The sequence below is a fragment of the Pontitalea aquivivens genome (genome assembly GCF_046507575.1).
GTDB lineage: Bacteria > Pseudomonadota > Alphaproteobacteria > Rhodobacterales > Rhodobacteraceae > Pontitalea > Pontitalea aquivivens.
Genome location: NZ_JBKFEY010000001.1, coordinates 668,757 through 724,004 on the forward strand (window position 1 = coordinate 668,757; position 55,248 = coordinate 724,004).

Sequence of the window (55,248 nt, forward strand, 5' to 3'; positions counted from 1 at the left end):
CACCACGATGCGCAGCGCCCGGGCACGTTCCCCCTGCAGAAAGATCGTGGCGCCCCGGTCATAGGCGCGTACCCGCGCGCGCGCCAGAAGCCCATCGCGCACCGCAGGCGGAAGCGATCGCAACACGGCGGCGCCACGGGCCGTTCCGACGAACCGATCCTGCATCAGAAGCCACCTTTGCTGTCAGTCTGAGAGAATCATGTCAGACCAGCGTGGCATCCGCGTTGATGGCAATCAAGCCGCTTTGCAATTTCCGGTTGTGGTATTTTATGAATGTTTATCAATATCTTGGCTGGTGCGATCAGCCCGCTGCAGCCGTGCCCGACCAATGCGCCCCCGCAGGCCCGGACAAAAACCCGTCCGACAACCGCCCCCCCGGCACCTGTCCGGCCAGATCCGCGGCCAGTTCCGCCCCGCTTTTCCGCCCGGCCAGAACCGCCGCATAGCCCCGGCAGATGCCGGTGAAATTGCCGGTCTGCGGCGACAGGCGCAGCGCCGTCACGCCGGCCTCGCGCAAGGCGTCAATCTGCAGCGCCATGCTGGCCGTGCTTTGGCTAAGCGTCTGCACCCCGTTCACCACCAGGAATTTTTGCCCGTCCAGGGTATCAACCTCGCGTCCGTCGGGATCCTCGGCGCAGACGAACTGGCAATTGTCCTTGGCCCGGTCATGCAGGCGCGCGTGATAGCACCGCCCTGAAATCGCCAGCGGCAGCCGTCCGTGGCCCCAGACCTCGACCGCAACGCCCGCGTCACGCCCGGCCCGGGCCAGCATCGCCACCGATTCCAGCGGCAGTTCGGGCGGCAGGCAGATCCGGGTGGCGCCGCGCCCGGCCAGCCAGCGCAGCGTGCCTTCGTTGTAGACATTGACCATAGGGCCCACCCAGAACGGTGTGCCGGGGGCGATATGATGCAGCGCGGTCAGGTCGTTGATCTCGACCGCAAGGCCGGTGGCGGCCAGATCGGCGGCCATCTTGCGTTCGCGTTTCAGCGTGATCAGCGCCAGGCTGGACAGCGCGACCGCCTTGCCCGCGGCCTGCAGGGTTTCCACGGCCTGGGGGATTTCATCCTGCCAGAAGGGCAGGCGCTTGGAACAGACCCATTCCCCGATCACCACCCGCGCGACCGGCGCCTGCGCAAGGGCCGCGTAAAACCCGCGCACCGCGCCTGCGGTCCAGAAAAAGGCATTCGGCCCGACGGTCAGGTCCATCATCATCTCCATGTCTTGGCATAGGCGCCGGTGGTGGCGGCCTGGCCTTCGGTCAGGCGGGCAAGGGCGCTTTCGGGCAGGGGCTGGCCCGCGGCCTGTGCCTCGACCGCGGCGCGGAAGGACCGCACCACCTGTGCCACATAGGCGCGCGATCGTTGCCGCCCCTCGATTTTCAGCGCCGAGACCCCGGCCCTGGCCAGCGCGGGGATCAACTGGGTCGCATCCAGGCTGACCGGGTCCTCAAAGATGTGGCCGGTCTGTTCGTCGGATCTGAAACAGCCCTTGCACAGCGTCGGATAGGGCGCGGGGGCCCCCCTGGGCGTGCGGTGGATGGTGAACCCGCCCAGCCGCGCGGCCAGTTCCGGGCCTTCCTCGGCATAGGCGACATGGCTGGCGGGGGAACAGACCCCGTTCATGTTGGGCGAGCGGCCCGTGGCATAGGACGACAGCGAACAGCGTCCCTCGGCCATGACGCACAGCCCGCCAAAGACGAAGACCTCGGTTTCCACGTCGATTTCACGATTGATCGCGGCGATTTCCTGCACCGACAGCACGCGCGGCAGAACCACGCGGCGCACACCAAATGCCTGCGCATACAGGTTGATCGCATCGGGATTGGCGGCGGCGGCCTGCACCGACAGGTGGCGGCGCAGCGCGGGGTGGTGTTCGGTCGCATGCGCCAGCAGGCCCAGATCGGCCAGGATCACCGCATCGGCCCCCGCCTGTTCCGCATCGGCCACAGCCCGGTGCCAGAGGGGTTCCGCGCCCGCGCGCGGGAAGGTGTTGATCGCCACCAGCACCCTGGCGCCGCGCGCATGGGCAAAGGCCACGCCCTCGGCCAGTTCCTCGCGGCTGAAGTTCAGCCCCGGAAAGTTGCGTGCATTGGTTTCATCGGCAAAACCGCAATAGATCGCATGGGCCCCGGCCTCGACGGCGGCGCGCAGCGCGGCGGGGGTGCCCGCAGGACAGACGAGTTCCATCATGGCCAATCTCCGGTGGTTTCCATCCTGTGCAGCGCCAGCCCGCTGATCCGTTCGGCGCGCGCCAGCGCCCGGCGCAGGCCGGGGCCCAGGGGGCCGGCAGCGGCGGCGATCGTTTCGGTCAGGTCCAGTTCGGCATCGTCGATCGCGTTGCGCAGCGCCAGCACCGCCTCGGTATCGCCCTCGATCGTCAGGTCGCGCGAAAAGAACAGCGCATCGCCGTCCTCGGCGCCGTGCAGCATCGCCAGAAAGGCGGACAGGGGGCCCGCGATACGCGCATCATGCGCGGGCGCGCGGTTGCGCCGGCACGCGCGCACCTGCGCCGTGCGCGGCTGCATCAGCAGCGCAAAGGGCAGGTCCGTCGGGTCGATCAGCACGCGCCGGTCCGCATGCGGCCCCAGTCGGCGCAGCATGGCGGGATGGGCCTGCACCAGCTTGCGGGTCAGCGCGCTCAGCATGACCGAAACGGGTGCCAGCGGCAGCGGGGCGGCCGCGCGCGACAAAAGCCGCGGCAGATGGGGCAGGGCGGGGCGTGTGTGGGGGGGGGCGGTCAGCATCGGCCTTTTCCTTGGACAGGGCGGTGATAAGACGCCGCAGTTCGCACGGACTTGACATAGGTCAAGTTGTCGCGCCGAGGTGCCTGCTAGGTCCGTGCCCAACCGATGGAGACCATGATCCGCAGCCTGCCGCCCTTTCCCGATCTGCGCGCCTACCTGGCCTGGGCCGAGGGGCAGGGCGATCTGTTGCGCCTGCCCGATCCGGTGTCGCTGCGCCATGAAATGACGGCGCTGCAACTGGCCTGCCTGCGCCAGAATGGCCCGATCCTGCGTTTTGATGGCGCAACGGGCGCGGATGGCCGGCCTGCGGCGATGCCGGTGATCGGCAATCTGTTCGGCACGCCCGCCCGCGTGGCCGCCGGTCTGGGGCTGGGTCTGGATCAGGTTCCGGCCTTTGGCGAATTTCTGGCGGCCCTGCGCAGCCCCGCCCCGGTTGAAGGCATGCGCGACGCAATGTCGCGCTGGCCGATGCTGCGCGCGGCGCTGTCCACCCGGCCGAAAATCCTGCGCACAGGTCCGGTGCAAGAGGTTGAGGCCGCGCCCGACATGGACCTGATCCCGGTTCAGACCCCCTGGCCCGAAGATGCGGGGCCGTTGATCACCTGGCCCGTGGTCATCACCCGCCCGCACGGGTCGGATGCCGCGCAGGTCGCGCGCTATAATCTGGGCGTCTATCGCGCGCAGGTGATCGGGCGCGACCGGCTGATCCTGCGCTGGCTGGCGCATCGCGGCGGGGCGGCCCATGCGCGCAGCTGGGCGCAGGCGGGCGAGCCGATGCCGGTGGCGATCGCGCTTGGTGCCGATCCGGGCACGCTGCTTGCCGCGGCGCTGCCGCTGCCCGAAACCGTGTCAGAGCTGACCTTTTCGGGCGTGCTGCGCGGGGCGCGGGCGGAACTGGTGCCCGCGCGCAGCGTGCCGCTGATGGTGCCGGCCCGGGCCGAGATCATCCTGGAAGGCTGGGTCCATCCCGGCGAGACCGCGCCCGAAGGCCCCTTTGGCGACCACACCGGCTATTACAACGCGGTCGAACCCTTTCCGGTGATGCGTCTTTCGGCGATCACGCATCGGCGCGACCCGCTGTATCTGACCACCGTGACGGGGCGCCCGCCCGATGAACCCGCCGTCATCGGCGAGGTGTTCAACGATCTGGCCCTGCCGGTGATCCGCGCGCAGATCCCCGAGGTGGCGGATCTGTGGCTGCCGCCCGCCGCCTGTTCCTATCGCATCGCGGTGGTATCGATCCGCAAGCGTTATCCGGGGCAGGCGCGGCGGGTGATGATGGCGCTGTGGGGGATGCTGGCGCAGTTCAGCTATACCAAGATGGTGATCGTGGTGGATGACGATATCAACCCGCGCGACTGGGATGATGTCGCCTGGGCGCTGGCCACCCGCATGGATCCCGCGCGCGACACGCTGGTGATCGACGGCACGCCGATGGACTACCTTGATTTCGCCTCGCCGCGCGAGGGGCTGGCGGGCAAGATCGGGCTGGATGCGACCACCAAGATCGGCACGGAAACCACGCGCGACTGGGGCAGGGTGATGGCGCTGGACCCCGCGCATGAGGCGCTGGCCGCGCAGATCCTGGCGCGCCATCTGCCGGGGGCGGGGGCATGAGCGCGCGGGTGGTGCTGGGGGTGTCGGGCGCGTCCGGCGCGGCGCTGGCGCTGGATTGCGCGCGGGTGCTGGCGCGCGCGGGCGCGGCGGTGGAACTGGTGCTGTCGGCCATGGCGGAACGCACGCTGGACCTTGAAATCGGGCCTGGCGCGCGCGACGAACTGGTGGGGCTGTGCGAACGCCATCATCCGGTGGTCGATCTGGGGGCGGCGATCGCCTCGGGGTCGTTCCCGGTGGCCGGGATGATCGTCGCGCCCTGTTCGATGCGCAGCCTTGCGGCGATTGCACAGGGGCTGGACGACAATCTTCTGACGCGGGCGGCCAGCGTGCAGCTGAAGGAACGCCGCCCCCTGATCCTTCTGGCACGCGAGGCGCCGCTGACGCTGGCGCATTTGCGCAACATGACGGCCGCGACCCGGATGGGGGCGGTGATTCTGCCGCCCGTCCCGGCCTTTTACCTGCGCCCCGTGACGGTGGCCGAGGTCACCGCCCAGATCGCGGCGCGCGCGGTGGATCTGCTGCGCCTCGGGCCGCCGCAGGCCACCGCCTGGGACCCGCGCTAGGGGTTACCTGCGCAAGATCATCTGCGTTTGCGTCACGATCGCGGCCACCTTGCCATCGCCGCGCAGGATCGTGGTCTGCCAGACCATGGTCGAACGCCCCTTGTGCAGCGGCGTGCAGATGCCGCGCAGCGTATCGTCCGGTTCCACCGCGCGGAAGAAATTGGTCTTGCTTTCGATCGTCGTGGTGCCTTCGCCCGCGCCAAGGTTCAGGAAGGTCGCGGTGCCGCCCAGATTGTCGGCAAAGGCCATCGCCGCGCCGCCATGCAGCACGCCGTTGCGGTTCAGCAGGTCGGGGGCCACGGTCATTTCGGCTTCGACCCGGTCGGGGGTGGCGCTGGTGACGCGCAGGCCGATCAGGCGCGCGAAGGGGGGCTGATCGGCGGCGATCGCGGCGATCGGATCGGTGTCTTGCATCGGCTGTCCTTTCTGTGCCTGGCGGGGCATGGCTAGCAGACCCGGGCGGGGCAGGCACGGGGAAATCGTCCCCGCCCCCGCGTATCCCGGGGCCCACCGTGCCCGGGCGCACAGGGGATGCGCGTGATCCGCCCTGGGGAAACCGCCGCCTTGCGCTTACCTTTGACGCAGCAAAGGAGAGCGACATGAGCTGGAACCCCGCCCTGGACCCCGATCTGCCCAAAGGCGATGCCGTCGATGCGATCGCGGTGGAAATCGTGCCCCGCGCCCGCGACATCGGCGGCTTTGAGGTGCGCCGCGCGCTGCCCTCGGTCAAGCGCCAGATGGTCGGCCCTTTCATCTTCTTCGACCAGATGGGTCCGGCCGAATTCCTGACCGGGCAGGGGCTGGACGTGCGCCCCCATCCCCATATCGGGCTGGCGACCGTCACCTATCTGCTGCAGGGGCGTCTGCATCACCGCGACAGCCTGGGCACGGATCAGTGGATCACCCCCGGCGCGGTCAACTGGATGACGGCGGGCCATGGCATCACCCATTCCGAACGCACCGATGGCCCGGTGCGCCAGACCGGGCAGACCCTGTTCGGCATTCAGACCTGGGTCGCGCTGCCCAAGGATGCCGAGGATGGCGCGCCCGCCTTTACCCACATGGGCGCGTCCGGCCTGCCGGTGCTTGAGGCCGAGGGCAAGCGTGTGCGGCTGATGCTGGGCGAGGCCTGGGGCGCACGCGCGCCGCTGCCGCTGCCGTCAGAGCTGTTCTATGCCGATGCCGAACTTGCCCCGGGCGCGGGCCTGCCCCTGCCCGACAATCACGAGGATCGCGGGGTCTATGTCCTGTCGGGAAGCCTGCAGGTGGGCGGGCAGTGGTTCGAGCCGGGCAGGATGCTGGTTTTCCGCCCCGGCGACCGGATTTCTGTTCACGCCGGGGCGCAGGGCGCGCGGGTGATGCTGCTGGGGGGCGCCACGCTGGAAGGGCCGCGCTATATCTGGTGGAATTTCGTCGCCTCGTCGCGCGAACGGATCGATGCCGCGAAAGAGGCCTGGCGCGCGGGCGACTGGGCGCATGGCCGCTTTCGCCTGCCACCGGGGGATGCGGATGAATTCATCCCGGCCCCGGATCGCTAGGCCCGAACGCCGGGCCCGAAAGACGCGGACGAAAAACCTGCCCGGGGGGATGCGCTTTTTTCGTGCAGGGCCATTGACGCCACCGCCCGGGCTGCGTAATACGCTCCTCACGTTCGGGCGGCGATCCGGGCGGGTTACGCGGTTGTAGCTCAGTTGGTTAGAGTACCGGCCTGTCACGCCGGGGGTCGCGGGTTCGAGCCCCGTCAACCGCGCCACCGCCCCGGATCGCCCGAACGTGAAAAGATCGCGCGGTTGTAGCTCAGTCGGTTAGAGTACCGGCCTGTCACGCCGGGGGTCGCGGGTTCGAGCCCCGTCAACCGCGCCACTTTTTCCGAAAGGTTCCCATGCTTCGCCGTCTTTATGACCGCATCGGCCTGACCGGGGCCGCGATCGTGGCGCTGACGCTGGGCCTTGCGCCCTTCACGCCCGAACCGCATGTCTGGGAAAAGCTGAAGATGCTGGCCGCAGGCGCGCTGATGCGGCCCATCGACATCTTCGATCTGCTGATGCACGGGCTGCCCTGGCTGCTGCTGGCGGCAAAGCTGTGGGAAACATTGCGCGCCCGCGCCTGACGTTGCCCCCTGACGCTGCCGTGCGCGCCCGGCTTGCACCCTGCGCACCCGGCCCGTTATAGGGGGACAGTTTTCCCAAGGGTGGCCGCCATGACCAGCACCGAATCCATGATCCAGACCGAAGGCACGGGCGAAACCGCCGGTGCGCTGATTGATCGCATGGGCGCGCAGGCCCGCGCGGCGGCGACCGATCTGAGCTTTGCCCCGGCCGATCAGCGCGCCCGGGCGCTGCAGATCGCCGCGGATACGCTGGATGCGCGCCGCGCCGCGGTCATCGCCGCCAATGCCCGCGATCTGGATTTTGGCCGCGACAAGGGGCTAAGCCCCGCGATGATGGACCGCCTGATGCTGGACGACAGGCGCATCGATGGCATCGTCGCGGGCCTGCGGGCGGTGGCGGCGCAGCCCGATCCGCTGGGCGCGGTGATCGCGGAATGGGACATGCCCTCGGGTCTGCATATTCAGCGCGTGCGCACGCCGCTGGGGGTGATCGGGGTGATCTACGAATCGCGCCCCAACGTGACGGCGGATGCCGGGGCGCTGTGCCTGAAATCGGGCAATGCGGTGATCCTGCGGGGCGGTTCGGAAAGCTTCCATTCCTCGGCCGCGATCCACGCCTGCATGGTCGAAGGCCTGCGCGCCGTGGGGCTGCCCGAAGCCGCGATCCAGCTGGTGCCCACGCGCGACCGCGCGGTGGTGGCCGCGATGCTGCGTGCGGTCAACCACATCGACGTGATCGTGCCGCGCGGCGGCAAGGGCCTTGTGGGCCTTGTGCAGGCCGAGGCGCGGGTACCGGTCTTTGCCCATCTGGAAGGCATCTGCCACGTTTACGCCGACGGCGCCGCCGATCTGGACAAGGCCCGCCGCGTGGTGCTGAACGCCAAGACCCGGCGCACGGGCATTTGCGGGGCCGCCGAATGCCTGCTGATTGACCGCGCCTTCCATGCCCGCCACGGCGCGGTGCTGATCGAGGATCTGCTGAAAGCCGGTGTCGAGGTCCGGGCCGAGGGCGAACTGGCGCAGATCCCCGGCACGGTTCCGGCCAAACCGGACGACTTCGGCCAGGAATTCCTCGATTCGATCATCGCGGCCAGGCTGGTCGATGGTGTCGACGGCGCGATCGCGCATATCCGCCGCTATGGCTCCAGCCACACCGAATCGATCCTGACCGAGGATGACGCGGTGGCCGAACGCTTCTTCACCCGGCTCGACAGCGCGATCCTGATGCGCAACGCCTCGACCCAGTTCGCCGATGGCGGCGAATTCGGCATGGGGGCGGAAATCGGCATCGCCACGGGCAAGCTGCATGCGCGCGGGCCGGTGGGGGCGGAACAGCTGACCTCGTTCAACTACCGGGTCACCGGCGACGGCACGATCCGCGCCTGATCCCTTCGGCTTTGCAAAAATATCCCGGGGGGCGGTCACGGGCCGCCCTTGGCGGCGCGTGATCCGGGGGGCAGCGCCCCCCCCACGCCACCCGCGCAACCTGGCGCGTCAGAAAGTGATCCTTGCCCCGGTCTCGGCCACATCCCAGGCGATCCGGCGGCCCTGGCGCGCGGTCTCCAGCGACAGCAGGGCGAATTGCACCTGCGCGGGGCTGACCGCGCCGCCGCCGCCTTCCAGCTGCGCCCATAGTGCGGGATCGGGCTTGGTGCGCCGCGCTTCGGCCAGCAGATCCCACCGTCCCCCGGTTTCCAGAATGCGGATGGTCCCGCCCCAGGGCAGGGCGCTTTCCAGGCACAGAACCCCCAGGAAACACAGCTTGACCGCCAGCCGCGCCTGATCGCCCGGCGCCAGCCATTCGATCTTCAGCCGACCGCCGCTTTCCACATCGGCCAGCAGCGCCGCGATCTCGCGCTGGCCCAGCCGCTGACCGGCGCCCGCCTGGCCAAAAGCCACGCGAAAGAACTTCAGCCGCGCCGAGGCGCTGGCCACGCTTTGCGCGATCAGCTGCAATTCCGGGCCCATGCCCGCGCCCGTCATGGCCAGCAATTCCACCCCATTGCCGATCGCCCCCAACGGGCTGATAAGGTCATGACACAGACGCGATCCGACCAGGGCGACCAGATCGGCGGGAAGGAACGGGTCTGGGGGTGCAAGGGGCATGAAACTATCCGCAGATGGGGGCGCGATGAACGAATTTCTGGAACCCGGCATGATGGTGCGCCATCCGCTGGCCCCCGATTGGGGCCTTGGTCAGGTGCAGTCGCGCATCGGCAATCGGATCACGGTGAATTTCGAACATGCGGGCAAACAGGTGATTGACGGACGCCGGGTGGCGCTTGTGCTTGTGATGCCGGATCAAAGTTAACAAACCCTTTACGCCACCTTTCATGCCGCCTTCGGCAAGATCACGCCCCGCCCGCACCCCGCCCGCGCCCGGGTCCTTGATCCCCGCTTTTGGTTGCAAAGCGCCGGGGCCTTGCCTACAAACCGCCAAATGCCCGCGCGGGCCGGTGACGACAGCAGATGACACCCGATACTTCTTGTTTCGAGATCCGCCTTGCGCAGGCGCCGGGCGACCTGATGGCGGCGCAGCGGCTGCGCTATGCGGTTTTCGTCGAGGAACTGGGCGCCTCGGGGCCGATGGTTGATCATGACGCGCGGCTGGAACGCGATGACTTCGACCCGGTCTATGACCACCTGATCCTGGTCGATACGCGCCGCGACGCGGCGGCGCTGGATCATGTGGTGGGGGTCTACCGGTTGCTGCCCTCGGATCGGGCGGCGGCCTTCGGTCGGTTTTACTGCGACGACGAATATGATCTGACCCGCCTGCGTGCCTCGGGGCGGCGCCTGCTGGAACTGGGGCGGTCCTGCGTGCATCCCGATTACCGGGGCGGGGCGGCGATGTTCCTGCTGTGGAACGCGCTGGCGCAATATGTGCTGGACCACGGGATCGAGGTGCTGTTCGGCGTCGCCTCTTTCCACGGCACCGATCCGCAGGCGCTGGCCGCGCCCCTGTCCTGGCTGCACCACCACCACCTGGCGCCCGAACCGATCCGTCCGCGCGCGCGGCCCGATCATTTCCAGCGCATGGACCTGATCCCCGCCGACCGGCTGGACCGGCGCATGGCGATGCAGCAGATGCCCGCGCTGATCAAGGCCTATCTGCGGCTGGGTGGCTTTGTCGGTGACGGCGCCTATATCGACCATGATTTCAACACGATCGATGTGCTTCTTCTGATGGACACCACCGCCATGAGCGCGCGTCACCGCGAATTCTATACCCGCCGCCATGAGGGCCGGGCTTGAGCACCTGGCGCGATGCCGCCCCCCCCGATCTGCCGCGCCCGGGCCCGGGGGGCCTGGTGCGGGCGGCCTTGCGTGGCGCGGCGCTGATAACGGTCGTCTATGGCGGGCTGGTGCTGTTGCTTTTGCTGCGACTGATTGAACGCCCGCTGTACGGGCTCAACCGGCCCTGGACGCCGCGGATCACCCGGGCGGTCTGCCGCGCGGCCTTTCCGATCATGGGGATGGGGTTTCGCGTCACCGGCACACCGATGACGCATATCGGCGCGGTCGTGGCCAACCATGCATCGTGGCTGGATATTTTCGCGCTGAACGCCTGCCAGAGCGTCTATTTCGTCTCCAAGGCCGAGGTTGCGGACTGGCCCGGCATCGGCTGGCTGGCGCGGGCCACAGGCACGCTGTTCATCCGCCGCGACCCGAAAGAGGCCCGCGCCCAGCAGCAGCAGCTGGAAGACCGCATCCGCGCGGGCCACCACCTGCTGTTCTTCCCCGAGGGCACATCGACCGACGGGCGCCGGGTGCTGCCGTTCAAGCCGACGCTGTTTCAGGCCTTCTACACCCACGGTCTGGACCGGGTGATGCAGATCCAGCCGGTCAGTGTGGTCTATCATGCCCCGCCCGGCGCGGACCCGCGGTTTTATGGCTGGTGGGGCGATATGGCGCTGGGGCCGCATCTGCTTGCGGTGCTGGCGCGCCGCCCGCAGGGGCGGGTCGAGGTGATCTTCCATCCCCCGCTTGATGTGGCCGGTTTCCCCTCGCGCAAGGCGCTGGCGGCGGCCTGTGAGGCCTGCGTGCGCGCCGCCGTCTCCGCCGCTGATTAAGCGGATGCAACCCTTGAGGGAGGTGTTGTTAAAATTTCTCTTTTTGATTGTCTGATTCTGTGCCTAATATGAAGGACATCAATCCTGCGTGATACACGCTTCACATTTTGGGGAATGTGGACCGATGACAATGACAGAACACGACAGCCTGTCCGGCAAAGGGCAGGGATCAGACCGGCCCCGGCGCCTGCCGGGCCTGACCATCGCGGTTCCGACCTGGCGCCTCCTGGGCATTGGCCGCGCACCTGCCATCCGCGCTGATGACCGTCAGGTGACCCGCGAACAGATCCGTGAACTGTTTTCCGCGGAACTGTCCAACGGCCCCGAACCGGCCGCCTCGACCGGCGTCTGGTCGCGCATGGGGCGCCCGCGCGGCTGACCCCGCATCAATCCACCGTCCGTGTGCGGCGACGCAAGTCGGCCAGAACAAACAGCCGCAAGGCCGTAGCCAGTCCCGTCCCGGGCGCGCGCGCGGCATCTATGGCGCTGGCCAGTTCATTCAGCCCCTGGCCTTCGCGCGCGGCAATCTCGCGGAAGGCCTGCCAGAATTCATCCTCCAGCGACACGCTCGTGCGGTGCCCGCCCAGTGTCAGCGATCGCTTGACCGGCCGGCTCATTCCGCCTCATCGCGCCGATGCGCCTCCCAAAGCCGCGCCTCGCGCTCGGCCTCGTCCGCATCGCGCCTCCGCTCGGCCTTGCTGCGCCCGAATTTCGCGGCATTCGCATCCGCCTGCGCGCGCTTTTTCGCGCGGTCCTGCTGCTTGCGAAACTGATTGAGGTTGGTGATCTTCGTCATGGCCCCACATTGCCACGCCCGCCGGATCAAGAAAAGGGCCCGGCCGTCCGGTGGCGCCCCTGCCCGGTACTGCTTTCATCTTGCCCGAAATACCTCGGGGTGAATTGGCCGCAGGCCAAGAGGGGCGGCGCCCCTTGCCCCCGGGGCGCATCGCGCGGCGGGGGCTTTTCATCGTGCCAGCCCCGTGTTAGCAGGCGCCACAACGCGCGCCGGGGGACCGGCGCACCCGTAACCATTCCAATCGAAAGGCCAGCGCCATGGCGATCGAACGCACGCTTTCCATCATCAAACCCGATGCAACCCGCCGCAACCTCACCGGCAAGATCAATGCCAAGTTCGAGGAAGCGGGTCTGCGCATCGTCGCGCAAAAGCGCATCAAGCTGTCGCTGGAACAGGCCGGCAAATTCTACGAAGTGCACAAGGAACGCCCCTTCTATGGCGAATTGTGCGAATTCATGGCGTCTGAACCGGTCGTCGTGCAGGTTCTGGAAGGCGAAGGCGCCATTGCCAAGAACCGCGAAGTGATGGGCGCGACCAACCCCGCGCAGGCCGCCGAAGGCACGATCCGCAAGGAATTCGCGCTCTCGGTCGGGGAAAACTCGGTCCACGGTTCGGATGCACCCGAAACCGCGGCGCAGGAAATCGCCTTCTTCTTCTCGGGGCTGGAACTGGTCGGCTAAGACCGCCGCACAAGACCACAGCCCCGGGGCCTGCAACCGGGGCCTGCAAGGGCAAGGATCGGGGCCGCCTCTGTCGGGGCGGCCTTTTTGCTGCGCCTTTGCCGGGCCTGTCTCAGGGGGCGGGTCCGGGCATGCGGGGCCCGGGGCAGGGCGGGGCCGCCAGGGTGGCGGGCAGGCGCAACAGTGCCTCAAGCGCGCAATTGTCCGTCACCAGATCGGCCAGCGTCACCGGGTCCAGCGCGCCATAAAAAGCATCCAGCGCGGTTTGCAGCGCGTGGCGGAACCGGCAGGCCGCGCTGAGCGGGCAGGTGCTGGTTTCGGGGTCGAAACACTCCGCAAAGGGCACGCCCGCCTCAAAGGCGCGCAGCACCTCGCCCACGCCGATCCGGCCCATCGGCCGGGCCAGCCGCAGCCCGCCGCAGCGACCGCGCTGGGTTTCCAGAAACCCCTTTTGCGCCAGTGTGTTGATCACCTGCGCCAGATGGTTTTCCGAGGCATTGCACAGTTCGGCAATCTCATGTTTGCGCACGATCCGCCCGTCATTGACGGCGCAAAACATCAAGGTGCGTATCGCAAGATTGCTTCGGGTCGTCAGTCGCATTCCGCGCCCCCCAAGGGCCTGTCAAAGTAACAGTCTAGCGCCGCCCGGGCCTTTGCGACTTGATCAAGATCAGGCGTTCACGCGGGATTCATTGATTTGGGTCAAATGCATCATTTCGAAGGTATGTTAATCTTTGAATATAAACGCGGAGGACATGCATGGACACGAAGGCTTTTCCGACCTCGCGGCGGGCGTTTCTGGGGCTTGCCGGCGGGGCGGCGGCGGTGCTGGGGGTCAGTGCCGGGCCGGTGGCGGCGGCGAAGGTGCGCACCAGCGCCAAGATCGTGATCGTCGGCTCGGGCGCGGGGGGGACGGCGCTTGCCAACCGCCTGAGCGAACGGCTGGACGGCGCGCAGATCACCATCGTCGACGGGCGCAAACAGCATTGGTATCAGCCCGGCTTCACGCTGATCGCGGCAGGGCTGAAGCCTGCGTCCTATTCGGTATCGGGCACCGGCGACTGGCTGCCCAGGGGGGTGACCTGGCTGGCCGAATATGCCGCCGGGATCGACCCCGAGGCGAAGGTGGTCACCACCGCGGGCGGCACGAATCTGCCCTATGATTTCCTGGTCGTGGCCACGGGGCTGACGCTGGACTGGGCCGGGGTTGAAGGGTTCTCGCTGGACATGGTGGGCAAGGACGGGATCGGCGCGCTCTATGCCGGCCCCGATTACGCCGAGGCCACCTGGCGCGAGATGGACCGCTTTACCGATACCGGGGGCGTGGCGCTGTTCGGCCGGCCCGCGACGGAAATGAAATGCGCGGGCGCGCCGCTGAAATACACCTTCCTGACCGACGATTATCTGCGCCGCAAGGGCACGCGCGACAAGTCGCAGATCGTCTATGCGGCCAACAACAAGGCGCTGTTCGGCGTGCCAATCGTGAATGAGAAGGTGAAACTTCTGTTCCGCGACCGCGGTGTCGATGTGCGCTATGACCACGTTCTGACCGGGATCGATGCGTCCAGCAAGACCGCCTATTTCAAGACGCCCGAGGTCAGCGCGATCAACCCCGATGGCACCGTGACGGTCACCCCGGGCACGACCGAGTCGATCAAGTTCGATTTCACCAATGTGATTCCGCCGCAGCGTGCACCCGGGGTGGTGCGCGAATCGGGTCTGTCCTGGGCGGACAAATGGGTCGGTCAGGGCTGGATCGAGGTCGATCAATCGACCCTGCGCCATCTGCGCTACCCGGATGTCTTTGGCGTGGGCGACATCAACGGCGTGCCCAAGGGCAAGACCGCGGCTTCGGCCAAATGGCACGTTCCGGTGGTCGAGGATCATCTGGTCGCCGCCATCCAGGGGCGCGAGGGTACCGCGGTCTTCAATGGCTATACCTCATGCCCGATGATCACCCGGATCGGGCGCGCGATGCTGATCGAGTTCGACTACAAGGACAATCTGGTGCCGTCCTTCCCCGGGGTGATCGCGCCGCTGGAAGAGCTGTGGATTTCCTGGCTGATGAAGGAAATCGCCCTGAAACCCACCTATAACGCGATGCTGCGCGGCAAGGCCTGAGGAGACGGAACATGAAGGAACTTACACTGGGCATGTTGCTGGCCGTCTTCGAGGAAATCTTCGGACGCGGCCTGTTCTGGACCATGGTCGCGGTGGCGGCGGTGGTGACGGTGCTTTACCTCTATGTGCTGATCCGCGACCGGCACCTGTCGGCGCGCAAATTCCTGCTGGCGCAGCTGTTCATGCCGGTGGGCGCCATCGCGGCGGTGGTTTTCGTGCAAAAGGTCACGAATTCCGGCTTTGGCGACATTGGCGGGCCGATCGACTGGCTGGTGCTGCTGGGCGTGGCGGCGGCGGGCGCCATCGGGCTTGCGATCCTGGTCTATACCGCGCAGTCCCTGTTCACCGGCAGGCGCACCCAGTCCTGACGCGGCGCGGCCTTTGCCGCCCGCAAGATGCGATCGCACCGGCGCCCATGCGGGGGCGCCGGTTTTTTTCGGGCACCGGGGTCATGCACGATGTCCGGGCGGGGGCAGGGGCCAGGCGGGGCCGGGGGCAACGCCCCTGAAACCACAGGCTGCGGCGGCGCGCAGGCCGCCATGCCCAACACGAAAGACGCACCAGACACAACTGCGCCACAGGCACAAAGGGCGCGCCACAAGCACAAAGGGCGCGGATTTCTCCGCGCCCCCTTACCACGCTACTGATTACCAGACCCGTGGTACTCGTTACAAAACCTGTACGATCAGGTCAGACCCGTGTGTCACATATCCTCGGGTTTGGGCGAGGCGGCCGTGCGCACCGGCAATGTCGGGTGCACCACTTCGGGCTGTTCGCCCGTCAGCGTGCCCAGGAAGGCGACGATATCGTCGATCTGCGCTTCGCTCAGCTCGGCGCCCAGCTGCGAGTTGGCCATGATTTCCACGGCTTCCTTCAGTTCCCACACCTTGCCCGAGTGGAAATAGGGGGCGGTGATGGCAATGTTGCGCAGCGGCGCGGCGCGGAACACATAGTCGTCGCCCGCGGTCTCGGTCACGGCAAAGCGGCCCTTGTCGCCTTCGGGCAGCACGCTGGCACCGGGCCTTTCGACCACGCCGAAGGGATAGTAATCCTGACCGCCAAAGTTGATCCCGGCATGGCACGAGGCGCAGCCCGTATCGACGAACAGTTGCAGACCGTTCTTTTCCTGATCGCTCAGCGCGCCGTCCTGGCCCATCAGGAATTGGTCAAAGCGTGAGTTGGGCGTGATCAGCGTGGCCTCGAAGGCCTCGATCGCCTTGGCGAAATTGTCGAAGGTGACGGGATCTTCCTCGCCGGGGAACGAGGTCTGGAAGGCCTCGACATAGGCGGGCATGGATTTCAGCGTCGCCACCACATTCTCGGGGGTGTTGTTCATTTCGACCCCGGCCTGAACCGGACCCTTGGCCTGTTCGGCCAGGTCAGGTGCGCGGCCATCCCAGAACTGGGCGATGTTGAACACCGCATTCAGCATGGTGGGCGCGTTGCGCGGGCCCTTTTGCCAGCCGTGGCCGATTGACACCTCAAGCCCGTCAACGCCGCCCATGCCGACATTGTGGCAGGTCTGGCAGGAAAACAGGCCCGATTTCGACATGCGCGGGTCGAAGAACAGCATCGCGCCAAGATCGACCCGATCGCGCGAGATGATATTGCCTTCCAGCATCGGCGCCTGCAGCGGAATCGCCTCGAACAGATCCCTGGCGGCTTCGCGCAGCGCCGCGTCATCGGCAAGGACCGGCCCGGCCAGGGCCAGTGTGGCAAGTGGGGCTAGCAATCGTTTCATCGTGAGTCCCTTTCAATCGATGTAGACTTATTCTAATTTCACCACTTCGTGAACCACTTTGATCCAGATCAGATTCAATCATGGTCAACCTGCGACAGGTTGTCCTGTCTCCGGCTTGACCTTTGCCATGCCGCAGGTCACCAGTTGGTTAAAACGGAGACGGCCATGGCGCTGGAAGATGCAAAAAATCAGGTCGATATGGCCTTTACCCGTACGGATCCGCGTGGCCTTTCCTTTGAAAACGCCTTCGGCGGCGCGACCAGCTTCCTGCGCCGGCGCTATACCAAGGATCTGTCGGGCGTGGATCTTGTGGTCACCGGCGTGCCCTTTGACCAGGCCGTCACCCATCGCCCCGGCACCCGCTTTGGCCCCCGCGCGATCCGCGAGGCATCGGCCCTGCAGGCCTTCGACGCGCCCTATGGCTGGGGCTATGATCCGCTGTCCGCGCTGACGGTGGTGGATTATGGCGACCTGGCCTTCGATTATGCCCATACCGCCAGCTTTCCCGACCGGGTGACCGACCACATCCGCACGATCCTGGCGGCGGGGGCGGGTACGGTCACGCTGGGGGGCGATCATTTCATCACCCTGCCGATCCTGCGCGCCTATGCCGAACGGTTCGGCCCGCTCGCGCTGATCCAGTTCGACGCCCATTCCGATACCTGGGCCGATGACGACATGAGCCGGATCGACCATGGCACCTTCCTCTACAAGGCCATCCGCACCGGGCTGGTCGATCCGGCGGCCACCGTCTCGGTCGGGATCCGCACCGACAATCCCGACACGCTGGGCGTGACCATCCTGGATGCCCCCTTCGTCCATCAGGCGGGCGTGGCCGAAACCGTGGCACGCATCCGCGCCGTGGTGGGGGACCGGCCTTGCTACATCACCTTCGACATCGACTGCCTGGACCCCGCCTTCGCGCCCGGCACCGGCACCCCGGTCTGGGGCGGGCTGGCCAGCTGGCAGGCGGCGGCGATCCTGCGGGGACTGGCGGGGATCACGCTTCTGGGCGGCGATGTGGTCGAGGTGTCGCCCCCCTATGACACCAGCGGCGTCACCGCCATCGCGGGCGCCCATGTCGCGACCGAACTGATCGCGCTTTACGGCTGGACCCGGCGGCAGGGCGCATGAAAAGGGAGACCGGCGCATGAAGATCGCGGGGCTTCTTCTTGTCGCGCTGCTGCTTGCAGGCGCCGCCTGGGTGCGGCTGGCCCCGTCCGATCCGGCCCGCTGGCATGTCGATCCGCAAACCGCGCCGGACCCGGACCGCCCCAGTTTCGCGCGCCTGGACCCGGGCCAGATCATTGCGCCACAGCCCGCCCCCGATCTGGCCGCCCGGGTCCAGGCGGCGATGCTGGCGCTGCCGCGCACGCGGCTGCTGGCGGGGTCCGCCGCCCAGGGGCACATGACCTTCATCACCCGCTCGGCGGTCTGGGGTTTTCCCGACTATACCTCGATCCGGGTGCTGCCTACGCGCGACGGCGCCACGCTGGCCGCCTTCGCGCGCGCCCGCTTTGGTCATTCCGACCTTGGGGTGAATGCCGCGCGTCTTGACATCTTGCGCCGCGCGCTTGCCCCCCCCAGATAACCCGCACCCCTTCGGCTTTGCCGAAATATCCCGGGGGGAAAGCGGCCGGGGGCCGCTTGGGGGGCAGCGCCCCCCGGCGCCCTCTCCACCCTTGACCCCGTTCGAAACACAGGCCAAACCGCCCCCATGTTGCCGCAAGAGAAACTCGACCAGATCCTCGCCCGTTTCGAGTTCCTCGAAGCGCGCCTGTCCGCGGGCGCAAGCCCGGCCGACATTGCCCGCATCAGCCGGGAATATTCCGACCTCAAGCCCGTGGTGACCCAGATCGCGGCCTGGCGCCAGGCCCGCGCCGACCTGACCGAGGCCGAGGGCTGGCTGGCCGACGCGGAAATGCGCGAACTGGCCGAGGATGAACTGCCCCGGCTCAGGGCGCGCATCCCGCAGATGGAACAGGCGCTGCGCCTGGCGCTCTTGCCCAGGGATGCCGCCGACGCGCGCCCCGCGATCCTGGAAATCCGCCCTGGAACGGGCGGCGAGGAGGCGGCGCTTTTCGCAGGCGATCTCTTGCGCATGTATCAGCGCCATGCCGAACAGCAGGGCTGGTCCTTCCAGCTTCTGGACCTGACCCAGACCGAACTGGGCGGCGTCAAGGAAGCCACCGCCCGGATCGAGGGCGAGGGCGTCTTTGCCCGGCTGAAATACGAATCCGGCGTGCACCGCGTGCAGCGCGTGCCCGAAACCGAGGCGGGCGGGCGCATCCACACCTCGGCCGCGACGGTGGCGGTCCTGCCCGAGGCCGAAGAGGTCGATATCGACATCCCGGCCGCCGACATCCGTATCGACACGATGCGATCTTCGGGCGCGGGCGGGCAGCATGTGAACACCACCGATTCGGCGGTGCGCATCACCCACCTGCCCACGGGTATCGTGGTGACCAGTTCGGAAAAGTCCCAGCACCAGAACCGCGCCAATGCGATGGCGGTGCTGCGCGCGCGGCTTTATGACATGGAACGCGCCCGTCTGGCCAGCGAACGCGCCGAAAACCGCAAGTCGCAGGTCGGCTCGGGCGACCGCTCCGAACGCATCCGCACCTACAACTTTCCGCAAGGGCGCCTGACCGATCACCGCATCAACCTGACGCTTTATGCGTTGGGGCAGATCATGGATGGCGATCTGGGCGCGGTGATCGATGCGCTGGTGGCCCATGATCAGGCCGGGAAACTGGCGCAGATGGAGGCGTGATCCCGTGGCGCAAGACCCCCCCGCCGCCCCTTCCACGGCCACCCCTTCCACGGCCACGCCCTCCACCGCCGCCGAGGCCCTGCGCGGCGCCATCGCGCGGCTGAAGGGGGCGGGCATCGACACGGCCCCCGGCGATGCGCGCCGGCTGCTGGCCCATGCGATGGGGATCGGTGCCGACCGGCTGACGCTGCACCTGCCCGATCCGCTGGACCAAGGCCGCGCGGCGGCCTTCGCGGCGGCGATCGCGGCGCGCTGCGCCCGCCAGCCGGTCAGCCAGATCACCGGATGCCGCAGCTTTTGGGGCCGCGACTTCCGCGTTACCCGCGACACGCTGGACCCGCGCCCCGAAACCGAAACGCTGGTGGCGCTGGCGCTGGCCCGGCCGTTTTCACGGGTGCTGGATCTGGGCACCGGCACCGGCTGCATCCTGCTGACGCTGCTGGCCGAACGGCCCGCCGCGCGCGGGCTTGGGGTGGATCTGTCGCCCGCCGCCCTTGACGTGGCACGCGACAATGCCGCCCGCCTTGGCCTTGCGGCCCGCGTGGATTTCGTCCTGTCGGACTGGTTTTCCGCGCTCAGCGGTCCGTTCGATCTGATCGTGTCGAACCCGCCCTATATCGCGGCGGCGGAAATGCCCGGTCTGGCCCCCGAGGTGCGCGACTGGGAACCGCATCTGGCGCTGTCGCCGGGCGGCGACGGGCTGGACCCTTACCGCATCATCGCGGCGGGCGCGGGCGCGCATCTGGCGCCGGGCGGGCGGATCGCGGTGGAAATCGGGCCCAGCCAGGGCGCGGCGGTGGCGGGATTTTTCCGCGCCGCAGGGCTTGAACAGGTGCGCGTGCATCCCGATCTTGATGGCAGGGACCGTGTCGTTTCGGCCCAAAGCGCGCAATTTGCCGATAGTTGCGGCAAATAGCTGCCAAAATTCGCGGCATTGCGGCGATTCTCACTTGTCAGGCCGCCCGCGCCATGATTATTCAATCGCGCGCTGGTTGGAAAAGGCTCCGCCGCGCGGCTCAGCTTCATACTGCGGGTCTTGTGTTCCGGGGCGTCTTGCGGCGCATCGGAACGGGACCGGCACAGGCCACGATCCTGTCAGGGGTCAAGACACACGAAAGCACATGAGATCATCCAAATCCCGTTCGCGTTCCAAGTCGAACCGCCAGCGCACGATCGGCAACATCATCAACCGGGTGTTCGACAGTTCCGGCCCCGAGGGCAAGGTGCGCGGCACGCCGCAGCAGATCATTGACAAATATCTGATGCTGGCGCGCGATGCCCAGTTGTCCAACGATCGCGTGGCCGAGCAGAATTTTCTGCAGCACGCGGAACATTACACCCGCATGCTGGGCGAGGCGCAGCGCGAAATGGCGCGCGAACAAGAAGCCCGCCAGCAAAGCCAGGGTCAGCAGCATCAGGGCCAGTATGGTCAGGGTCAGCAGGGTCAGCAGAACGGTCACGGCCAGCAGAACGGTCACGGCCAGCAGAACGGTCACGGCCAGCAGGGCGGCAATGGCCACGGCCACGGCCAGCCGCAGCCGGGCGGCCATCCTGCCCGCGACCGCGCCGAACCGCGCCACAGCGATGACCAGCCCGATCTTGCCACGGACACGGCAGATCTTCCCCCGGTGATCGAGGCCGCCGGGGAAGACCGCTCGAATCTGGTGGAAACCCCCGAAAGCCGCCCGGCCCGTCCGCGCCGCGAACCGCGCCAGCCACGGGGTGAGCGTCCGAAGGACGGCGCGCGCCATGCGCAAGCCGCCACCGCCGACAACGACGCGCCTGTGCCCGCGGCTGCTCCTGCGGCTGTGGAACCGGCCCCGGCCCAGCCCGCGGCTGAGGCCGATGTGCCTGCCGTGGCGAAACCCGCGAAATCGGGTGACAAGCCTGCCGCCCCGCGCAGCCGCAGCCCACGCAAGCCGCGCGGCGAAGCCAAGCCCGCGCAGCCCGCCCCGGGCGAGGCCCCGGCGGTCGAATGACTGGCCGCCGACCGGATCCGGTCGGCCGCAGGAAACAGCAAGGCCGCGCCCGGGGGCGCGGCCTTTGCCATTCGGGCTGGTCATTCGGGCACGCCATCCGGGTATGGCCCCGCGCGACGCGCGCGCGTGTTCAGCCCTGCGCCGCCGCGATCACCCGGGCCAGCGCGCAGAAACGTTCCAGGCTGATTTCCTCGGCCCGGGCGGTGGGGGCGATACCGGCGGCCTCCAGCTTGGCCTCGATTTCCGGTGCCACGCCCTTCAGCGAGGCGCGCAGCATCTTGCGGCGCTGGTTGAAGCCCGCGGCCACCACGCGGCTAAGGATCGCGGGATCGGCGGGATAGCGCGGTTCCGGCAGCGCGGTCAGGCGCACCACGGCGGAATGGACCTTGGGCGCGGGCACGAAGGCCTCGGGCGGCAGGGTCATCACGATCTTCGCTTCGGCCCGCCATTGCGCCAGGATCGCCAGCCGCCCATAGGCCCTGGACCCGGGCCGGGCGACGATGCGTTCGGCCACCTCTTTTTGAAACATCAGCGTCAGGCTGTCCCAGAAGGGCGGCCAGTCGCGCGGGGTCAGCCAGCGCACCAGCAATTCGGTGCCCACGTTATAGGGCAGGTTGGCGACGATCCTGATCGGCGGGGTCAGATGCGCCAGCACGTCCACCGTCAGCGCATCGCCATGGATCACCTGCAACCGGCCCGGATAGGCGGCGGCGATCTGGTCCAGCGCGGGCAGGCAGCGTTCATCCTTTTCCACCGCCAGAACGCGCCGCGCGCCCTCGGCCAACAGCCCGCGGGTCAGGCCGCCGGGGCCGGGGCCGATCTCCAGCACATCGGCGCCGGTCAGATCGCCCGCCGCCCGCGCGATCTTGGCCGTCAGGTTCAGATCCAGCAGAAAGTTCTGGCCCAGCTGCTTTTTCGCGATCAGCCCGTGGGTATTGATCACCTCGCGCAGGGGGGGCAGGCCGTCGATCGCAGTCATGAAGGGCACCTTTGCTGTCAGGCCGGGGCGGATGCCGCCCGCCGTGGCGCGGGGATAGGCGAGAAGGCGGCCAAGGGCAACTAGCGCGCCCGCGCCGCGCCCATGCCGGCGGCCATTTTCAGCGCCGCGATCAGGCTGGCGGGGTTGGCCAGGCCGCGCCCGGCAATGTCGAAGGCCGTGCCGTGATCGGGCGAGGTGCGCACGAAGGGCAGGCCCAGCGTCACGTTCACGCCGCCGTCGAAGTCCAGCGTCTTGATCGGGATCAGCGCCTGATCGTGATAGGCGCAGATCGCCGCGTCATAGCGCGCGCGCGCGGCGGGGTGGAACATCGTGTCGGCGGGCAGGGGGCCGGCGATGGCATGGCCTTCGGCGCGCAGATCGGCGATCAGGGGGGCGATCCAGTCGGTTTCCTCATGCCCCATCGCGCCGCCTTCGCCGGCGTGGGGGTTCAGCCCCGCCACCGCAAGGCGGGGGGTACCGATGCCGAAATCGCGGGCAAGCCCGGCCGAGGTGATTTCGACCACCTCGCGCAACAACGCGGGCGTGAAGGCGCGCGGCACCTGCGACAGGGGAATGTGGATCGTGGCAGGCACCACGCGCAGGCCGGGGCAGGCCAGCATCATCACCACCCGCGCGCCCCCCGCCAGATGCGCCAGATATTCGGTATGGCCCGGAAAGGCGAAACCCGCGCCATCCTGCAGGGCCTTCTTGTGGATCGGCGCAGTGGTCAGCGCCAGACCCTCGCCGCGCAGCACCAGATCGGCGCCGCGCGCGATCACGTCGACCACGCCATGGGCATTGGCCGGATCGGGCTGGCCAGGCCGGGCCGCGGCGGGGAAGGGATGGGGCAGCACCGGCAGCGCCGCGCCCGCATGGGACATCGCTTCGGCAGGGTGGGAAATTTCGCGGATCGTCGTGCCGCGCGGCAGATGCGCGGGATCGCCGATCCAGACAAAGGGCAGCGCGGCGCGCAGGCTGTCCCAGGCCTTGGCGGCGATCTCGGGGCCGATGCCCGCAGGCTCGCCACAGGACAGGATCACGGGTCTGTCGATGCCGCCGATCATGCCCGCCCCGCCGCCCGAAAGGTCAGTCCCGCCGCCGGATCACGGCCTCGGCGCGCAGATCGGCCAGATAGGCATCGGCCATCGCCGTCAGGCGGGCGTTCTGCAGCCGGCTGCGCACCGCATCGCGCGTGGGCGCCGGGGCGTCTTCGCTGGCCAGCGCCTCGCGCTTGCACAGCATCAGGAACACGGTATCGCCGCCGCGCGACAGGTTGGTGGACACCTCGCCCGGGTCAAGGCGCGCCAGTTCCACCGCGATATCGGCGGGGATCTGGTTCTGCGGCAGCGTGTCATGGATCAGCCGCGTTTCGGGCTGGCCCTTGACGGCGGCGAACAGATCGACACAGCCGTCCACCTGCCCACGCAGGCGCGTGGCTTCGGCCAGGGCCGCCCCGGTTCCTGCGCCGGGGATCAGATATTGCGCGAATTCAATCTGTTGCGGGGCGTTTGTCACCGCGCCGCCTTCGTCAATCGCGCGCAGCATAAAGACCGCGACCGCCCCGCCCAGTTCCACCGGCTGGCTGGCCTCGCCCGGGGCAAGTGCCAGCAGCGTGCCGCGCAGCGCCGGGGGCAGGTTGCCCAGCGGCAGCCAGTCCAGCCGCCCGCCTTGCGCGCGTGATCCTGCGGCCGAAACCTCACGCGCGGCCGCGCCAAAGGCCGCCTCGCCGCGCAAGCCCGACACCTGACGCGCCAGCGCCATCGCCTCGGCCTCGCGGCCCGGGGGCGCGGGGATGATGATTTCCGAGATCAGCGCCCGCGCACCCTTGCCGGTTTCGGATTCGGGGGTCATCGCGCGGTCGATGTCGGCCTCGGAAATGCGCACGCGCGGGCTGAAGCGGGCGCGCACCACCTCGCGCCAGACCAGGCCAGCCTCGACGAAATCGCGGAAGGTTTGTGCCTCGACGCCTTCCTGGCCGATCGCCTGGATGAATTGTTCGGTCGCCATGTTCGCGCGGCCAGCGAATTCGGTCATGCCTTCGGCCAGCGCCTCTTCGGACAGGCGGATGCCCGCGCGGCGCGCCGCATCCATGCGCAGCCGGTCGTCGATCAGCGCCTTTTCCGCCTCGACCGGCAGGTCGCCGGGCGCGCGCAGGACACGCAGGAACCGTATCCGCTGGTCGATTTCATAGCCGGTGATGCCCAGGTCATTGACCTGAATCACCGGGGCGAACAGGTTGCCGCCCACCCCCTGCGCCGCCACGCGGTCCGCCGGAACCAGGGCTGTCAGCGCCAGAAAACCGCCAAGAAGAAAAGAAGCGCGCACCATGTCTTCGTCCGTCCGTCGTCCGTTCCCGCCCGATCCGCCTAGCGCAGACAGCTGCGCCGGGCGCGGTCGATCATACCGCTGCTGCCAAACCCGGCCAGCTGCACCGAAAGCCCGATGTCGGTTTCGGGGTCCACACTAGAGGAGGAAGTGAACCGACGCGAGAGGGAAAGATCCACGGTGACGCATTCGTTGGCATATTGCACGCCAAGGGCGGCGCGCGCCGCGCGCTCGGCGGTGAAATCATAGCGGGTTTCCAGCCGGGTCGACCAGCCGTTGCCCCAGCGCCAGCCGCCATCGAAGGTCAGTTCCGATGTGCGGGTCGGGCGGCCTTCATCGGGGTCGGCCTCCATCCACAGCAGGCCTGCGGCCAGATCGTGGCGCGCGCCGCTGGTGGCCAGGCGCAATTCGTTGCGGGTCAGCGACAGATCGTCATCCAGCAGCGCCCGGTTCGACAGCGTCATCCCCCCCGCCGTGGTCAGATGCGCCGCCACCAGCCAGTCCGACAGCCGCCCGTCAAGGCCCGATCCGGCGCTGAACTGATCCAGGTCCTTCGCGCGCCAGACCCGGCCCGCCTGCACGCCGATCGACCAGCCCGCCGCATCCTGCCGGGTCCAGCCGATGCCCAGGTTCGCGCGCAGGCCCCGTTCGCGCATGTCCGCGCCCGGAAAACGCGACAGGGAAAACAGGTTGCCTTCGTCGAATTCGACCAGAAGGCTGTCGTCATTGGGCACGGGGGTCAGGCTGTCGCGGCTCCAGATCAGCTGGGCGACGGGTTCGATCACGTCCGTTGCGCTGCCCGCGCTGCGCAGCCAGGGCCAGCGCAGTTCCACCGCCGCCGAGGGCTGCGCCCGGAAGGTGGACCCGTTCAGATCCGGGTCGGGGTCCTGGCTGACGCGATAGGCATCCAGCGCCAGTTCCCCCTGCGCCGCCGCCAGAATGCCCCCGCCCAGCTGCCAGTTTCGCCGCCAGTCCGCCACCAGCGAGGCGCGCACCATGTCGCGCCCGTCGGCAAGGCTGTCCTCATCCGGCCCGTCCGCCAGCAGGTTCGAGGCGCGTTCATGGGCATGAACCCCGGCGGTCACGCTCAGCTCGCCGCCGATGGCGCCGGGGCGGTAGATGCGCGTCCACCGCAGATCGCCCGCCAGCGAGGGCTGGGTCTGGTCCGTCTCGCCGTCGCGCAGCGTATGGGTATGGCCTGCCCGGCCCCAGATCATGCGGTCGGCCCGCACCCGGTCCACCGTCATGCCCGACCACAGCCGGTCATCTTCGGTGATGTCATAGTTCAGCAGATAGGACCGGTCCGAGGTCAGCCGCAGCGTCACCCCCAGCCGGTAGTCGCGTGGCAGGTTAAACACCCCGTCGCCAAACAGATAGCCCCGGGTCTCGCCTTCGCGGATGTCGTCGCGCGTCACCGCGCCGTCCAGCACAAAGGCCCCCTGGCGCAGCGCCTGGCGATAGCGCAGGCCCAGCGTCCGCGTCCACGAGGTGGCGACATAGGGCGTTACCGTCAGATCGGCGGTTTCCCCCAGGGGGAAGAAATAGGGCAGCTTGATCCCGGTGCCGAGGCTGGATGTGGTGCGCAGCGCGGGCCGCAGCAGGCCGCGCATCCGCTCGACAGTAGGGTCGGGCATGCGCAGATGCGGCAGATACATCAGCGGCACCCCGGCGGCGCGGAACTGCGCGCCCGTAAAGTGGATCTGGCGGGTTTCGGCATCATGGGTCACGCGGCGGGCGCGGATTTCCCACAGCGGCGTGGGCCGGTCGGCGCAGATCTGGCACGATGACGCCACGACCTGGTCCAGATGGGTGTAGCGCCCGGCCTCACGCCGGATCGAATTGGCGGCCATCTGCAATTCGCGCGCCAGCACCAGCCGCGCGCCTGTCAGGATGCCATCGCGCAGATCCGCCGAAAGCTGTGCCTGATCGGCCAGCACGATCGCGCCGCGCTGGCCCGGTTCGGTCAGATGGATCGGGCCCCCGATGGTCAATTGGTCGGTAGAGCGGTCATAGACGATGCGCGTGGCGGTCAGCCGGCTGCCGCGAAAGAACACCTCGACCGCGCCTTCGGCGGTGATACGGTCGTCGCCGGTCAGGATGACGCGGTCGGCCAGCAGCGTCGCCGGTATCTCGGCGGTGGCAAGGGGCGGGGCCTGTGCGGGGGCCGGTGCGTGCCGGTTCGGTGCGTGCCGGTTCGGTGCGGGCAGGTCCTGCGCGGTGACGGGTGTGGCCAGTGGCACCAGCGCCAGCATGGGCAGCGAACAAAGGGCGGCAAGGACCGTCAGCCGGGCCCGGGCGGGCAGGGCGGGCTTTCGCATCGGGCGGGTCTTTGCCATCAGCCTTCCTCCAGATGCAGGATCAGCGCCAGCGCCAGCATCAGTGCTGCCACCGGCGGCGCCCAGGCCGCCAGCGCCACCGGGATCTGCCCGTTGTCGCCCAGCACCTGCGCCATGTTGCGCAGGAAAAATACCGCCATCCCCGCGCCAAGCGCCAGCAGCACCATCATCCCCGACCGGCCCATCCGCGCATGGCGCATGGTGAAGCCCGCCGCGATCAGCACCATCGCCGCCAGCAGCAGCGGCAGCGCCAGTTCCATCTGGAACCAGACCAGGTGCCGGCGTGCCGAAAAGCCCGCATCCTCAAGGCCCGCGATGAAATCGGGCAGATCCCAGACCGGGATCGCATTGGGCGTGCCAAAGCTGTCGCGGATGCGGTCGGCCGTCAGATCCGAGGGCAGGCGCAGCGTGGCCGTGGCGGTGGCGGCGCGTTCGGGGTTCTGCGCGTCTTCCAGCGGCCAGTCCTTGACGTCGCGCAAATCCCATGCGCCCGCGACCAGCGCGGCCTCGGCGGCGGCGATGCGCCGGATCGGGCCGCGGTCGGGGCCAAAGACCAGAAAGGTCACATCATAAAGCCGCGTCGCATCCAGATTGGCCCGTGCCGCCCGGATCACCGCCTGGGTGTCATCGCCCGCGCCCGACCCCTGGCGCATCCAGACGCCCTCGCGCCCGATCGAGACGGTCTGCTGGCCCGCCCCCCCCGCATCGGCGCGGAATTCATCCGACAGCGCCTCAAATCGCTTGGCGGTGGCCGACACGATCGGGTTGCCCGCTGCCACCGCGACCACCCCGATCAGCGCCGCCACCGTGACCGGCGCCACCAGCATGCGCAGCGCCGACCGGCCCGCCGCGCGGATCACCACCAGTTCCGAACTGCGCGCAAGACCCAGGAACAGAACCACCCCCGACAACAGCATGATCAGCGGCAGGATCAGGTAAAAGGTCGCGGGCACGTTCAGCGCGGCCAGCAGGGCGGCATCCAGCAGGCCAAAGCTTTCGGCCTGAAAGCGACCGACCTGCTCGACCATCTCGATCAGCATCAGGATGCCCAGGAACGTCCCCCCCACCAGCGCAAAGGCACGCAGGAAGCGGCGCGCGACATAGAACGACAGCGTCATGCCGCGCCCTCCGTGGCGCGGGGCCCGCCACCGCGCCGCATCCGCCGGGGGGTTGCGGCGTGCCACAGCATCGCCCCCGCCAGCGCCGCGCCCGCAAGCGCGGGCAGATAGGACAGCGGCCACAGCGCGGCCCGGCGCGCGATCATGTCCTCGGCCGCGTTGGACAGGAACTGCACCGCGATGATCGCCACCACCGCGATCCCGATCTGGCGCCAGACCCCGAAGCGCGAGAAACTGCCCAGCATCAGCGCCGCCACCCCCAACAGCGCCGCCACCGGCGCCAGAAGCGGCTGGGCCAGGCGGTCATGCAATTCGACGCGGCCTGCCAGCGGCGTGCTTGCGGTCAGCGCCAGGGTCGCGGCATCGGGGGCGGCCAGGCGCCAGCTGGGCAGCTCGGCCCAGCTGCGCCGCTGCCGCGTGCCGGGGGTGATCAGCCCGCCGATGTCATAGGTGAAATCGGCAAAACGCGTCACCGCCAGCCGGTTGTCGCTGGCCCGCAGCGTCTGCGCCATGCCTTCCAGCATGATCAGCTTGGGCCCCGTGGCGGACCGCACGATCAGCGCCTTTTCCGCGGTGTAGATCGTCTGCGTGCCGGGTTGGCGCGCATCGGACAGGAACAGGTCCAGCAATTCACCCGTCGGCGCGATTTCGCGGATATAGATCGACACGCCATCGGCGGGATGCTGGAAACTGCCCTCGGACAGGAAGCGCGCGGTGACGTTTTCGGCGATCTGCGCCTGCCGGTCGGCCAGCCGCGCGCGCGCCGCCGGTTCCAGCACATGCACCAGCACCGCCATCAGCGCCGCCACGATCAGCCCGAACACCGCCACCGGCCGCGCCAGCCGCCAGGGCGAGGCGCCGGTAGCCTGCATCGCCACCAGTTCCGATTCCTGCGCCAGCCGGTTGACCGCATAGACCGAGGCCGCAAAGGCCGCAATCGGCAGCACCAGGCGGATGACATAAGGCAGGGTCAGGGCGGTGAATTCCAGCACCACCCGCGCGCTTTGCCCATCCGAAATCAGCTGGTCGAACAGCCGCACCGCGCGGTTGACCCAATAGACCGACACCAGCACAAGCGCGAAAAAGCCGAACAGCGCCATGAGCTGCGACAGGATATATCTGTCCAATCTCGTCAAATCCGCCAGCCCCCGGGGTCTTTGGTTCCTCTGTAACGCGATGCGGCGCGCGGGGAAAGGCCAACGGCCCCCCGCTTTCCATTTTCGCCCGGCCTCGCTAGGGTCTGGCAAGACCCCGCCGACCAGTGCCCGCCGGCGCAAGGGCGGCCCGTCCGAACCCGCACCGCGTCAGAACAAAGGAACCGCCATGACCGCCCCCGTCGCGATCCGCTTCAGCCAGACCGACCCCGCCGCCTTCGCCACCCGCGAGGGGCGCATCGCGCTGTTGCATCCGGGGGGGGCGCTGTCGGCGGTGGCGCGCCGGCTGGACCGGCTGATGCGCGGGGCGCTGGCGCGCGCGGCCGCGTCCGATGCCTTTGCCAAGCTCAAGCCCGGCGAATCGCTGGATCTGTCCTGGCCCGCGGGACTTGCGGCCGAGACGGTGCAGCTGATCGCCCTGCCGCGCCGCGCCACCCCGGCCGAGGCGCGCAAGGCCGGCGCCGCCGTGGGCCGCGCGCTGGGGCCCAGGGGCGCGCTGGTGATCGCCGAGGCCCATCCCCGCGCCGCCGACGTGGCCTTTGGCCTGGCGCTGCGCGCCTACAGCTTCGACTATCACACCAGGCCGAAAGAGGCGCCGGGCCCGGTTGAGGTGATGGCCGCCAGGCCCGAATCGCTGGCCGCGCGCGCCGCCCCCCATGCGGCCCTGGCCGAGGGCGTGTTCTTCACCCGCGATCTGGTCAATGAACCGGCCAATATCCTGACCACCAGCGATTTCGCCGCGCGCCTGGCGGCGATGCATGAACTGGGCCTTGAGGTCGAGATCCTGGATGAGGCGGAACTCGACATGCTGGGCATGCGCGCGCTTCTGGGGGTGGGGCAGGGCTCGGAAAGCCCGTCCAAGGTGGTGGTGATGCAGTGGAAGGGCGGCAAACCCGATCAGGCGCCGCTGGCGCTGGTGGGCAAGGGGGTGGTGTTCGACACGGGCGGCATTTCCATCAAGCCCGCCGCGGGCATGGAAGAGATGACGATGGACATGGGCGGCGCGGGCGTGGTCGCGGGCGTGATGCGCACGCTGGCGCTGCGCAAGGCGCGGGCCAATGTCGTGGGGCTTGTGGGGCTGGTGGAAAACATGCCCGACGGGCGCGCGCAACGGCCCGGCGACATCGTGAAATCCATGAAGGGCGACACGATCGAGGTGATCAATACCGATGCCGAAGGCCGCCTCGTGCTGGCCGATGTGCTGTGGTATGCGCAGGACCGCTTCAAGCCCGCCGCGGTGATCGACCTTGCCACGCTGACCGGCGCGATCATCATCGCGCTGGGGCACGAAAACGCAGGCGTCTTCAGCAATGACGACGCGCTGGCGCAAGACCTGCTGAAGGCTGCCGGGGCCGAGGGCGAGGGCGCCTGGCGGATGCCGCTGGCGCCGGCCTATGACGCGCTGATCAAATCGCGCCTGGCCGACATGAAGAACACCGGCGGACGGCCCGCGGGTTCGATCACCGCAGCCGAATTCCTGCACCGCTTCATCCAGGATGGCACCCCTTGGGCGCATATCGACATCGCGGGCGTCGCCCTGCCGCCCACGGAAACCACGCTGGCGCCAAAAGGGGCGACCGGCTGGGGGGTGATGACGCTGGACCGGCTGATCCGCGACCGCTTCGAGGATTGATCGATGGGCGCCGCGCTGTTCTATCACGTCACCCGCAGCCCGGTGGAAGAGGTGGTGGTGACACTTCTGACCCGGGCGCTGGCGCAGGGCTGGCGGGTGGAACTGCGCGGCAGCGACCCTGCGCGCATGGCCATGCTGGATGACCGGCTGTGGCAGGGCGCGCCCGAGGGCTTTTTGCCCCATGGCCGCGCGGGCGGTCCGCATGACGCGCACCAGCCCGTGCTGCTGACCACCGGCGCGGCGGCGCGCGCGGCCAATGACCCGCAGGCCGTCATGTCGATCGACGGCGCGCCGGTCACGCCCGGGGATCTGGCCGCCCATGAACGGGTCTGGATCCTGTTTGACGGCAACGACCCCGCCGCGTTCGATACCGCGCGCGGCCAGTGGCGCGCGCTGACCGGCGCCGGCGCGAAGGCCCAGTACTGGAGCGAGGCGCAGGGCCGCTGGGAAAAGAAATCGGAAACCTGACGGCGCGTCATTTGCCCGGCCGGTCCCCCGCGGATCCCGGCGGATGCCTCCGGCGGGAGTATTTGGACCAAGAAGAAACGCGATGCGGCTTCTTCTTGGAAAAAATACTCAGATCGACCGGGGCCAGGGGCGCGCGGCGCGCGGCGGTGCCGGACGCCGGGGCCGATTGACTTTGGCGAAAGCCCTCCCGTAGCCTGTCGCCATGCGGGTCCATTCCGGATCGGCGCAAATGGCGGGGATATTGCACCCCGCGCCAACACCAACACGGGAGATCAGAGTGAAGCGAGTCATCCTTCTGTCCAGCGCGCTTGTGGGCCTTGGCCTGCCTGCGGCGGCGAATGAAGTGGCGGTTCTTGGCTGGGGCGGCGCCTATACCGTCAGCCAGGTCGAGGCCTATCACAAGCCCTTCACCGAAAAGACCGGCATCAAGGTGATTTCGGTCGATACCGACAACCCGGCAACGCCGATCAAGGCGCAGGTCGAATCGGGCAATGTCACGACCGATGTGGCCAGCGTGGAATATGCCGATGCGGTGCGCCTGTGCGATGAGGGCCTGCTGGAGGTGATCGACCCCGCGATCCTGGAACCCGGCATCGACGGCACGCCCGCGACCGGGGATTTCCTGGACGGGGCGCTGGCGGAATGTTTCGTGGCCACCGACGTCTTTTCGACCGTGCTGGCCTATGACGCCAGCAAGTTCCCCGAAGGCGCGGGCCCCGCGACGATTGCGGATCTGTTCGACACCCAGAAGTTCCCCGGCAAGCGCGGCATGCGCAAGAGCGCCAAGGTCAACCTGGAAATGGCGCTGATGGCCGATGGTGTTCCCGCCGCCGAGGTCTATGACCTGCTGCGCACGCCCGAGGGTGTGGACCGCGCCTTTGCCAAGCTGGACACGGTCAAGGGCGACATCATCTGGTGGGAAGCCGGTGCGCAGCCGCCGCAGCTTCTGGCCGATGGCGAGGTGGCGATGACGGTGGCCTATAACGGGCGCATCTTCAACGCGGCGATCACCGAGGGCAAGCCCTTTGAGATCGTCTGGGATGGCCAGGTCTATGAGATGGAGGGCTGGGTGATCCCGAAGGGCGCGCCGAACATGCAGAACGCGCTGGATTTCGTCGCCTTCTCGACCGGCTCGGCCCCGCTGGCCAAGGCGGCCGAATTCATCAGCTACGGTCCGCCGCGCAAATCCTCGGCCCCGCTTGTCGGCAATTTCCAGGGTACGGACATGCCGATGGCGCCGAACCTGCCCACCAGCCCGGAAAACCTGGGCAATGCGCTGGCCTCGGATTACGAATTCTGGGTGGATCACGATACCCAGCTGAACGAGCGGTTCAACGCCTGGATCGCCGGCTGATCGCGGCCCGCGTTCCATCCCGGGACCGAAATGTCAGGACCGCGCCTTTCGGGGCGCGGTCCTTTTCTTCCAGGGGCGGGGGGATCGGCGCGCTCAGTCGCTGCCGCGTACCGGGATCATCGCATCGGGGCGCGGGCGAAAGACCCGCTGCACCGCCACGGTGGCCACGGCCAGGCCGATGCCCGCCAGATCGGTGAACAGCCCACCCTCGATCATAAGAAGCGCCGCGGCCAGCAGGCCTGCGCGGATGAACCAGGCCGCACGCGCACCCAGAAGCCAGCCCTGCACCGCGCTGGACAGGAAGAACACCCCCACCGTCGCGGTCGCCACCGCGCGCAGGATCACCGGCCAGTCGCCCTGCATCAGCAGCGCGCCGTTGTAGAAGAACATGAACGGCACGATGAAGGCCGACAGCCCGATCTTGAACGAGGTGACCGAGGTCCGCATCGGATTGGCGCCCGAAATCCCGGCGGCGGCATAGCTGGCCAGCGCCACGGGCGGGGTGATGGCCGACACGACGGCGAAGTAGAAGACAAAGAAATGCGCCGTCAGCATCGGCACGCCCAGGTTCACCAGCCCCGGCGCCACCACCGAGGCCGCCACCGCATAGGCCGCCGTGGTGGGCATGCCCATGCCCAGAAGCACCGCGATGCACATCGCGAAGAACATCGCCAGCAGCTGCGAGGTGGCCGCGATGCCCAGCAGCAGGTTCGAAAACCGTGCGCCGACCCCGGTCAGCGAAATCACGCCCACGATGATGCCCGCGCAGGCGCAGACCACGATGATCTGGATCGACATCACGCCTGCGATTTCAAAGGCGCGGGCAATGGCGCGCGGGCCCATCCGCCAGGGCGTCAGCCAGCTGACGACAGCGGCGGCCACGGTGGCCAGCGTGCCCGCGCGGATCACCGAATAGCCCATGAACAGCGCCGCGATCAGGATCACGATCGGCAGGAACAGGAAGGCGCGGCGGGCCAGTTTGCGGAACCTGGGCAGTTCATCTTCGCGCATGCCGCGCATGCCCAGTTTCGCCGCCTCCAGATCGACCATGAAATAGACCGACACGAAGTACAGAAGCGCCGGGATGATGGCGGCCACCGCGATGTCGGTATAGGGGATGCCGGTCACCTCGGCCATGATGAAGGCGCCCGCGCCCATGATCGGCGGCATGATCTGCCCGCCGGTCGAGGCCGCGGCCTCGACCGCGCCGGCGGTATCCTTGCGATAGCCCAGACGCTTCATCAGCGGAATGGTCAGCGACCCCGTCGCCACCACATTGCCCGCGCTGGTGCCGTTGATCATGCCCATCAGCGCGCTGGCAAAGATCGCCACCTTGGCCGGGCCGCCGCGCGCGCGCCCGGCGGCGGCGAAGGCAAAGTTGACAAAGTAATCGCCCACCTTCGACGCCTGCAGGAACGCCGCGAAGATGATGAACAGGATGATATAGGTCGAGGATACAGCGGTCGTCGCCCCCAGGATGCCGACATCGGTATAGACTTGGCTGAAGAACCGTTCCCAGGCGATGGCGGGCGAATTCAGGAAGCCCGGCAGATACTGGCCGGTAAAGACATAGACCAGAAAGACGCCCGAAATCACCACCAGCGCCAGCCCCGCCACGCGGCGCGTCAGTTCCATGATCAGCAGCGTTCCGGCCACCGCGGCAATGGAAATGCCGATCGGCGCAAAGGGCGTGCCGGTCGAATTGCGCATCAAGGTGCCATAGATCGTGATCAGATAGGCCGCGACCGCCAGGCCGCAGATGCTTAGCACGACATCGGGGATCGCCAGCACCGCCCGGCCGCGGCTGTGCACCCAGCCCAGCACGATGCTGCCTGCCGTGGCCAGCATCAGCGGCGCGCCATAGACCCAGGTTTCATTGAAGCGGATGCGTTCGTCGATGCCGTTCCACATCAGCCCGCCCGCGATTTCGCGCTGGAAAGACAGCGCCGCGCCCAGCGACCACAGCGCCGGGACCAGCAGCGCATAGCCGATCCAGGTGGTGATCTTTGCCCGCCCGTCATCGCGCGGCGCAAAGCGGGTGGCGGAAAACAACGTGAAGCCCAGAAGCAGCGCCCCGGCGATGTGGACGATGCGGAAATTCCACGTCTCCATCGGCAGGCGCGGCAGGAAGGGCAGGTTCACAGCCCCCCCCGTCATGCGCGAAATCGACAGCCCGTTCAGCGCCGCCAGGTGAAAGAACGCATAGATCCCCGCAATGACCGACACGGCCAGCAGCATCCGCCCCTGAAACAGGCGGCGGTTGCTTTCGACGGGTTCCTCGTCGACGCCCTGGGCGATGATCAGTTCATCGTCCTGGCTTTGGGCTGGCGTGGCGTTCATGGATCTGTCCCCCGTCCTGTGACCGCATTGTTCCGATGGTGCCGCGTCTGGCGCGAAATGTCGGACGGGGCCGATATCCCGCAAGGGACCGGCCCCGTCCAGGATCTGTGCCGGCTCAGCCGCCGTAGATCATGTCGGCCGGGATCGAGGCGCCGTTTTCATTGAACCAGCGCGCCGCACCGGGGTGCCATTTCAGCACGTTGTTCTTGTCCCAGTGCTCGGGCAGCGATTCGCGGGCCGAGGAATGCACATTGACCATGCGGGCATTGTCTTCCATCGCGATGCGCGTCGCCTCATAGACGAAGGTTTCGGGCAGGTCGCAATTGGCGATGGCGAAGTTCCACATCGCAACCGAGGCCAGCGGCGCTTCCAGCGTCTTGTAGACGCCCGCGTCGATGTCATAGCGCGAGACGGGGAAATCGGCGGTGACTTTGGTCAGTTCTTCCTCGTTGAAGCCGATGATGCTGATGCTGGTCTGCACCTCAAGCTGGCTGACGGTCGGGATCGGCACGCCGGCGGCAAAGCCGATCACGTCCAGCAGCCCGTCCTGCATCTGGCCGCCCAGATCGTCCCAGCCGCCGTTGCGGCGTTCGTATTCGACGCCCAGATCCGACAGCATGCGCGGGAAATAGGTGTCGGCGCTGGATCCGGCCGGGCCAAAGCCGATGCGCGCGCCCTTGGGAATTTCCGAAATCGCGGAGATGTTGGACGAGGCCAGCGCCGCCAGGTGGAAGGGCGTCTGATACATCGGGAAGATGGCGCAGGCCTTGTCCATCGCCAGCCCCGGTGCGATCGGGTTCAGGCCGGCCAGCGATTCCGCCGCCGGGCCCAGCGTGGTCAGGCCAAAGGCCAGATCGCCGGTATGCACCAGCGCCATGTTCTGCATCGGCCCGCCGGTCACTTCGCCCGCGCCGGTCACGCCCAGTTCCTCGGCGACAAGGTTCGCCCAGCCCGAACCATAGACAAAGAAGGTGCCGCCCTGCGATGCGGTGCCCACGGTGAAGCTGCTGGGCCAGCCGGTGCGATCGACCTCTTGCGCAACGGCGCTGCCCGCGATGATGGCGATGGCCGCAACGGACCCCGCGAAAGCGTGGAATTTCATGTGTTCCTCCTCAGCAAGTTTGGCTCGGTGTCTGTGGCTCGGCATGTCAGGATCTTGCCACGGGCCATGTCACTGGTGACGCAACGGGTCGGTGGCAGCCTGTTATCAGTCTTAAGCCCTGATCTGGTAAGGTCAACTGTCCAGACTGCGGGTTTTTACGGCGCGGGTCGGGTTTCGTTACGGAAAGCTGTGGCTGCGGGGCGGCGTTCGGCGCGCGCCTGTGCACAGATTCCCTGCGCCGATCGGGGAACCGCGACGGCGGGCCTTGTGTTAGGCTTGATGCCGGTGCCGGCGGCGCGATGGCGCGCCGCGCGGCCCGTTGGCGAACCGCAACCCAGGGAAGGACCGCTTCATGAGCAAAGTCAAACTCGCCGTCATCTTCTATTCCACCTATGGTACCAACCATCAGGTCGCCGAAGCCGCCGCTGGTGCGGGCCGTGCCGCGGATGCCGATGTGCGGCTGTTGCGCGTGGCCGAAACCGCGCCCCGGGCGGTGGTCGAGGGTCAGGACGCCTGGAAGGCGCAGGCCGACCGGATGGCCGGTATCCCCGAGGCATCGGCCGCGGACATGGAATGGGCGGATGCCTATTTCTTTGCCTGTCCCACCCGCTTTGGCGGTGCGGCCAGCCAGATGCGCGCCTTCATCGACACGCTGGGCGGGGTCTGGTCCAGGGGCGCGATGGCCGGCAAGCCGGTGACCGCGACCACCAGCGCGGGTAATGCCCATGGCGGGCAAGAGGCCACGATCCTGAGCCTTTACACCAGCTTCATGCACTGGGGCTCGGTCATCGTGCCGCCGGGCTATACCGACCCGGTCATCTATGAGGCGGGCGGCAACCCCTATGGCTATTCGACCAAGGCGGGTGAATTCGACGATGCGGGCCGCGCCGCGGTGGCCCATCAGACGCGCCGCCTGCTGGATGTGGCCGCGCGGCTGGCGGGCTGACCGCGCGCCGCCTATGCGTCCCCCGATGCGACCCTGCCGCGCGCGGCCCCTAGGCGCGGGCCGCGCGCTTCGCTATGCAGAACACCGATGCCAGGCGTGAGGAGGGGGCGATGACCCAGGCCGACATGAAGACGATCTACATCCTGAACGGGCCGAACCTGAACCTTCTGGGCCAGCGCGAGCCCGAGATCTATGGCCATGACACGCTGGCCGATGTCGAACGGCGCTGCGCGGAACTGGTGGCGCGCAGGGGCTTTGCGGTGCGGCTGTTCCAGTCGAACCATGAAGGCGCGATCATCGACACGATCCATCAGGCGCGTGCGGCCGCCTGCGGCATCGTGATCAATCCCGGCGCCTATACCCATACCTCGGTTGCGATCCTGGATGCGCTGAACGCCTTTGCCGGGCCGGTGATCGAGGTTCATATCTCGAACGTTCACAAGCGCGAGGCGTTTCGCCATCATTCCTACGTCAGCCTGCGCGCCGACGGGGTGATGGCGGGGTTCGGCGTCGAGGGGTATGAACTGGCCGTGCGCCGGATCTGTTCGCTCTGCGGCGGGGGGGCGGCATGAACCTGCCGGCCAACGGCTTCAAGGCGGCGCTGGCCGCGGGGCGGCGCCAGATCGGCATCTGGTGCACGATTCCCGACCCGGGCCATGCCGAGGCGCTGGCCACCTGCGGCTTTGACTGGATGCTGATCGACACCGAACATACGGTGATCGGCCCGGCCGTGGTGCAGACCATGCTGCAGGCCGCCGCGCCCTGGCCGGTGCAATGCGTGGTGCGCCCCGGATCGCTGGATGTGGTGGAAATCAAGCGGCTGCTGGATGCGGGCGCGCAAAGCCTGCTGATCCCGATGGTCAATTCCGCCGATGAAGCCCGTGCCGCCGTCGCCGCCACCCGCTATGCGCCCCAGGGCATCCGCGGCATGGCCGGGCTGTCGCGCGCCACGCGCTATGGCACCGTGACCGATTACGCCACCCGTGCGGCGCAGGAAATCTGTCTGCTGGTGCAGGTCGAAACCGTGGCCGCGCTGGACCAGATCGAGCCGATCTGCGCGGTCGATGGCGTGGACGGGGTCTTTGTCGGCCCCGCCGATCTGGCGGCCTCGATGGGCTATCCGGGCCAGTCGCGCCACCCCGTGGTCACCGCCGCCGTGCTAAAGGCGATCGCCCGCATCCGTGCCGCCGGCAAGCCCGCGGGCATCCTGTCGCAAGACCCCGGCGTGCTTGAGGCGGCCTGTGACGCGGGCGCGGGATTCGTCGCCGTGGGCATCGATCAGGCGATCTTGCTGAAAGGCGCGCGGGCGCTGGCGCAGGACTGGACCGCGCGCGACCGGCCCTAGCGGGCCGGGCCTGGCCCGGTCCGGGGTGGGGTGCAAGATAAGGCCAGCCGTTCCGTCGTGGCCCCGGGGCCGGGGCGAATATCCGCATGATTTGCGTTTATTTGGAAAAATGTTTCCTGATGTCTTCCTGTACGGGATTTTGTTCCGGGTTGTTGCGGATTCTTCCCGGATTCACAGAATATTTTCCCTTGCCTTCCGCGCCGGATTGGCCATTTCAGGACGAAACGGCAAGCATGGAAAGGGTTTGCAGATGAAACAGTTTCTTGCGGTGACGACCTTCGCGGCGCTGATCGCCGCCCCCTCGATGGGCGCGGCCCAGACCAACCTGTTCGGCCCGCTGCTGACGCCCGCGGAATTTGCGGCGCTGCAGCCCGCCGCCAATGCGCTGGTGCTGGATATCCGCGTGTCAGACGGGGACAACAAGGCCGCGGATTATGCCGCCGGTCACATCGAGGGGGCGATCCACGCGCCCTACGGGCTGTTCCGCGGCCCCAAGGAAAACCCCGGCGCGGTGCCCTCGGCCGACAAGCTGACCGAGGTGCTGCGCGGTCTGGGCGTGACCCATGACCGTCCCACGCTGATCGTGCATCAGGGCAAGGACGAAACCGATTTCGGCGCCGCCGCGCGTGTCTACTGGACGCTGAAATCCAGCGGCGTCAGCCAGCTGGCCATCCTGAACGGCGGCATGAACGCCTGGACCGAGGCCCGGCTGGACCTGTCGACCGTGCCGGGCGTGGCCCAGCCCAGCGACATCACCGTGACGCTGGCCGATGACTGGCTGGCCACCACCGATGACATCGTGCAGGTGGTCGAGGGCAAGGACCGCGCGCGTCTGGTCGATTCGCGCCCTGAATCCTTCTGGGCCGGCGAACAGGCCCATGCCGCCGCCGCCCGTCCCGGCACGCTGCCGCAATCGGAATTCTTCACCCATTCGCGCTGGTTCGGTTCCACGCCCAGCAAGATCGACGTGGACACCGTCAAGCGCCTGGCCGCCGAGGCGGGCTATACCAACGCCGATGCGCCGCTGGTGTCGTTCTGCAACACCGGGCACTGGGCCGCGACCAACTGGTTCGCGCTGAGCGAGCTGGCCGGGGTCGAACAGGTCAGGCTTTACCCCGATTCGATGGTGGGCTGGTCGCAGGCGGGTCTGCCGATGGACAATGTTCCCGGGCCGATCCGCAACCTGTGGAACCAGATCACGAGCGTGTTCTAAGCCATGACGCAGGTGGAACATCTGCCCGCCGGTCCCGCGCGCCTGTTCGGGCGGGCGGGGCTTGTGGCGGGGGCGGGGGTGCTGGTTCTGGCCGTGGCGGCGCTGGCCGGCGCGCGCTATGGCCTGCTTTTGCTGATCGGGCTTGGCTTTGGTATCGCGCTTGAGGGGCTGCGCTTCGGCTTTGCCGGGCCCTGGCGCGCGATGATCCTGCGCCGCGAACCGGCTGGCATCCTGGCGCAGCTTCTGTCGATCGCGCTGGTCGCGGTGGTGGCCTTTCCGCTGATCGGCGCCAACCCCGGTGAACTGGTCGGCGCCCATGCGCCGGTGGGCGTGGCGATGATCGGCGGGGCCTTTGTCTTTGGCGCGGCGATGCAGCTGGTTCTGGGCTGCGGGTCGGGCACGCTGGTCAATGCGGGCAGCGGCAATGCGGTGGCGGCGCTGGCGCTGCCCTTCTTTGCGATTGGCAGTTTCGCGGGCACGCTGCATATCGACTGGTGGATGGGCCTGGGATCGGCCCCGGTGGTGGCGCTGTCGGGGACCACGGGCCTGGCGGTGACGCTGGCGGGTCTGGCGGCGGTGGCGGCGCTGGTCTGGTGGCTGGGCGCACCGCAGGCGCGCAAGCTGCCCCGCCGTCTGGTCTTTGCGGCACTGGCGCTGGCGGTGCTGGCGGTGCTGAACCTGGTGGTGGCGGGCCAGCCCTGGGGCGTGGTCTATGGGCTGGGCCTGTGGGTCGGCAAGGGCGCGCAGGCGCTGGGGGCGGATCTGTCGGCCACCGGCTTCTGGGCCGCGCCCGGCAATGCCGAGCGTCTGGCGCAAAGCCTGCTGACCGATGTGACCTCGCTGACCAATCTGGGCATCATCGCGGGGGCGTTCCTGGTCAGCGTCTGGCGCGGTGGTCTGCGCGACCGGGTGGCGCGGCTGCCGGCGCGGGCCTGGGTCGCGGCGGTGGCGGCGGGGCTGGCGCTTGGCTATTCGTCGCGGCTGGCGTTTGGCTGCAACGTGGGGGCCTTTTTCAGCGGCATTTCCACCGGCAGCCTGCATGGCTGGGTCTGGTTCGTGGCGGCCTTCGCGGGCAGCTATTACGGCATCAAGCTGCGCCCGCTGGTCGGGCTGGAGGCAAAGGCATGACGCGGGCACCTGTGGCATGGGGCGTGCTGGCGCTGATCGGCGCGGTGGTGCTGGCCGATCTGGCGGGCAGTGCGCCGCTGAACCCCTACAAGGCGCCGCCCGCGCTGGCGCTGGGATCGGGGCAGGCGGCCAGCGGCGCGCATTGCGCGGCCCCGCCGAAGTGAAGCGAAAAGGGCCGGGATGTCCCGGCCCTTCGCGGATCGCCTTGCCTTACCCTTGCCTTACTGCGGCAGTTCGGCGGCGATGCCTTCGACATAAAAGTTCAGGCCCGACAGTTCCTCATCGGTGGCCACCTGACCTTCGGCCAGCCAGGGGCTGCCGTCCTGCTTGTTCAGCGGGCCGGTGAAGGGGTGGTATTCGCCCGATGCGATCTTGTCGCGCAGCGCCTCGGCCTCGGCCTTGACCTCGGTGGGGACGGCCTCGGTGATTTCACCGATCACGACCTCGCCGTCACCGATCCCGCCCCAGGTGGCGCTGGATTCCCAGGTGCCGTCCAGCATCATGCCCACGCGCTTGACGTAATAGGGGTCCCAGTTGTCGATGATCGAGGCGATCCGCGGCGCGGGCGCAAAGGACGCCATGTCCGACGCCTGGCCAAAGCTGTAGATGCCGGCTTCCTGCGCCTTGGCCTGCGGCGCGGTGGAATCGGTGTGCTGCAGGATCACGTCCACGCCTTCGGCGATCAGGGCGGCGGCGGCATCGGCCTCTTTCGCGGGGTCGAACCAAGTATAGGCCCAGACCACCTTCATTTCCACATCCGGGTTTACCTTGCGGGCGTGGATGAAGGACGAGTTGATGCCCTGGATCACCTCGGGGATCGGGAAGGACCCGATGTAGCCGATCTTGTTCGACTTGCTCATGTGGCCCGCGATCGTGCCCAGAACGGCGCGGCCTTCGTAGAAGCGCGCGTCATAGGTGGCGACATTGTCGGCGCGCTTGTAGCCGGTGGCATGTTCGAATTTCACATCGGGGAATTTCGCGGCGACATTCATCACCGCATCCATGAACCCGAACGAGGTGGCAAAGATCAGCTTGTTGCCTTCCAGCGCCATCTGCGTCAGCACGCGTTCGGCATCGGGGCCTTCGGGCACGCTTTCGACGTAAGAGGTGACGACGCGGTCGCCATAGGCGGCCTCGACCGCCTTGCGGCCCAGATCGTGCTGATAGGACCAGCCCATGTCGCCCACCGGGCCCACATAGATGAAGCCCACCTTCAGCGGATCCTGCGCAAAGGCGGGCAGGGTGGTCGCGGCGGCCAGCAGGGCGGTCGCGGCGGTGGTGGTCAGAAAGGATCTGCGGTTCATGGGTGCTCCCCGTTGGTTAAGGCCCCTGCGGGCCGGGTGATGGGCCTCAGGTCGAGGCATGGAAGGATCGGCCAAGGGCCGCGGGCGCGGCCTGCGCGCCGCGCCGGTGCAGCGCGGTGATCAGCACAAGCGCCACGATTGTCACGACATAGGGCGCCATGGTCAGCAGATGCACCGGGATCCTGTAGCCCGCCGCCTGCATCTGCAGCTGGATCGCGGTGATGCCGCCGAACAGATAGGCCCCCAGCAGTACCCGTTCCGGCCGCCAGCTGGCAAAGACCACGATCGCCAGCGCGATCCAGCCCGCGCCCGCGGTCATGCCCTCGGTCCATTGCGGCACGCGCACCAGGCTCAGGTACGCGCCCCCAAGGCCCGCCAGCGCGCCGCCAAAGGCCAGCGCCGCCACCCGCACCGCCACCACAGGATAGCCCAGCGCATGGGCGGCATCGTGGTTTTCCCCCACCGCGCGCAGGATCAGCCCGGCGCGGGAATGGCGCATGAACCACCAGGTCGCCGCCACCAGCGCCAATGACGCATAGACCATCCAGTCATGCGAAAACAGGATGCGCCCGGCCACCGGCAGATCGGCCAGCGGCCCGAAGGGCAGCTTGGGCGTGGCGGGCGGGCGCACGCCTTCAAAGCCCTTGCCGATCAGCGCCGACAGGCCCAGCCCGAACAGCGTCAGCGCCAGCCCCGTGGCGACCTGATTGGACAAAAGGACCTGCGTCAGCAAGGCAAAGACCAGCGCCATCGCGGCCCCCGCCAGCGCGCCGCCCGCAAAGCCCAGAACCGGGTTGCCGGTGGCCACGGCCGCGGCAAAGCCGCCTACCGCGCCCATGATCATCATCCCCTCGACGCCAAGGTTCAGCACGCCCGCCTTTTCGGCCACCAGCTCGCCCGTGGCGGCCAGCAGCACCGGGGTCGAGGCCGCCATCAGCGTGGCGATCAGCACAACGATGTCGATACCGCCAAGGATCATGCCGGCGCCCCCCCGAAACGGATGCGGTAATTGGTCAGCAGGTCAAAGCCCAGCAGGAAGAACAGCAACATCCCCTGAAACACCTGAATCGCCGCGGCCGGAAGCTGCAGCATCAGCTGCGCCATGTCGCCCCCGATATAGGTCAGCGCCATCAACAGCCCCGCCAGCAGGATGCCGATCGGATGCAGCCGGCCCAGAAAGGCCACGATGATCGCGGTAAAGCCATAGCCCGCGTTGAAGGCATCGGTGATCTGGCCGGACGGGCCCGCGACCTCAAACAGACCCGCCAGCCCTGCCAGCGCGCCCGACAGCCCCAGGCATGCCACCACCAGCCGCGCGGGCACGACGCCCGCGAACCGCGCGGCCTTGGGCGCCTCGCCCGCGACGCGGATGCGAAAGCCCGCGATATGGCGATGCATCAGCACATAGGTGCCGATCACCGCCAGAAGGGCCGCGACCACGCCCCAGTGCATCCCCGTGCCCGCGATCAGGTCGGGGTTATGGGCGGACGGGTATTGCTGCAGGTTGCGCGACCCGGGAAAGCCAAAGCCCTGCGGGTTCTTCATCGGGCCAAAGGCCATGTAGGCCAGCAGGTTCTGTGCCACATAGACCAGCATCAAAGACACCAGGATTTCCGACACGCCAAAGCGGTTCTTCAGCAGCGCCGGGATCATCGCCCAGACCAGACCACCGAAGGCCCCCGCGACCACCATCGCCGGGAACAGCGCCGCGCTTTCGGCCGGAAAGACCGCCAGCGCCAGCCCCGCGCCACAGATCGCGCCGATGATGTATTGCCCCTCGGCGCCGATGTTCCAGATACCCGCGCGAAAGCCCACCGCCAGCCCCGAGGCGATCAGGATCAGCGGCCCCGCCTTGACCAGCAGCTGGCCACGGAAATAGCCCGCATTGGGCCCGAACAGCGGATCCCAGAAGATGGTGCGGATCGCCGCCACCGGGTCCTTGCCCAGCGCCGCGAACAGAATGCCCCCCGCGATCATCGTGGCGATGACGGCCACCACGGGGGTCGCAACCGACCACATCCGCGACGGCATCGGCCGTTTGACAAGGGTGATCATGGTGCGGCCTCCTGCATGCCATGCGCGCCGCCCAGCATCAGCCCGATTTCCTCAAGCGTCAGCTGCGCGGTGTCGCGCGGGGCCGACAGGCGGCCCTCGTTCAGGGCCGCGAACCGGTCCGAAATTTCCAGCAGCTCATCCAGATCCTGGCTGATCGCAATCACCGCCGCCCCGCGCGCGGCCAGATCCAGCAGCGCCTGGCGGATCGCGGCGGCGGCGGCGGCATCCACGCCCCAGGTCGGCTGGTTGACCACCAGAACCCCGGGGTCCTGCAAAACCTCGCGGCCGATGACGAATTTCTGCAGGTTGCCCCCCGACAGGGCGCGCGCGGCCACATCGGGGCCGGGCGTGCGCACGTCAAAGGCGGAAATCACCGACTGCGCAAACCGGCGCGCGGCGGATTTGTCGATGAAACCATTTCGGGTCAGTGGCTTGCGGACCGTTCCTGTCAGGATCGCATTGTCCGTCAGGCTAAGGTCGGGGGCGGCGGCATGGCCCAGCCGTTCCTCGGGCGCGGCCAAAAGGCCCAGGGCGCGGCGCGCATTGGGGCCAAGGCCCGCGATGTCGCGCCCGTCCAGACGCACCGTGCCCGGCGCCGTGGGCCGTTCGCCCGACAGCGCCGCCAGCAGCTCTTCCTGGCCGTTGCCCGCAACCCCGCCGATGCCCAGAACCTCGCCCCGGCGCAGATCGAACCCCACCCCGCGCAGCGCCGGGCCAAAGGGCGACAGCGGCGCCAGATCCAGCCCGGCCACCTGCAAGACCACCGCGCCCGTGCGCCGCCCCGTGCGGTCAACGGGCTTCAGTTCGGCGCCCACCATCATCTCGGCCAGCGCGCGCGCCGATTTGTCGCGCGGGGCGCAGCTGGCCACCACGCGCCCGCCGCGCAGGATCGTGGCGGTGTCGCACAGCGCGCGGATTTCCTCGAGCTTGTGCGAGATATACAGGATCGCCGTGCCCTCGGCCGCCAGCTTGCGCAGGGTGTGAAACAGGATCTCCACCTCTTGCGGGGTCAGCACGCTGGTCGGTTCGTCCATGATCAGCAGCTTCGGGTCCTGCAGCAGGCAGCGGATGATCTCGACCCGCTGGCGTTCGCCCGCCGACAGATCGCCTACTGTGCGGCCCGGGTCCAGCGGCAGGCCATAGGCGTTCGACACCGCGCGGATGCGGCCCGCCAGCGCGCGCATCGGCGGCGGGTTTTCCATGCCAAGGGCTACGTTTTCGGCAACATTCAGCGCCTCGAACAGCGAGAAATGCTGAAACACCATCGCCACGCCCGCGGCGCGTGCCGCGCGCGGCTCGGCCGGGTCATAGGGTGCGCCATGCAGGCGCATCGCGCCCGCATCCGGCCTGACCAGCCCGTAGATCATCTTGACCAGCGTGGATTTGCCCGCGCCGTTTTCGCCCAGCAGCGCATGCACCTCGCCCGGGGCGACGGCAAAGCTGACCCCGTCATTGGCCAGCACGCCCGGATAGGCCTTGGTCAGCCCCTCGACCGTCAACAGCATGTTCCGTTCCGTTCCGTCCCCAGTTCCGTCCCCAATCACCCGGCGCATCCTTTTGCGGTTGGTGCGGCCGTTCGGGCCGCCGCGCTCTGGTCCCTCAGTAGCGCGGCTGCGACCCCCACCGCAATGGCCTGCGGATGTTTGCCAAGGCCGGGATCGCCAATCGGGCAGGTGATGCGCGAAATTGCGGTATCGTGATGGCCAAGCGACCGCAGCCGCGCCCGAAACCGCGCCGCCTTGCTGGCCGAACCGATCAGCCCAAGACTGGCAAAGCCATGCCCCAGCAGCCGGTGGCACAGCTCCAGGTCCAGCGCATGCGAATAGGTCAGCACCAGATGATGCGCCCCGCGCGGCGCCAGCGCCACCAGATCGGCGGGGTTTTCCGCGATCAGCGGCGTCACGCCCGCGGGCAGGCCGGGAAAGCGATCCGCCCCGGTGTCGGCCCAGCGCAGCGCCAGCCCCGGCAGCGGCGCCAGCACCGACACCACCGCGCGCCCGACATGGCCCGCCCCCCAGATCCAGACCGGCACGGGCGGCGGCGCCACCGCCTCGATCAGCCAGCCCTCGCGCAGCAGCGGCGGGGCCGCGCCCCGGTCGCGGGCGCGGGCCAGGGCGCGGGCGACCGTCAGCGGCATCGCCGCCGGCCCCTCGATCCGGCGGGCATGGATCGGGCCGGTCAGGTCTGCGATCCGCGCCGCATCCCAGATCTCATAGGCCAGCGTCACCGCCCCGCCGCAGCACTGGCCCAGCGCCGGGCCAAGGGCGATGCGTTCCAGCCGCGGGGCCGACAGACCGCGGGCGCAGGCGATCGCCTGCCATTCCAGCCGCCCGCCGCCGATCGTGCCTTCGGTCGCGTCGGGCCAGACCAGCATCGCGGCCCCTGCCTCGCGCGGGGCCGATCCGCGCGCCTCGGCCACCAGCACCCGGACAAAGGGGCCGCGCGCCGCGGCGCGGGCCAGCGTTTCGGGACACAGGGTCATGGCATCTCCCCCCGCGCGCGGGCCACGGCGGCCAGCACGGCCTCGGGCGTGGCGGGGGCGCGCAGGTCGGGATAGTGCGGCCCGCAGGAAGCGCAGGCATCCGACAACGCCAGAAAGGCCGAAATCCCCAGCATCAACGGCGGCTCACCTACGGCTTTCGACCGATAGATCGTCTCTTCGCGGTTCTCGCCCGGCCACAGCGCCACGTTGAACACCGACGGACGGTCCGAACAGGCCGGGATCTTGTAGGTCGATGGCGCATGCGTGCGCAGCCGCCCCCGATCGTCCCAGACCAGCTCTTCGGTCGTCAGCCAGCCCGCACCCTGGACATAGCCGCCCTCGACCTGGCCCAGATCGATCGCCGGGTTCAGGCTGGCGCCGGCATCATGCAAGATGTCGGCGCGCAGAATCCGGTTCTCGCCGGTCAGCGTGTCGATCACCACCTCGGTCACGGCCGCGCCATAGGCGAAATAGAAGAACGGCCGGCCCCGGCCCGCGGCGCGGTCCCAGTCCAGCTTGGGCGTGGCATAGAACCCGGTGGCCGACAGGCTGATGCGCGCCTGATAGGCCGCGGCCACCGCCGCGGCAAAGCTCATCCCGGTTTCGCCCGCATAGATGCGTCCTTCGGCAAAATGCACCTCGGTCGGGGCACAGCCAGCCCGGTCGGCCAGAAAATCCGCAATCCGGCCCCGGATCGTGTCGCAGGCGGCTTTCACGGCCATGCCGTTCATGTCCGCCCCCGATGAGGCCGCCGTGGCCGAGGTATTGGGCACCCGGCCGGTATCGGTGGCGCTGATCCGTACCCGCTCGACGGGCAGGCCAAAGGCCGCCGCCGCCACCTGTGTCACCTTGCGGTGCAGGCCCTGGCCCATCTCGGTTCCGCCGTGGTTCACCGCGACCGAGCCGTCCTGATAGACATGCACCAGCGCGCCCGCCTGGTTCAGATGCGTCAGCGTGAAGGAAATCCCGAATTTCACCGGGCTCAGCGCAAGGCCGCGCTTCAGCACCGGCTGGCCGCGGTTCCACTGTGCAATCGCGGCGCGCCGCGCGGCCAGATCGCTGCTGTTTTCCAGTTCCGCCACCAGATCGTGCAGGATGAAATCCTCGACCGGCTGACCGTAATGGGTGTCTTGCGCGGCGGCTTCCCCCTTCGGCTTTGCGGAAATATCCTCGGGGGGGCCCGGGGGGGCAGACAGCCCCCCCGCCGGGCCGCTTGCGGGCGCGTAGAAATTTGCGGGCGCGTAGAAATTGCGCCGGCGCAGCTCCGGCGGGTCAAACCCCGTCTGATGCGCGATATGGTCCATCACCCGTTCCATCCCCAGCATGCCCTGCGGCCCGCCGAAACCGCGAAAGGCGGTGGCGCTTTGGGTATTGGTGCGCAGCCGGTGGCTTTCGATCCGCATCGCGGGGATGAAATAGGCGTTGTCGGCATGCAGCATCGCGCGGTCGGCGACCGGCAGGCTAAGATCCTGGGCCCAGCCGCAGCGGGCGTAATGGGTGAAATCCACCCCCAGCAGGCGGCCTTCCGCATCCACCCCCGCGCGATAGTCGATGCGGAAGTCGTGGCGCTTGCCGGTGATGATGAAATCGTCGTCGCGGTCATAGCGCATCCGGCAGGGTCGCCCCGTGGCGCGCGCGGCCACCGCACAGGCGACCGCCAGCGCATTGCCCTGGCTTTCCTTGCCGCCAAAGCCCCCGCCCATGCGGCGCATTTCCACCCGCACGTCATGCAGCGCCAGCCCCAGCGCCTCGGCCACCTTGTGCTGGATTTCGCTGGGGTGCTGGCTGGAACAGTGGACCACCACCCCCTCATCGCCGGGCAGCGCCAGCGCCGCCTGGCCTTCCAGATAGAAATGTTCCTGCCCGCCGATTTCAATCCGGCCCGTGACGACATGGGCGGCGCGCGCGATGGCGGCATCGGCATCGCCGCGGGTCCAGACCACGGGGCCGGCCTCGAAACGGCTGTTTGCCGCCAGCGCCTGATCGATGGTCAGGATCGGCGGCAGGGGGGCGATGTCGATGCGCGCGGCCCGCGCCGCCACCCGCGCCGCGCGGTGGCTTTCGGCCACCACCAGAAAGACCGGCTGGCCCAGGTAATGCACCAGGCCCTGCGCCAGCAGCGGCTCATCCCCGGCCGAGGCCGAGATGTCATTGGCAAAGGGCAGATCCCCGGCCCGGATCACCGCGACCACGCCGGGGCTTTGGCGCACCGGGTCCAGATCCAGCGCCGCGATCCGGCCATGGGCGACCGGCGACAGGCCAAAGGCCAGATGCAGCGTGCCCGCGGGGGTGGGGATGTCATCGGTATAGCGCGCCGCCCCCGTGACATGCAGGCGGGCCGAATCATGGGGCAGGGGTTGGGTCACGCTCATGCCCGGACCTCCGACACTGCGGTTGTGACGCCGCTGCGTTCCAGCCAATAGCGGCGCAGCATCGCGCGTGCCCCCGCCATCCGGTAGTCGGCCGAGGCGCGCAGATCGTCCAGCGGCGTGAAATCGGCGGCAAGTGCCGGCAGGGCGGCGGTGATCGCGGCCTCGGACCAGGGGGCGCCGGTCAGCGCGGCTTCCGTCGCGCGGGCGCGTTTCGGGGTACCGGCCATGCCGCCAAAGGCGATGCGCGCGGCGCTGATCCTTGCGCCGTCCACGGTCAGGTTGATCGCGCCGCAAACCGCCGAGATGTCCTGATCGAAGCGTTTGGACAGTTTGTAGCAGGCAAGCCCCGGCGCGGTTGCCGGGATCGTGACGCTTTCGACGAATTCGCCGGGGCGGAGGTCCTGCTTGCGATAGTCGAGAAAGAAATCCTCCAGCGGCATGTGCCGGCGATCGCCCCCCCGCCGCAGCGTCAGGCGCGCGCCAAGGGCGATCAGCACGGGCGGGCCATCGCCGATCGGCGAGCCATTGGCGATATTGCCGCCGATCGTCGCCGCCTGGCGGATCTGTTCGCTGGCAAAGCGGCGCAACAGGGCGGCAAAGGCGGGGTGCGGGCCTTCCATCGCCGTGCGCAGGGCGGCAATGGTCACGCCCGCGCCGATGGTGATTTCACCATCTTTTTCAGCGATCTGGCAAAGGTCCTTGCAGCGGTTTATGAAGATCAGCGGGCCAGGGTCGCGCAGATCCTTGGTGACCCAAAGCCCCAGATCGGTCGCGCCTGCGACAAGCCGGGCGTCGGGCGTGTCCAGACAGGCCCGGGCCAGGTCATCGGTGGTTGCGGGCAGGACCGCGGGGGCTGTCTGCCCCCGCACCCCCGAGGATATTTCGGCAAAGCCGAAAGCAGGGGCATGGGGGCGGTCTTTCACCAGCCAGTCGGGCGCGGGGGCGGATCGGGCGGCGCGGGCCGCGCGGATGATGGGGGCATAGCCGGTGCAGCGGCACAGGTTGCCGGCCAGGATGTCGTCGTGATCCTGGCGTCCGTTCAGATGCGCCGTGGCCAGCGAGACCACGAAGCCCGGTGTGCAGAACCCGCACTGGCTGGCGTGTTCGTCGATCATCGCCTGTTGCAGCGGGTGCAGCCGGCCGTCGGGGGCGGCGATGCCTTCGACCGTGCGCAGCGCCTTGCCGTGGATCTGGGGCAGGAACAGCAGGCAGGCGTTCAGCGCGCGGCTGCCGGATTCGTCGGTGACCATCACCGTGCAGGCGCCGCAATCGCCTTCGTTGCAGCCTTCCTTGGTGCCGGTCAGGCGGCGGTCCTCGCGCAGCCAGTCCAGCACCGTGCGCGTGGGGTCGGTGACCGTCGCATGCGTGGTTTCCCCGTTCAGAAGAAACGAGATATTCATGATGCAATCCGCCGCGGTCTTTTGCGCCAAGGCACGGGGCGCCCCGCCCGATGCGGCGTAAAGCGGGGGCGCCTTTTGTCCTGTTGGTCAGGAAACCGCAGGACCGGGCGATTTGGCAAGCCCTTTCCGCCGCCGGGCGGCTGGGCTAGGGTCGCGCCATGACACATCCGCGATTCATCCACCTGCGCGTGCACACCGAATATTCGCTTCTGGAAGGGGCGGTGCCGGTGAAAAAGCTGATCGGGCTTTGCGAAAAGGCCGGGATGCCGGCCGTGGCGGTGACCGATACCAATGCGATGTTCGCAGCCCTGGAATTTTCGGTTCTGGCGCAGGGCGCGGGGGTGCAGCCGATCGTGGGTTGTCAGGTCTCGGTCGCGCATGACCCGGCCCAGCCCGGTGAGCGGCCGCGCCCGCCCGCGCCGGTGGTTCTGCTGGCGCAGGATGAAGCGGGTTACATGAACCTGATGAAGCTGAATTCCTGCCTGTATCTGGACAAGGGCGGGCAGTTGCCGCAGGTGACGCTGGATGAACTGGCCGCCCATGCGGCGGGGCTGATCTGTCTGACCGGCGGGGCGGATGGTCCGGTGGGCCGGTTCCTGCAGGCGGGGCAGGCGGGCAAGGCGCGGCTGTTGATGGAGCGGCTGGCGGCGATCTGTCCGGGCCGGCTGTATGTGGAACTGCAGCGCCATCCCGGTGAAGGCGGCGCGCTGCCCGCGGCCGAGCGGGCGACCGAGCGCGGGCTGATCGAGATGGCCTATGACATGGGCCTGCCGCTGGTGGCCACCAACGATGTCTATTTCCCCAGGCCCGAGATGTATGAGGCGCATGACGCGCTGATCTGCATTGCCGAGGGCGCCTATGTCGACCAGCAGGAACCGCGCCGCCGCCTGACGCCGCAGCATTACTTCAAATCCGAGGCCGAGATGGCGGCGCTGTTCGCCGATCTGCCCGAGGCCTTGGAAAATACGGTGGAAATCGCGCGCCGCTGTGCCTTTGCCGCCTGTAAGCGCAAGCCGATCCTGCCGAAATTCGCCGATGACGAAGTTGAGGAACTGCGCCGTCAGGCCTGGGCGGGGCTGGACGCGCGTCTGGCGGTGATCCCGCACGCGGCCCCGGTCGGGGAATACCGCGCGCGGCTGGAATTCGAGCTGGGCATCATCGAGCAGATGGGCTTTCCGGGCTATTTCCTGATCGTTGCCGATTTCATCAAATGGGCCAAGGCGCAGGGGATTCCGGTGGGGCCGGGGCGGGGGTCGGGCGCGGGGTCGCTTGTGGCCTATGTGCTGACGATCACCGACCTTGACCCGCTGCGCTACAGCCTGCTGTTCGAACGCTTCCTGAACCCTGAACGCGTTTCGATGCCGGACTTCGACATCGACTTCTGCATGGATCGCCGCGAAGAGGTGATCCACTATGTCCAGGGCAGATACGGGCGCGAGAAGGTGGGCCAGATCATCACCTTCGGCGCGCTTTTGTCGAAGGCCGCGGTGCGCGATGTGGGGCGCGTGTTGCAGATGTCCTTCATGCAGGTGGACCGGCTGTCCAAGATGATCCCGGTCGAAGGCGTCAAGCCCGTCAGCATCGAAAAGGCGCTGGCCGACGAGCCGCGCCTGCGCGAGGCGGCGCGCGCCGAAGAGGTCGTGGCACGCCTGCTGAACTATGCCCAGCAGGTCGAGGGGCTGTTGCGCAACGCCTCGACCCACGCGGCCGGGGTCGTGATCGGCGACCGTCCGCTGGATGAACTGGTGCCGCTGTATCAGGACCCGCGATCCGACATGCCCGCGACCCAGTTCAACATGAAATGGGTGGAACAGGCCGGTCTGGTCAAGTTCGACTTTCTGGGTCTGAAAACGCTGACGGTGATCCAGAACGCGGTCGAGATGATCCACAAATCCGGTCGCCCGCTGCATGTGGACGCAGCCGGCACCCGGCTGTACGACCCCGCCGAGGGCGCCGAGGATCAGATCAACGCGATCCCGATCGATGATGCCAAGACCTATGACCTTTACGCCCGCGCGCAGACGGTGGCGGTGTTCCAGGTCGAAAGTTCCGGCATGATGGATGCGCTGCGGCGGATGAAACCCACCTGCATCGAGGATATCGTGGCGCTGGTGGCGCTGTATCGTCCCGGCCCGATGGAAAACATCCCCGTCTATTGCGAGGTCAAGCACGGGCTGCGGCCGCTGGAAAGCCTGCATCCCACCATCGACCCGATCCTGGCGGAAACCCAGGGCATCATCGTCTATCAGGAACAGGTGATGCAGATCGCCCAGGTGATGGCGGGCTACAGCCTTGGCGGCGCCGACCTGTTGCGCCGCGCGATGGGCAAGAAGATCGCCGAGGAAATGGCCAAGGAACGCCCGAAATTCATCGAGGGCGCCAAGGTCACGCATGGAATCGACGCGAAGAAATCAGGCGAAGTATTTGACTTGCTGGAAAAATTCGCAAACTATGGCTTCAACAAATCGCACGCCGCGGCCTATGCGATCGTCAGCTATCAGACCGCCTGGCTGAAGGCCAACCACCCGGTGGAATTCATGGCCGGCGTCATGAACTGCGATATCCATCTGACCGACAAGCTGGCGATCTATGTCGCCGAGGCGCGGCGCAACATGGGCATCGAGGTGATCGCGCCCTGCGTCAACCGTTCGCTAGCGACCTTTGACGTGGTCGATCAGAAACTGGTCTATGCCCTGGGCGCGCTGAAGAACGTGGGCGTCGATGCGATGCGCCTGATCGTGGCGGCGCGGGGCGACCGGCCCTTTGCCGACCTGACCGATTTCGCCCGGCGCTGCGATCTGAAACGCATCGGCAAGCGGCCGCTGGAAATGCTGGCCCGGGCGGGCGCCTTTGACGCGCTGGATCCGAACCGCAAGCGCGTCTTTGAAAGTCTGGACGCGCTGGCCGCCTGGTCGGCCGCGGTGGCCGAGGCCCGGACCAGCGCGCAGGTGTCGCTGTTCGGCGAGGCGGGTGAGGATCTGCCGCCCCCCCGCATGGCCGATACCGACGACTGGATGCCCGCCGAACGCCTGGCCGAGGAACACAAGGCCGTGGGCTTTTACCTGTCGGGCCATCCGCTGGATGATTATATGCCCGCGCTGAAGCGCAAGAAGGTGATGACGCTGGCCGAACTGACCGCGCGCGCCGAATCCGGGCCGGTGGTGGCCAAGATCGCGGGTAATGTGGCCGCGCGGCAGGAAAAGAAATCCGCCAAGGGCAACCGTTTCGCCTTTGTCTCGCTGTCCGATCCGACCGGGCTTTATGAGGTGACGGTGTTTTCCGACACGCTGGAGGCCGCACGGCAATATCTGGAACCGGGGCAGGCCGTGGTGCTGACGGTCGAGGCCAATATGGAAGGCGAGACGCTGAAGTTGCTGGCGCGCGGGGCCCAGCCGATCGACAGCGTGGCCGCGGATGCCGGTGGCGCGGGGCTGCGGGTGCATGTCGAAACGCCCGAGGCCGTGGCCGCGGTGGCCGCCCTTCTGGCGCGGATGCAGCAAGAGGCGCGGGTACGCGCGCGCGGCCCGGTCAATTTCTGCGTCAACGATCTGGCGCGGGGCGCGGAATATGAAATTTCGGCCGGGCGCGACTTTCCGGTGAACCCGCAGGTCAAGGGCGCGATCCGCGCGCTGCGCGGCGTGGCCACGGTCGAAGAGATGTAGGCCCTCCGCGCCGTGCCAGCCGCCTGGCCCTACCAGTGCGGCGGGCGCTGATCGGCCAGCGGAATGGTGCCGCCGCCGTCCAGTTCGCGTTCCGCCTCGCGTTCCAGCAGCAGTCCAAGGCGGCGCGTCAGCCGGGTGATCTCGACCTCCTGCCGGGCGACGACATCGGACAGATCCTCGACCGTCCGTGTCAGGTGGGCAATCTGTTCCTCGGCCCGTTCGATCCGTTCGCGCATGTCAAACCCCCTGTTGCCGCCCCGCGCCCCATCCGTTACACCCTCGGCCAAGAACAGCACGAGGTGCAAGCCATGGCCAAGGACAAATCCCCCCGTCGCCCGCGCGCGGAGACGCCGAAGGGATTTCGCGACTATTTCGGCGCGGATGTGACCGAACGCAAGCAGATGCTTGACACGATCGCGCGGGTCTATCAGGCGCATGGCTTCGACCCGCTGGAAACCAGCGCGGTGGAAACCGTCGAGGCGCTGGGGAAATACCTGCCCGATGTGGACCGCCCGAACGAAGGTGTCTTTGCCTGGCAGGAAGAGGATGGCGACTGGCTGGCGCTGCGCTATGACATGACCGCGCCGCTTGCGCGCGTCGCGGCGCAGTTCCGCAACGACCTGCCCAGCCCCTACCGGCGCTTCACGATGGGTCCGGTCTGGCGTAACGAAAAGCCGGGGCCGGGGCGTTTCCGCCAGTTCTATCAATGTGATGCCGATACGGTCGGTTCGGCCAGCGTGGCCGCGGATGCCGAAATCTGCGGCATGCTGTCGGATGCGCTGGAAGCCGTGGGCATTCCGCGCGGCGATTACATCGTGCGGGTCAACAACCGCAAGGTCCTGAACGGCGTGATGGAGGTGGCGGGCGTGCTGGACCCTGCCGATCCCGAAAAATTCGCGCATGAGCGCGGCATCGTGATGCGCGCCATCGACAAGTTCGACAAATTCGGCGAACCCGGCGTGCGCGCGCTGATGGGCAAGGGCCGGATGGACGAGTCGGGCGATTTTACCCCCGGCGCGGGCCTGTCCGACGAACAGGCCGATATCGTCATGGGCTTCATGTCCGCGAAACGCGACACGGGGGCGGCCACGGCGGCGCGGCTGCGCGATCTGGTCGGCGGCTCGGTCCTTGGGATGGAAGGTGTTTCCGAGCTGGAAACAATCGCCGAATTGCTGGACGGTCAGGGCTATGGCCCCGACCGCATCGTCATCGACCCCTCGGTCGTACGCGGCCTTGGCTATTACACCGGCCCGGTCTTCGAGGCGGAACTGACCTTTGAAATCCTGGATGAAAAGGGCCGCAAGCGGCAGTTCGGTTCGGTCGCGGGCGGCGGGC

General features: G+C 68.1%; 54 protein-coding genes and 2 tRNA genes (2 of these 56 running past the window's edge). 30 read left to right on the forward strand and 26 right to left on the reverse strand.

The annotated features are described in order from the left end of the window. The 4 genes from ACK8OU_RS03270 to ubiT form a co-directional block, all read right to left on the reverse strand. On the reverse strand, positions 1-165 hold the 5' end (the start) of the coding sequence (locus tag ACK8OU_RS03270; protein ID WP_410301928.1) for a Crp/Fnr family transcriptional regulator. It extends 540 nt beyond the left edge of the window; the window shows 165 of its 705 coding nt (coding positions 1-165); its start codon is at positions 163-165; its stop codon lies off the left edge, out of view. 136 nt (positions 166-301) lie between these two features. Beyond that, entirely contained in the window at positions 302-1,207 is a 906-nt protein-coding gene (gene ubiV / locus ACK8OU_RS03275) for a ubiquinone anaerobic biosynthesis protein UbiV (RefSeq protein ID WP_410302011.1), read from the reverse strand. Between the two features lie 2 nt (positions 1,208-1,209). After that, on the reverse strand, positions 1,210-2,187 hold the full coding sequence (gene ubiU / locus ACK8OU_RS03280; RefSeq protein ID WP_410302012.1) for a ubiquinone anaerobic biosynthesis protein UbiU: 978 nt from the start codon (positions 2,185-2,187) through the stop codon (positions 1,210-1,212). After that, positions 2,187-2,744: a ubiquinone anaerobic biosynthesis accessory factor UbiT gene (gene ubiT / locus ACK8OU_RS03285; RefSeq protein WP_410301929.1), complete on the reverse strand. Its 558-nt coding sequence runs from the start codon at positions 2,742-2,744 to the stop codon at positions 2,187-2,189. The genes ubiU and ubiT overlap by 1 nt, the downstream gene beginning before the upstream one ends. 117 nt (positions 2,745-2,861) lie before the next feature. Here ubiT and ACK8OU_RS03290 point away from each other — a divergent pair, with 117 nt between their 5' ends. Next, positions 2,862-4,361, forward strand: coding sequence for a UbiD family decarboxylase (locus tag ACK8OU_RS03290; RefSeq protein ID WP_410302013.1), 1,500 nt, complete (start codon positions 2,862-2,864; stop codon positions 4,359-4,361). Then, positions 4,358-4,924, forward strand: coding sequence for a UbiX family flavin prenyltransferase (locus ACK8OU_RS03295; RefSeq protein ID WP_410301930.1), 567 nt, complete (start codon positions 4,358-4,360; stop codon positions 4,922-4,924). Before ACK8OU_RS03290 ends, ACK8OU_RS03295 begins: the two co-directional genes overlap by 4 nt. 3 nt (positions 4,925-4,927) lie before the next feature. On the opposite strand, the gene ACK8OU_RS03300 is transcribed toward ACK8OU_RS03295, so the two are convergent. Further along, a complete protein-coding gene (locus ACK8OU_RS03300) occupies positions 4,928-5,338 on the reverse strand; it encodes a PaaI family thioesterase (RefSeq protein ID WP_410301931.1) in 411 nt (136 codons plus the stop codon). 185 nt (positions 5,339-5,523) lie between these two features. On the opposite strand from ACK8OU_RS03300, the gene ACK8OU_RS03305 reads away from it, so the two are divergent. The 5 genes from ACK8OU_RS03305 to ACK8OU_RS03325 all read left to right on the forward strand — a co-directional run bounded on the left by ACK8OU_RS03305 (position 5,524) and on the right by ACK8OU_RS03325 (position 8,420). Beyond that, positions 5,524-6,462: a pirin family protein gene (locus tag ACK8OU_RS03305; protein ID WP_410301932.1), complete on the forward strand. Its 939-nt coding sequence runs from the start codon at positions 5,524-5,526 to the stop codon at positions 6,460-6,462. A 138-nt stretch (positions 6,463-6,600) separates the two neighbouring features. Next, positions 6,601-6,677 (forward strand) — tRNA-Asp (locus ACK8OU_RS03310). A 33-nt stretch (positions 6,678-6,710) separates the two neighbouring features. Beyond that, positions 6,711-6,787, forward strand: a tRNA-Asp gene (locus ACK8OU_RS03315). A 19-nt stretch (positions 6,788-6,806) separates the two neighbouring features. Then, positions 6,807-7,034, forward strand: a complete 228-nt coding sequence (locus ACK8OU_RS03320; protein WP_410301933.1) for an RND transporter — start codon at positions 6,807-6,809, stop codon at positions 7,032-7,034. A 108-nt stretch (positions 7,035-7,142) separates the two neighbouring features. Then, positions 7,143-8,420, forward strand: coding sequence for a glutamate-5-semialdehyde dehydrogenase (locus ACK8OU_RS03325; RefSeq protein WP_410302014.1), 1,278 nt, complete (start codon positions 7,143-7,145; stop codon positions 8,418-8,420). 108 nt (positions 8,421-8,528) lie between these two features. On the opposite strand, the gene ACK8OU_RS03330 is transcribed toward ACK8OU_RS03325, so the two are convergent. Continuing rightward, entirely contained in the window at positions 8,529-9,140 is a 612-nt protein-coding gene (locus tag ACK8OU_RS03330; RefSeq protein ID WP_410301934.1) for a histidine phosphotransferase family protein, read from the reverse strand. A gap of 25 nt (positions 9,141-9,165) precedes the next feature. Between ACK8OU_RS03330 and ACK8OU_RS03335 the strand changes: the two genes are divergently transcribed. The 4 genes from ACK8OU_RS03335 (at position 9,166) to ACK8OU_RS03350 (ending at position 11,486) form a co-directional block, all read left to right on the forward strand. Then, positions 9,166-9,345, forward strand: a complete 180-nt coding sequence (locus tag ACK8OU_RS03335; RefSeq protein WP_410302015.1) for a DUF3553 domain-containing protein — start codon at positions 9,166-9,168, stop codon at positions 9,343-9,345. A gap of 158 nt (positions 9,346-9,503) precedes the next feature. Beyond that, entirely contained in the window at positions 9,504-10,289 is a 786-nt protein-coding gene (olsB, locus tag ACK8OU_RS03340) for an L-ornithine N(alpha)-acyltransferase (RefSeq protein ID WP_410301935.1), read from the forward strand. After that, entirely contained in the window at positions 10,286-11,107 is an 822-nt protein-coding gene (gene olsA / locus ACK8OU_RS03345) for a lyso-ornithine lipid O-acyltransferase (protein ID WP_410301936.1), read from the forward strand. Before olsB ends, olsA begins: the two co-directional genes overlap by 4 nt. A gap of 124 nt (positions 11,108-11,231) precedes the next feature. Beyond that, positions 11,232-11,486, forward strand: a complete 255-nt coding sequence (locus ACK8OU_RS03350; RefSeq protein WP_410301937.1) for a hypothetical protein — start codon at positions 11,232-11,234, stop codon at positions 11,484-11,486. Positions 11,487-11,493: 7 nt separating this feature from the next. On the opposite strand, the gene ACK8OU_RS03355 is transcribed toward ACK8OU_RS03350, so the two are convergent. Together ACK8OU_RS03355 and ACK8OU_RS03360 are read right to left on the reverse strand one after the other, a co-directional pair. Further along, entirely contained in the window at positions 11,494-11,724 is a 231-nt protein-coding gene (locus tag ACK8OU_RS03355; protein ID WP_410301938.1) for a ribbon-helix-helix domain-containing protein, read from the reverse strand. Then, positions 11,721-11,903, reverse strand: a complete 183-nt coding sequence (locus ACK8OU_RS03360; protein ID WP_410301939.1) for a DUF4169 family protein — start codon at positions 11,901-11,903, stop codon at positions 11,721-11,723. Before ACK8OU_RS03360 ends, ACK8OU_RS03355 begins: the two co-directional genes overlap by 4 nt. Positions 11,904-12,160: 257 nt before the next feature. Between ACK8OU_RS03360 and ndk the strand changes: the two genes are divergently transcribed. After that, positions 12,161-12,583, forward strand: a complete 423-nt coding sequence (ndk, locus tag ACK8OU_RS03365; protein ID WP_410301940.1) for a nucleoside-diphosphate kinase — start codon at positions 12,161-12,163, stop codon at positions 12,581-12,583. 112 nt (positions 12,584-12,695) lie between these two features. Here the strand turns inward: ndk and ACK8OU_RS03370 are convergent, their stop codons facing one another. Continuing rightward, positions 12,696-13,184 (reverse strand): RrF2 family transcriptional regulator, encoded by a 489-nt coding sequence (locus ACK8OU_RS03370; protein ID WP_410301941.1) that lies wholly within the window; start codon positions 13,182-13,184, stop codon positions 12,696-12,698. A 158-nt stretch (positions 13,185-13,342) separates the two neighbouring features. Between ACK8OU_RS03370 and ACK8OU_RS03375 the strand changes: the two genes are divergently transcribed. Then, positions 13,343-14,704, forward strand: a complete 1,362-nt coding sequence (locus tag ACK8OU_RS03375; protein ID WP_410301942.1) for an NAD(P)/FAD-dependent oxidoreductase — start codon at positions 13,343-13,345, stop codon at positions 14,702-14,704. A gap of 11 nt (positions 14,705-14,715) precedes the next feature. Further along, complete coding sequence (locus tag ACK8OU_RS03380) at positions 14,716-15,072, forward strand: DUF5368 domain-containing protein (RefSeq protein ID WP_410301943.1); 357 nt, start codon at positions 14,716-14,718, stop codon at positions 15,070-15,072. A 335-nt stretch (positions 15,073-15,407) separates the two neighbouring features. Here the strand turns inward: ACK8OU_RS03380 and ACK8OU_RS03385 are convergent, their stop codons facing one another. After that, positions 15,408-16,445 (reverse strand): cytochrome-c peroxidase, encoded by a 1,038-nt coding sequence (locus ACK8OU_RS03385; RefSeq protein ID WP_410301944.1) that lies wholly within the window; start codon positions 16,443-16,445, stop codon positions 15,408-15,410. 165 nt (positions 16,446-16,610) lie between these two features. On the opposite strand from ACK8OU_RS03385, the gene speB reads away from it, so the two are divergent. The 5 genes from speB (at position 16,611) to ACK8OU_RS03410 (ending at position 21,197) form a co-directional block, all read left to right on the forward strand. Beyond that, complete coding sequence (gene speB, locus ACK8OU_RS03390; protein WP_410301945.1) at positions 16,611-17,579, forward strand: agmatinase; 969 nt, start codon at positions 16,611-16,613, stop codon at positions 17,577-17,579. A gap of 16 nt (positions 17,580-17,595) precedes the next feature. Then, complete coding sequence (locus ACK8OU_RS03395) at positions 17,596-18,036, forward strand: DUF1499 domain-containing protein (protein WP_410301946.1); 441 nt, start codon at positions 17,596-17,598, stop codon at positions 18,034-18,036. A gap of 126 nt (positions 18,037-18,162) precedes the next feature. Next, complete coding sequence (gene prfA, locus ACK8OU_RS03400) at positions 18,163-19,218, forward strand: peptide chain release factor 1 (RefSeq protein ID WP_410301947.1); 1,056 nt, start codon at positions 18,163-18,165, stop codon at positions 19,216-19,218. A 79-nt stretch (positions 19,219-19,297) separates the two neighbouring features. Beyond that, positions 19,298-20,134 (forward strand): peptide chain release factor N(5)-glutamine methyltransferase, encoded by an 837-nt coding sequence (gene prmC / locus ACK8OU_RS03405; RefSeq protein WP_410302016.1) that lies wholly within the window; start codon positions 19,298-19,300, stop codon positions 20,132-20,134. Between the two features lie 205 nt (positions 20,135-20,339). Beyond that, positions 20,340-21,197 carry a DUF4167 domain-containing protein gene (locus ACK8OU_RS03410; RefSeq protein ID WP_410301948.1) on the forward strand — a complete coding sequence of 286 codons (858 nt, stop codon included), beginning with the start codon at positions 20,340-20,342 and terminating at the stop codon, positions 21,195-21,197. Positions 21,198-21,327: 130 nt separating this feature from the next. Here the strand turns inward: ACK8OU_RS03410 and rsmA are convergent, their stop codons facing one another. The 6 genes from rsmA to lptF form a co-directional block, all read right to left on the reverse strand. Beyond that, on the reverse strand, positions 21,328-22,176 hold the full coding sequence (rsmA, locus tag ACK8OU_RS03415) for a 16S rRNA (adenine(1518)-N(6)/adenine(1519)-N(6))-dimethyltransferase RsmA (RefSeq protein ID WP_410301949.1): 849 nt from the start codon (positions 22,174-22,176) through the stop codon (positions 21,328-21,330). An 80-nt stretch (positions 22,177-22,256) separates the two neighbouring features. Then, complete coding sequence (gene pdxA, locus ACK8OU_RS03420) at positions 22,257-23,240, reverse strand: 4-hydroxythreonine-4-phosphate dehydrogenase PdxA (RefSeq protein ID WP_410301950.1); 984 nt, start codon at positions 23,238-23,240, stop codon at positions 22,257-22,259. 22 nt (positions 23,241-23,262) lie between these two features. Next, complete coding sequence (locus tag ACK8OU_RS03425) at positions 23,263-24,504, reverse strand: peptidylprolyl isomerase (RefSeq protein WP_410301951.1); 1,242 nt, start codon at positions 24,502-24,504, stop codon at positions 23,263-23,265. A gap of 38 nt (positions 24,505-24,542) precedes the next feature. Beyond that, the gene (locus ACK8OU_RS03430; RefSeq protein WP_410301952.1) at positions 24,543-26,837 is read right to left on the reverse strand and encodes an LPS-assembly protein LptD; all 2,295 of its coding nucleotides are present in this window, start codon (positions 26,835-26,837) and stop codon (positions 24,543-24,545) included. After that, positions 26,837-27,955: an LPS export ABC transporter permease LptG gene (gene lptG, locus ACK8OU_RS03435; protein WP_410301953.1), complete on the reverse strand. Its 1,119-nt coding sequence runs from the start codon at positions 27,953-27,955 to the stop codon at positions 26,837-26,839. The genes ACK8OU_RS03430 and lptG overlap by 1 nt, the downstream gene beginning before the upstream one ends. Further along, the gene (gene lptF / locus ACK8OU_RS03440) at positions 27,952-29,091 is read right to left on the reverse strand and encodes an LPS export ABC transporter permease LptF (RefSeq protein ID WP_410301954.1); all 1,140 of its coding nucleotides are present in this window, start codon (positions 29,089-29,091) and stop codon (positions 27,952-27,954) included. The genes lptG and lptF overlap by 4 nt, the downstream gene beginning before the upstream one ends. 187 nt (positions 29,092-29,278) lie before the next feature. Between lptF and ACK8OU_RS03445 the strand changes: the two genes are divergently transcribed. The 3 genes from ACK8OU_RS03445 (at position 29,279) to ACK8OU_RS03455 (ending at position 32,564) form a co-directional block, all read left to right on the forward strand. Next, complete coding sequence (locus ACK8OU_RS03445; protein ID WP_410301955.1) at positions 29,279-30,742, forward strand: leucyl aminopeptidase; 1,464 nt, start codon at positions 29,279-29,281, stop codon at positions 30,740-30,742. A gap of 3 nt (positions 30,743-30,745) precedes the next feature. Beyond that, entirely contained in the window at positions 30,746-31,210 is a 465-nt protein-coding gene (locus tag ACK8OU_RS03450; RefSeq protein WP_410301956.1) for a DNA polymerase III subunit chi, read from the forward strand. A gap of 277 nt (positions 31,211-31,487) precedes the next feature. Then, positions 31,488-32,564, forward strand: a complete 1,077-nt coding sequence (locus ACK8OU_RS03455; protein WP_410301957.1) for an ABC transporter substrate-binding protein — start codon at positions 31,488-31,490, stop codon at positions 32,562-32,564. A 93-nt stretch (positions 32,565-32,657) separates the two neighbouring features. Here ACK8OU_RS03455 and ACK8OU_RS03460 read toward each other — a convergent pair whose 3' ends face one another. After that, a complete protein-coding gene (locus ACK8OU_RS03460) occupies positions 32,658-34,904 on the reverse strand; it encodes a TRAP transporter permease (protein ID WP_410301958.1) in 2,247 nt (748 codons plus the stop codon). 115 nt (positions 34,905-35,019) lie between these two features. Then, positions 35,020-36,006 carry a TAXI family TRAP transporter solute-binding subunit gene (locus tag ACK8OU_RS03465; RefSeq protein WP_410301959.1) on the reverse strand — a complete coding sequence of 329 codons (987 nt, stop codon included), beginning with the start codon at positions 36,004-36,006 and terminating at the stop codon, positions 35,020-35,022. Positions 36,007-36,358: 352 nt separating this feature from the next. On the opposite strand from ACK8OU_RS03465, the gene ACK8OU_RS03470 reads away from it, so the two are divergent. The 6 genes from ACK8OU_RS03470 (at position 36,359) to ACK8OU_RS03495 (ending at position 40,802) form a co-directional block, all read left to right on the forward strand. After that, complete coding sequence (locus ACK8OU_RS03470) at positions 36,359-36,952, forward strand: NAD(P)H-dependent oxidoreductase (RefSeq protein ID WP_410301960.1); 594 nt, start codon at positions 36,359-36,361, stop codon at positions 36,950-36,952. A 125-nt stretch (positions 36,953-37,077) separates the two neighbouring features. Beyond that, positions 37,078-37,524: a type II 3-dehydroquinate dehydratase gene (gene aroQ, locus ACK8OU_RS03475; protein WP_410302017.1), complete on the forward strand. Its 447-nt coding sequence runs from the start codon at positions 37,078-37,080 to the stop codon at positions 37,522-37,524. Beyond that, positions 37,521-38,297, forward strand: coding sequence for an HpcH/HpaI aldolase family protein (locus ACK8OU_RS03480; RefSeq protein WP_410301961.1), 777 nt, complete (start codon positions 37,521-37,523; stop codon positions 38,295-38,297). The genes aroQ and ACK8OU_RS03480 overlap by 4 nt, the downstream gene beginning before the upstream one ends. 250 nt (positions 38,298-38,547) lie before the next feature. Beyond that, positions 38,548-39,510 carry a sulfurtransferase gene (locus tag ACK8OU_RS03485; RefSeq protein WP_410301962.1) on the forward strand — a complete coding sequence of 321 codons (963 nt, stop codon included), beginning with the start codon at positions 38,548-38,550 and terminating at the stop codon, positions 39,508-39,510. 3 nt (positions 39,511-39,513) lie between these two features. After that, the gene (locus ACK8OU_RS03490) at positions 39,514-40,638 is read left to right on the forward strand and encodes a YeeE/YedE thiosulfate transporter family protein (protein ID WP_410301963.1); all 1,125 of its coding nucleotides are present in this window, start codon (positions 39,514-39,516) and stop codon (positions 40,636-40,638) included. Next, the gene (locus tag ACK8OU_RS03495; protein ID WP_410301964.1) at positions 40,635-40,802 is read left to right on the forward strand and encodes a hypothetical protein; all 168 of its coding nucleotides are present in this window, start codon (positions 40,635-40,637) and stop codon (positions 40,800-40,802) included. The genes ACK8OU_RS03490 and ACK8OU_RS03495 overlap by 4 nt, the downstream gene beginning before the upstream one ends. A gap of 57 nt (positions 40,803-40,859) precedes the next feature. Here ACK8OU_RS03495 and ACK8OU_RS03500 read toward each other — a convergent pair whose 3' ends face one another. From ACK8OU_RS03500 to xdhA, 7 genes are read right to left on the reverse strand one after another with little or no spacing between them, the layout of a single operon-like run. Beyond that, complete coding sequence (locus ACK8OU_RS03500; protein ID WP_410301965.1) at positions 40,860-41,942, reverse strand: BMP family ABC transporter substrate-binding protein; 1,083 nt, start codon at positions 41,940-41,942, stop codon at positions 40,860-40,862. Positions 41,943-41,988: 46 nt separating this feature from the next. Beyond that, on the reverse strand, positions 41,989-42,921 hold the full coding sequence (locus ACK8OU_RS03505) for an ABC transporter permease (RefSeq protein ID WP_410301966.1): 933 nt from the start codon (positions 42,919-42,921) through the stop codon (positions 41,989-41,991). Continuing rightward, positions 42,918-43,997, reverse strand: coding sequence for an ABC transporter permease (locus ACK8OU_RS03510; protein ID WP_410301967.1), 1,080 nt, complete (start codon positions 43,995-43,997; stop codon positions 42,918-42,920). Before ACK8OU_RS03510 ends, ACK8OU_RS03505 begins: the two co-directional genes overlap by 4 nt. Beyond that, positions 43,994-45,502, reverse strand: coding sequence for an ABC transporter ATP-binding protein (locus ACK8OU_RS03515; protein ID WP_410301968.1), 1,509 nt, complete (start codon positions 45,500-45,502; stop codon positions 43,994-43,996). Before ACK8OU_RS03515 ends, ACK8OU_RS03510 begins: the two co-directional genes overlap by 4 nt. Before the next feature lie 35 nt (positions 45,503-45,537). After that, the gene (gene xdhC / locus ACK8OU_RS03520) at positions 45,538-46,479 is read right to left on the reverse strand and encodes a xanthine dehydrogenase accessory protein XdhC (RefSeq protein WP_410301969.1); all 942 of its coding nucleotides are present in this window, start codon (positions 46,477-46,479) and stop codon (positions 45,538-45,540) included. Beyond that, positions 46,476-48,851: a xanthine dehydrogenase molybdopterin binding subunit gene (xdhB, locus tag ACK8OU_RS03525; RefSeq protein WP_410301970.1), complete on the reverse strand. Its 2,376-nt coding sequence runs from the start codon at positions 48,849-48,851 to the stop codon at positions 46,476-46,478. Before xdhB ends, xdhC begins: the two co-directional genes overlap by 4 nt. Then, on the reverse strand, positions 48,848-50,251 hold the full coding sequence (gene xdhA, locus ACK8OU_RS03530; RefSeq protein WP_410301971.1) for a xanthine dehydrogenase small subunit: 1,404 nt from the start codon (positions 50,249-50,251) through the stop codon (positions 48,848-48,850). The genes xdhB and xdhA overlap by 4 nt, the downstream gene beginning before the upstream one ends. A gap of 158 nt (positions 50,252-50,409) precedes the next feature. Here xdhA and dnaE point away from each other — a divergent pair, with 158 nt between their 5' ends. Next, entirely contained in the window at positions 50,410-53,913 is a 3,504-nt protein-coding gene (gene dnaE / locus ACK8OU_RS03535) for a DNA polymerase III subunit alpha (protein WP_410301972.1), read from the forward strand. A 29-nt stretch (positions 53,914-53,942) separates the two neighbouring features. On the opposite strand, the gene ACK8OU_RS03540 is transcribed toward dnaE, so the two are convergent. After that, entirely contained in the window at positions 53,943-54,149 is a 207-nt protein-coding gene (locus ACK8OU_RS03540; protein WP_410301973.1) for a SlyX family protein, read from the reverse strand. A gap of 72 nt (positions 54,150-54,221) precedes the next feature. On the opposite strand from ACK8OU_RS03540, the gene hisS reads away from it, so the two are divergent. Then, positions 54,222-55,248, forward strand: the 5' portion of a protein-coding gene (gene hisS, locus ACK8OU_RS03545; RefSeq protein WP_410301974.1) for a histidine--tRNA ligase. 476 nt of this gene lie beyond the right edge of the window; the window shows 1,027 of its 1,503 coding nt (coding positions 1-1,027); its start codon is at positions 54,222-54,224; its stop codon lies off the right edge, out of view.

Bases quoted from the DNA above. Each gene is read 5' to 3' on its own strand.
- ubiV (WP_410302011.1), bottom strand. From the start codon at position 1,207: ATGGACCTGACCGTCGGGCCGAATGCCTTTTTCTGGACCGCAGGCGCG.
- ubiU (WP_410302012.1), bottom strand. From the start codon at position 2,187: ATGGAACTCGTCTGTCCTGCGGGCACCCCCGCCGCGCTGCGCGCCGCC.
- ubiT (WP_410301929.1), bottom strand. From the start codon at position 2,744: ATGCTGACCGCCCCCCCCCACACACGCCCCGCCCTGCCCCATCTGCCG.
- ACK8OU_RS03295 (WP_410301930.1), top strand. From the start codon at position 4,358: ATGAGCGCGCGGGTGGTGCTGGGGGTGTCGGGCGCGTCCGGCGCGGCG.
- ACK8OU_RS03300 (WP_410301931.1), bottom strand. From the start codon at position 5,338: ATGCAAGACACCGATCCGATCGCCGCGATCGCCGCCGATCAGCCCCCC.
- ACK8OU_RS03305 (WP_410301932.1), top strand. From the start codon at position 5,524: ATGAGCTGGAACCCCGCCCTGGACCCCGATCTGCCCAAAGGCGATGCC.
- ACK8OU_RS03320 (WP_410301933.1), top strand. From the start codon at position 6,807: ATGCTTCGCCGTCTTTATGACCGCATCGGCCTGACCGGGGCCGCGATC.
- ACK8OU_RS03325 (WP_410302014.1), top strand. From the start codon at position 7,143: ATGATCCAGACCGAAGGCACGGGCGAAACCGCCGGTGCGCTGATTGAT.
- ACK8OU_RS03330 (WP_410301934.1), bottom strand. From the start codon at position 9,140: ATGCCCCTTGCACCCCCAGACCCGTTCCTTCCCGCCGATCTGGTCGCC.
- ACK8OU_RS03335 (WP_410302015.1), top strand. From the start codon at position 9,166: ATGAACGAATTTCTGGAACCCGGCATGATGGTGCGCCATCCGCTGGCC.
- olsB (WP_410301935.1), top strand. From the start codon at position 9,504: ATGACACCCGATACTTCTTGTTTCGAGATCCGCCTTGCGCAGGCGCCG.
- ACK8OU_RS03350 (WP_410301937.1), top strand. From the start codon at position 11,232: ATGACAATGACAGAACACGACAGCCTGTCCGGCAAAGGGCAGGGATCA.
- ACK8OU_RS03355 (WP_410301938.1), bottom strand. From the start codon at position 11,724: ATGAGCCGGCCGGTCAAGCGATCGCTGACACTGGGCGGGCACCGCACG.
- ACK8OU_RS03360 (WP_410301939.1), bottom strand. From the start codon at position 11,903: ATGACGAAGATCACCAACCTCAATCAGTTTCGCAAGCAGCAGGACCGC.
- ndk (WP_410301940.1), top strand. From the start codon at position 12,161: ATGGCGATCGAACGCACGCTTTCCATCATCAAACCCGATGCAACCCGC.
- ACK8OU_RS03370 (WP_410301941.1), bottom strand. From the start codon at position 13,184: ATGCGACTGACGACCCGAAGCAATCTTGCGATACGCACCTTGATGTTT.
- ACK8OU_RS03375 (WP_410301942.1), top strand. From the start codon at position 13,343: ATGGACACGAAGGCTTTTCCGACCTCGCGGCGGGCGTTTCTGGGGCTT.
- ACK8OU_RS03380 (WP_410301943.1), top strand. From the start codon at position 14,716: ATGAAGGAACTTACACTGGGCATGTTGCTGGCCGTCTTCGAGGAAATC.
- ACK8OU_RS03385 (WP_410301944.1), bottom strand. From the start codon at position 16,445: ATGAAACGATTGCTAGCCCCACTTGCCACACTGGCCCTGGCCGGGCCG.
- speB (WP_410301945.1), top strand. From the start codon at position 16,611: ATGGCGCTGGAAGATGCAAAAAATCAGGTCGATATGGCCTTTACCCGT.
- ACK8OU_RS03395 (WP_410301946.1), top strand. From the start codon at position 17,596: ATGAAGATCGCGGGGCTTCTTCTTGTCGCGCTGCTGCTTGCAGGCGCC.
- prfA (WP_410301947.1), top strand. From the start codon at position 18,163: ATGTTGCCGCAAGAGAAACTCGACCAGATCCTCGCCCGTTTCGAGTTC.
- ACK8OU_RS03410 (WP_410301948.1), top strand. From the start codon at position 20,340: ATGAGATCATCCAAATCCCGTTCGCGTTCCAAGTCGAACCGCCAGCGC.
- rsmA (WP_410301949.1), bottom strand. From the start codon at position 22,176: ATGACTGCGATCGACGGCCTGCCCCCCCTGCGCGAGGTGATCAATACC.
- pdxA (WP_410301950.1), bottom strand. From the start codon at position 23,240: ATGATCGGCGGCATCGACAGACCCGTGATCCTGTCCTGTGGCGAGCCT.
- ACK8OU_RS03425 (WP_410301951.1), bottom strand. From the start codon at position 24,504: ATGGTGCGCGCTTCTTTTCTTCTTGGCGGTTTTCTGGCGCTGACAGCC.
- ACK8OU_RS03430 (WP_410301952.1), bottom strand. From the start codon at position 26,837: ATGGCAAAGACCCGCCCGATGCGAAAGCCCGCCCTGCCCGCCCGGGCC.
- lptG (WP_410301953.1), bottom strand. From the start codon at position 27,955: ATGACGCTGTCGTTCTATGTCGCGCGCCGCTTCCTGCGTGCCTTTGCG.
- ACK8OU_RS03445 (WP_410301955.1), top strand. From the start codon at position 29,279: ATGACCGCCCCCGTCGCGATCCGCTTCAGCCAGACCGACCCCGCCGCC.
- ACK8OU_RS03450 (WP_410301956.1), top strand. From the start codon at position 30,746: ATGGGCGCCGCGCTGTTCTATCACGTCACCCGCAGCCCGGTGGAAGAG.
- ACK8OU_RS03460 (WP_410301958.1), bottom strand. From the start codon at position 34,904: ATGAACGCCACGCCAGCCCAAAGCCAGGACGATGAACTGATCATCGCC.
- ACK8OU_RS03465 (WP_410301959.1), bottom strand. From the start codon at position 36,006: ATGAAATTCCACGCTTTCGCGGGGTCCGTTGCGGCCATCGCCATCATC.
- ACK8OU_RS03470 (WP_410301960.1), top strand. From the start codon at position 36,359: ATGAGCAAAGTCAAACTCGCCGTCATCTTCTATTCCACCTATGGTACC.
- aroQ (WP_410302017.1), top strand. From the start codon at position 37,078: ATGAAGACGATCTACATCCTGAACGGGCCGAACCTGAACCTTCTGGGC.
- ACK8OU_RS03480 (WP_410301961.1), top strand. From the start codon at position 37,521: ATGAACCTGCCGGCCAACGGCTTCAAGGCGGCGCTGGCCGCGGGGCGG.
- ACK8OU_RS03485 (WP_410301962.1), top strand. From the start codon at position 38,548: ATGAAACAGTTTCTTGCGGTGACGACCTTCGCGGCGCTGATCGCCGCC.
- ACK8OU_RS03490 (WP_410301963.1), top strand. From the start codon at position 39,514: ATGACGCAGGTGGAACATCTGCCCGCCGGTCCCGCGCGCCTGTTCGGG.
- ACK8OU_RS03495 (WP_410301964.1), top strand. From the start codon at position 40,635: ATGACGCGGGCACCTGTGGCATGGGGCGTGCTGGCGCTGATCGGCGCG.
- ACK8OU_RS03500 (WP_410301965.1), bottom strand. From the start codon at position 41,942: ATGAACCGCAGATCCTTTCTGACCACCACCGCCGCGACCGCCCTGCTG.
- ACK8OU_RS03505 (WP_410301966.1), bottom strand. From the start codon at position 42,921: ATGATCCTTGGCGGTATCGACATCGTTGTGCTGATCGCCACGCTGATG.
- ACK8OU_RS03510 (WP_410301967.1), bottom strand. From the start codon at position 43,997: ATGATCACCCTTGTCAAACGGCCGATGCCGTCGCGGATGTGGTCGGTT.
- ACK8OU_RS03515 (WP_410301968.1), bottom strand. From the start codon at position 45,502: ATGCTGTTGACGGTCGAGGGGCTGACCAAGGCCTATCCGGGCGTGCTG.
- xdhC (WP_410301969.1), bottom strand. From the start codon at position 46,479: ATGACCCTGTGTCCCGAAACGCTGGCCCGCGCCGCGGCGCGCGGCCCC.
- xdhB (WP_410301970.1), bottom strand. From the start codon at position 48,851: ATGAGCGTGACCCAACCCCTGCCCCATGATTCGGCCCGCCTGCATGTC.
- xdhA (WP_410301971.1), bottom strand. From the start codon at position 50,251: ATGAATATCTCGTTTCTTCTGAACGGGGAAACCACGCATGCGACGGTC.
- dnaE (WP_410301972.1), top strand. From the start codon at position 50,410: ATGACACATCCGCGATTCATCCACCTGCGCGTGCACACCGAATATTCG.
- ACK8OU_RS03540 (WP_410301973.1), bottom strand. From the start codon at position 54,149: ATGCGCGAACGGATCGAACGGGCCGAGGAACAGATTGCCCACCTGACA.